The 55,217-nt window shown below is 65.2% G+C and carries 54 protein-coding genes, 1 rRNA gene and 3 pseudogenes (1 of these 58 running past the window's edge); 27 read left to right on the top strand and 31 right to left on the bottom strand.

Annotation, left to right across the window (positions count from 1 at the left end; genetic code table 11):
• Positions 1-1,062: the 5' portion of an NADH-quinone oxidoreductase subunit D gene (locus FXF75_RS20470; RefSeq protein WP_163523931.1), read on the bottom strand. It extends 612 nt beyond the left edge of the window; 1,062 of the gene's 1,674 nt are visible here — the first part of the coding sequence; its start codon is at positions 1,060-1,062; its stop codon lies off the left edge, out of view.
• A gap of 197 nt (positions 1,063-1,259) precedes the next feature.
• Positions 1,260-1,643 carry a hypothetical protein gene (locus tag FXF75_RS20465; protein ID WP_163523930.1) on the bottom strand — a complete coding sequence of 128 codons (384 nt, stop codon included), beginning with the start codon at positions 1,641-1,643 and terminating at the stop codon, positions 1,260-1,262.
• A gap of 3 nt (positions 1,644-1,646) precedes the next feature.
• Here FXF75_RS20465 and FXF75_RS20460 point away from each other — a divergent pair, with 3 nt between their 5' ends.
• From FXF75_RS20460 to tpiA, 7 genes are all read left to right on the top strand, one after another.
• Positions 1,647-2,123 (top strand): hypothetical protein, encoded by a 477-nt coding sequence (locus tag FXF75_RS20460; protein ID WP_163523929.1) that lies wholly within the window; start codon positions 1,647-1,649, stop codon positions 2,121-2,123.
• A gap of 406 nt (positions 2,124-2,529) precedes the next feature.
• Complete coding sequence (gene hisC, locus FXF75_RS20455) at positions 2,530-3,603, top strand: histidinol-phosphate transaminase (RefSeq protein ID WP_163523928.1); 1,074 nt, start codon at positions 2,530-2,532, stop codon at positions 3,601-3,603.
• Positions 3,600-4,127, top strand: coding sequence for an adenylate kinase family protein (locus FXF75_RS20450; RefSeq protein WP_163523927.1), 528 nt, complete (start codon positions 3,600-3,602; stop codon positions 4,125-4,127). Before hisC ends, FXF75_RS20450 begins: the two co-directional genes overlap by 4 nt.
• On the top strand, positions 4,124-4,732 hold the full coding sequence (locus FXF75_RS20445; protein ID WP_163523926.1) for a CDP-alcohol phosphatidyltransferase family protein: 609 nt from the start codon (positions 4,124-4,126) through the stop codon (positions 4,730-4,732). Before FXF75_RS20450 ends, FXF75_RS20445 begins: the two co-directional genes overlap by 4 nt.
• Positions 4,733-4,833: 101 nt before the next feature.
• Positions 4,834-5,088: a hypothetical protein gene (locus FXF75_RS20440; protein WP_163523925.1), complete on the top strand. Its 255-nt coding sequence runs from the start codon at positions 4,834-4,836 to the stop codon at positions 5,086-5,088.
• Positions 5,089-5,269: 181 nt separating this feature from the next.
• Positions 5,270-5,800: a multiprotein bridging factor aMBF1 gene (locus FXF75_RS20435; protein ID WP_163523924.1), complete on the top strand. Its 531-nt coding sequence runs from the start codon at positions 5,270-5,272 to the stop codon at positions 5,798-5,800.
• A 294-nt stretch (positions 5,801-6,094) separates the two neighbouring features.
• Positions 6,095-6,739, top strand: a complete 645-nt coding sequence (gene tpiA, locus FXF75_RS20430) for a triose-phosphate isomerase (protein ID WP_163523923.1) — start codon at positions 6,095-6,097, stop codon at positions 6,737-6,739.
• Positions 6,740-6,763: 24 nt separating this feature from the next.
• On the opposite strand, the gene FXF75_RS20425 is transcribed toward tpiA, so the two are convergent.
• The 4 genes from FXF75_RS20425 to FXF75_RS20410 all read right to left on the bottom strand — a co-directional run bounded on the left by FXF75_RS20425 (position 6,764) and on the right by FXF75_RS20410 (position 10,122).
• A complete protein-coding gene (locus FXF75_RS20425) occupies positions 6,764-7,036 on the bottom strand; it encodes a hypothetical protein (RefSeq protein WP_163523922.1) in 273 nt (90 codons plus the stop codon).
• A 23-nt stretch (positions 7,037-7,059) separates the two neighbouring features.
• Positions 7,060-7,542, bottom strand: coding sequence for a CBS domain-containing protein (locus FXF75_RS20420; protein ID WP_163523921.1), 483 nt, complete (start codon positions 7,540-7,542; stop codon positions 7,060-7,062).
• An 85-nt stretch (positions 7,543-7,627) separates the two neighbouring features.
• Entirely contained in the window at positions 7,628-9,163 is a 1,536-nt protein-coding gene (locus tag FXF75_RS20415) for an ATP-binding protein (RefSeq protein ID WP_163523920.1), read from the bottom strand.
• Positions 9,160-10,122, bottom strand: coding sequence for a helix-turn-helix domain-containing protein (locus FXF75_RS20410; protein ID WP_163523919.1), 963 nt, complete (start codon positions 10,120-10,122; stop codon positions 9,160-9,162). The genes FXF75_RS20415 and FXF75_RS20410 overlap by 4 nt, the downstream gene beginning before the upstream one ends.
• Before the next feature lie 235 nt (positions 10,123-10,357).
• Here FXF75_RS20410 and FXF75_RS20405 point away from each other — a divergent pair.
• Positions 10,358-11,433, top strand: a pseudogene (locus FXF75_RS20405) (PLP-dependent cysteine synthase family protein).
• Positions 11,434-11,834: 401 nt separating this feature from the next.
• Here FXF75_RS20405 and FXF75_RS20400 read toward each other — a convergent pair.
• A complete protein-coding gene (locus tag FXF75_RS20400; RefSeq protein ID WP_163523918.1) occupies positions 11,835-12,929 on the bottom strand; it encodes an ABC transporter permease in 1,095 nt (364 codons plus the stop codon).
• A pseudogene (locus FXF75_RS23575) lies at positions 12,926-13,799 on the bottom strand (ABC transporter ATP-binding protein). The gene FXF75_RS20400 and the pseudogene FXF75_RS23575 overlap by 4 nt, the downstream one beginning before the upstream one ends.
• A gap of 465 nt (positions 13,800-14,264) precedes the next feature.
• Between FXF75_RS23575 and FXF75_RS20390 the strand changes: the two are divergent.
• Together FXF75_RS20390 and FXF75_RS20385 are read left to right on the top strand one after the other, a co-directional pair.
• Entirely contained in the window at positions 14,265-14,651 is a 387-nt protein-coding gene (locus tag FXF75_RS20390) for a hypothetical protein (protein ID WP_163523917.1), read from the top strand.
• A 352-nt stretch (positions 14,652-15,003) separates the two neighbouring features.
• The gene (locus FXF75_RS20385) at positions 15,004-15,153 is read left to right on the top strand and encodes a hypothetical protein (RefSeq protein WP_163523916.1); all 150 of its coding nucleotides are present in this window, start codon (positions 15,004-15,006) and stop codon (positions 15,151-15,153) included.
• Positions 15,154-15,164: 11 nt separating this feature from the next.
• Here FXF75_RS20385 and FXF75_RS20380 read toward each other — a convergent pair whose 3' ends face one another.
• The 3 genes from FXF75_RS20380 to thiI all read right to left on the bottom strand — a co-directional run bounded on the left by FXF75_RS20380 (position 15,165) and on the right by thiI (position 17,435).
• A complete protein-coding gene (locus tag FXF75_RS20380) occupies positions 15,165-15,623 on the bottom strand; it encodes a DUF5804 family protein (protein WP_163523915.1) in 459 nt (152 codons plus the stop codon).
• A 52-nt stretch (positions 15,624-15,675) separates the two neighbouring features.
• Entirely contained in the window at positions 15,676-16,170 is a 495-nt protein-coding gene (locus tag FXF75_RS20375; RefSeq protein ID WP_163523914.1) for a CHRD domain-containing protein, read from the bottom strand.
• Between the two features lie 62 nt (positions 16,171-16,232).
• A complete protein-coding gene (gene thiI / locus FXF75_RS20370; RefSeq protein ID WP_163523913.1) occupies positions 16,233-17,435 on the bottom strand; it encodes a tRNA uracil 4-sulfurtransferase ThiI in 1,203 nt (400 codons plus the stop codon).
• Between the two features lie 272 nt (positions 17,436-17,707).
• Here thiI and FXF75_RS20365 point away from each other — a divergent pair, with 272 nt between their 5' ends.
• A complete protein-coding gene (locus FXF75_RS20365; protein WP_163523912.1) occupies positions 17,708-17,887 on the top strand; it encodes a hypothetical protein in 180 nt (59 codons plus the stop codon).
• Between the two features lie 99 nt (positions 17,888-17,986).
• Positions 17,987-20,197 (top strand): amino acid permease, encoded by a 2,211-nt coding sequence (locus FXF75_RS20360; RefSeq protein WP_163523911.1) that lies wholly within the window; start codon positions 17,987-17,989, stop codon positions 20,195-20,197.
• A gap of 127 nt (positions 20,198-20,324) precedes the next feature.
• On the opposite strand, the gene FXF75_RS20355 is transcribed toward FXF75_RS20360, so the two are convergent.
• On the bottom strand, positions 20,325-21,536 hold the full coding sequence (locus FXF75_RS20355) for a methionine adenosyltransferase (RefSeq protein WP_163523910.1): 1,212 nt from the start codon (positions 21,534-21,536) through the stop codon (positions 20,325-20,327).
• A 144-nt stretch (positions 21,537-21,680) separates the two neighbouring features.
• Entirely contained in the window at positions 21,681-22,250 is a 570-nt protein-coding gene (cyaB, locus tag FXF75_RS20350) for a class IV adenylate cyclase (RefSeq protein ID WP_163523909.1), read from the bottom strand.
• Between the two features lie 278 nt (positions 22,251-22,528).
• Here cyaB and FXF75_RS20345 point away from each other — a divergent pair, with 278 nt between their 5' ends.
• Complete coding sequence (locus FXF75_RS20345) at positions 22,529-24,988, top strand: PAS domain-containing protein (RefSeq protein WP_163523908.1); 2,460 nt, start codon at positions 22,529-22,531, stop codon at positions 24,986-24,988.
• A 130-nt stretch (positions 24,989-25,118) separates the two neighbouring features.
• On the opposite strand, the gene FXF75_RS20340 is transcribed toward FXF75_RS20345, so the two are convergent.
• The 7 genes and pseudogenes from FXF75_RS20340 to FXF75_RS20310 form a co-directional block, all read right to left on the bottom strand.
• Positions 25,119-26,192, bottom strand: coding sequence for a Gfo/Idh/MocA family protein (locus FXF75_RS20340; protein ID WP_163523907.1), 1,074 nt, complete (start codon positions 26,190-26,192; stop codon positions 25,119-25,121).
• A gap of 131 nt (positions 26,193-26,323) precedes the next feature.
• Entirely contained in the window at positions 26,324-26,527 is a 204-nt protein-coding gene (locus FXF75_RS20335) for a hypothetical protein (RefSeq protein WP_163523906.1), read from the bottom strand.
• Positions 26,527-27,723 (bottom strand): ABC transporter ATP-binding protein, encoded by a 1,197-nt coding sequence (locus FXF75_RS20330; RefSeq protein WP_163523905.1) that lies wholly within the window; start codon positions 27,721-27,723, stop codon positions 26,527-26,529. Before FXF75_RS20330 ends, FXF75_RS20335 begins: the two co-directional genes overlap by 1 nt.
• Positions 27,724-27,729: 6 nt before the next feature.
• Positions 27,730-28,653: a carbohydrate ABC transporter permease gene (locus FXF75_RS20325; RefSeq protein WP_163523904.1), complete on the bottom strand. Its 924-nt coding sequence runs from the start codon at positions 28,651-28,653 to the stop codon at positions 27,730-27,732.
• 1 nt (position 28,654) lies between these two features.
• Positions 28,655-29,656 (bottom strand): carbohydrate ABC transporter permease, encoded by a 1,002-nt coding sequence (locus FXF75_RS20320; protein ID WP_163523903.1) that lies wholly within the window; start codon positions 29,654-29,656, stop codon positions 28,655-28,657.
• Positions 29,657-29,675: 19 nt separating this feature from the next.
• A pseudogene (locus tag FXF75_RS20315) lies at positions 29,676-31,138 on the bottom strand (extracellular solute-binding protein).
• A gap of 185 nt (positions 31,139-31,323) precedes the next feature.
• A complete protein-coding gene (locus tag FXF75_RS20310) occupies positions 31,324-32,301 on the bottom strand; it encodes an aldo/keto reductase (protein ID WP_375335558.1) in 978 nt (325 codons plus the stop codon).
• A 164-nt stretch (positions 32,302-32,465) separates the two neighbouring features.
• On the opposite strand from FXF75_RS20310, the gene FXF75_RS20305 reads away from it, so the two are divergent.
• Positions 32,466-33,317: a hypothetical protein gene (locus FXF75_RS20305; RefSeq protein WP_163523901.1), complete on the top strand. Its 852-nt coding sequence runs from the start codon at positions 32,466-32,468 to the stop codon at positions 33,315-33,317.
• A gap of 90 nt (positions 33,318-33,407) precedes the next feature.
• On the opposite strand, the gene trmB is transcribed toward FXF75_RS20305, so the two are convergent.
• Together trmB and FXF75_RS20295 are read right to left on the bottom strand one after the other, a co-directional pair.
• Entirely contained in the window at positions 33,408-34,463 is a 1,056-nt protein-coding gene (gene trmB / locus FXF75_RS20300; RefSeq protein ID WP_163523900.1) for an HTH-type sugar sensing transcriptional regulator TrmB, read from the bottom strand.
• Positions 34,464-34,733: 270 nt separating this feature from the next.
• Positions 34,734-35,477 (bottom strand): proteasome assembly chaperone family protein, encoded by a 744-nt coding sequence (locus tag FXF75_RS20295; protein WP_163523899.1) that lies wholly within the window; start codon positions 35,475-35,477, stop codon positions 34,734-34,736.
• 150 nt (positions 35,478-35,627) lie between these two features.
• Here FXF75_RS20295 and FXF75_RS20290 point away from each other — a divergent pair, with 150 nt between their 5' ends.
• The gene (locus tag FXF75_RS20290; protein ID WP_163523898.1) at positions 35,628-36,569 is read left to right on the top strand and encodes a mechanosensitive ion channel family protein; all 942 of its coding nucleotides are present in this window, start codon (positions 35,628-35,630) and stop codon (positions 36,567-36,569) included.
• Here FXF75_RS20290 and FXF75_RS20285 read toward each other — a convergent pair.
• Together FXF75_RS20285 and FXF75_RS20280 are read right to left on the bottom strand one after the other, a co-directional pair.
• Positions 36,566-36,970 carry a universal stress protein gene (locus tag FXF75_RS20285; RefSeq protein ID WP_163523897.1) on the bottom strand — a complete coding sequence of 135 codons (405 nt, stop codon included), beginning with the start codon at positions 36,968-36,970 and terminating at the stop codon, positions 36,566-36,568. The two genes, FXF75_RS20290 and FXF75_RS20285, sit on opposite strands and share 4 nt — an antisense overlap.
• A 27-nt stretch (positions 36,971-36,997) precedes the next feature.
• A complete protein-coding gene (locus tag FXF75_RS20280) occupies positions 36,998-38,368 on the bottom strand; it encodes a bifunctional UDP-sugar hydrolase/5'-nucleotidase (RefSeq protein WP_163523896.1) in 1,371 nt (456 codons plus the stop codon).
• A 216-nt stretch (positions 38,369-38,584) separates the two neighbouring features.
• Between FXF75_RS20280 and FXF75_RS20275 the strand changes: the two genes are divergently transcribed.
• Together FXF75_RS20275 and FXF75_RS20270 are read left to right on the top strand one after the other, a co-directional pair.
• Positions 38,585-39,310: a hypothetical protein gene (locus FXF75_RS20275; RefSeq protein WP_163523895.1), complete on the top strand. Its 726-nt coding sequence runs from the start codon at positions 38,585-38,587 to the stop codon at positions 39,308-39,310.
• Positions 39,311-39,312: 2 nt separating this feature from the next.
• Positions 39,313-39,990, top strand: coding sequence for a hypothetical protein (locus FXF75_RS20270; protein WP_163523894.1), 678 nt, complete (start codon positions 39,313-39,315; stop codon positions 39,988-39,990).
• Between the two features lie 105 nt (positions 39,991-40,095).
• Here FXF75_RS20270 and FXF75_RS20265 read toward each other — a convergent pair whose 3' ends face one another.
• Positions 40,096-40,515: a hypothetical protein gene (locus tag FXF75_RS20265; RefSeq protein WP_163523893.1), complete on the bottom strand. Its 420-nt coding sequence runs from the start codon at positions 40,513-40,515 to the stop codon at positions 40,096-40,098.
• Positions 40,516-40,633: 118 nt separating this feature from the next.
• Between FXF75_RS20265 and FXF75_RS20260 the strand changes: the two genes are divergently transcribed.
• The 3 genes from FXF75_RS20260 to FXF75_RS20250 are packed head-to-tail and all read left to right on the top strand — an operon-like array spanning position 40,634 to position 41,814.
• Positions 40,634-40,873, top strand: a complete 240-nt coding sequence (locus FXF75_RS20260) for a DUF5816 domain-containing protein (RefSeq protein WP_163523892.1) — start codon at positions 40,634-40,636, stop codon at positions 40,871-40,873.
• 42 nt (positions 40,874-40,915) lie between these two features.
• The gene (locus FXF75_RS20255; protein ID WP_163523891.1) at positions 40,916-41,449 is read left to right on the top strand and encodes a hypothetical protein; all 534 of its coding nucleotides are present in this window, start codon (positions 40,916-40,918) and stop codon (positions 41,447-41,449) included.
• Positions 41,450-41,493: 44 nt separating this feature from the next.
• Positions 41,494-41,814 (top strand): hypothetical protein, encoded by a 321-nt coding sequence (locus tag FXF75_RS20250; RefSeq protein ID WP_163523890.1) that lies wholly within the window; start codon positions 41,494-41,496, stop codon positions 41,812-41,814.
• A gap of 79 nt (positions 41,815-41,893) precedes the next feature.
• Here FXF75_RS20250 and FXF75_RS20245 read toward each other — a convergent pair whose 3' ends face one another.
• On the bottom strand, positions 41,894-43,084 hold the full coding sequence (locus FXF75_RS20245; protein ID WP_205427927.1) for an alanine--glyoxylate aminotransferase family protein: 1,191 nt from the start codon (positions 43,082-43,084) through the stop codon (positions 41,894-41,896).
• A 621-nt stretch (positions 43,085-43,705) separates the two neighbouring features.
• Here FXF75_RS20245 and FXF75_RS20240 point away from each other — a divergent pair.
• The 3 genes from FXF75_RS20240 to FXF75_RS20230 are packed head-to-tail and all read left to right on the top strand — an operon-like array spanning position 43,706 to position 46,010.
• Complete coding sequence (locus FXF75_RS20240; protein ID WP_163523889.1) at positions 43,706-44,698, top strand: metal-dependent hydrolase; 993 nt, start codon at positions 43,706-43,708, stop codon at positions 44,696-44,698.
• Positions 44,699-44,754: 56 nt separating this feature from the next.
• Positions 44,755-45,360, top strand: coding sequence for a hypothetical protein (locus tag FXF75_RS20235; RefSeq protein WP_163523888.1), 606 nt, complete (start codon positions 44,755-44,757; stop codon positions 45,358-45,360).
• Positions 45,357-46,010: a hypothetical protein gene (locus FXF75_RS20230; RefSeq protein WP_163523887.1), complete on the top strand. Its 654-nt coding sequence runs from the start codon at positions 45,357-45,359 to the stop codon at positions 46,008-46,010. Before FXF75_RS20235 ends, FXF75_RS20230 begins: the two co-directional genes overlap by 4 nt.
• A gap of 45 nt (positions 46,011-46,055) precedes the next feature.
• Here FXF75_RS20230 and FXF75_RS20225 read toward each other — a convergent pair whose 3' ends face one another.
• Positions 46,056-46,739 (bottom strand): hypothetical protein, encoded by a 684-nt coding sequence (locus tag FXF75_RS20225; protein WP_163523886.1) that lies wholly within the window; start codon positions 46,737-46,739, stop codon positions 46,056-46,058.
• A 274-nt stretch (positions 46,740-47,013) separates the two neighbouring features.
• On the opposite strand from FXF75_RS20225, the gene FXF75_RS20220 reads away from it, so the two are divergent.
• From FXF75_RS20220 to FXF75_RS20210, 3 genes are all read left to right on the top strand, one after another.
• Positions 47,014-47,223, top strand: a complete 210-nt coding sequence (locus FXF75_RS20220) for a dodecin (protein WP_163523885.1) — start codon at positions 47,014-47,016, stop codon at positions 47,221-47,223.
• A 225-nt stretch (positions 47,224-47,448) separates the two neighbouring features.
• Positions 47,449-47,817 carry an iron-sulfur cluster assembly accessory protein gene (locus tag FXF75_RS20215; RefSeq protein WP_163523884.1) on the top strand — a complete coding sequence of 123 codons (369 nt, stop codon included), beginning with the start codon at positions 47,449-47,451 and terminating at the stop codon, positions 47,815-47,817.
• 215 nt (positions 47,818-48,032) lie between these two features.
• Positions 48,033-49,418, top strand: coding sequence for a hemolysin family protein (locus FXF75_RS20210; RefSeq protein WP_163523883.1), 1,386 nt, complete (start codon positions 48,033-48,035; stop codon positions 49,416-49,418).
• 15 nt (positions 49,419-49,433) lie between these two features.
• Here the strand turns inward: FXF75_RS20210 and hisD are convergent, their stop codons facing one another.
• Both hisD and FXF75_RS20200 read right to left on the bottom strand, forming a co-directional pair.
• Positions 49,434-50,708: a histidinol dehydrogenase gene (hisD, locus tag FXF75_RS20205; RefSeq protein WP_163523882.1), complete on the bottom strand. Its 1,275-nt coding sequence runs from the start codon at positions 50,706-50,708 to the stop codon at positions 49,434-49,436.
• Between the two features lie 85 nt (positions 50,709-50,793).
• On the bottom strand, positions 50,794-51,786 hold the full coding sequence (locus FXF75_RS20200) for a PHB depolymerase family esterase (RefSeq protein WP_163523881.1): 993 nt from the start codon (positions 51,784-51,786) through the stop codon (positions 50,794-50,796).
• A gap of 88 nt (positions 51,787-51,874) precedes the next feature.
• Between FXF75_RS20200 and FXF75_RS20195 the strand changes: the two genes are divergently transcribed.
• Entirely contained in the window at positions 51,875-53,560 is a 1,686-nt protein-coding gene (locus FXF75_RS20195) for a lipopolysaccharide biosynthesis protein (RefSeq protein ID WP_163523880.1), read from the top strand.
• Between the two features lie 12 nt (positions 53,561-53,572).
• Here FXF75_RS20195 and FXF75_RS20190 read toward each other — a convergent pair whose 3' ends face one another.
• The gene (locus FXF75_RS20190; protein ID WP_163523879.1) at positions 53,573-54,808 is read right to left on the bottom strand and encodes a TIGR00300 family protein; all 1,236 of its coding nucleotides are present in this window, start codon (positions 54,806-54,808) and stop codon (positions 53,573-53,575) included.
• Between the two features lie 227 nt (positions 54,809-55,035).
• A 5S ribosomal RNA gene (gene rrf / locus FXF75_RS20185) occupies positions 55,036-55,157 on the bottom strand.
• Between the last annotated feature and the right edge of the window lie 60 nt (positions 55,158-55,217).

The raw sequence follows: 55,217 nt of genomic DNA, 5'->3' as shown, positions 1-55,217 counted from the left end.
GAACCACTCCTCGCGGGGTTCGGGCAGGTCCCAGACCACCCCGCCGAGGCGGAAGTAGTTGAACATCATGCGCTGGCCCGTCAGGTCCTCCAGAATGTTCTGTACTATCTCCCGGTCGCGGATGGCGTACATGAACGTGGCCGTGAAGTCGCCGTAGACGTCGAGCGCGAAGGTCCCGAGCGCCAGCATGTGCCCCTTGATGCGGGCGAGTTCGACCGCCATCGTCCGGAGTATCTGGGCGTACTCGGGCACCTCGATGTCGTTGAGGTCCTCGGCCGCCCGCGCGTACGCCCATTCGTTGGGCATGTTGGCCGTGTAGTCCCACCGGTCGGGGTACGGCATTATCTGATAGCGGTAGTTCTTGGTCTGGCACATCTGCTCCTCGCAGCGGTGGAGGTAGCCGATGTCGGGTTCCACGTCCGCGACCTGCTCGCCGTCCAGCACCGTCTTGAGGTGGAGCACGCCGTGAGTCGCGGGGTGGTGCGGACCGATGTTCAGGAACATCGTGTCCGATTCGGCGTCCTTCTTCGAGGACGCGACCGGGTTGACGTGTTCCTTCAGCGAGACGATTTGCGGCCGGTCTTGGTCGTAGTCGCGGGCGAGCGGGTGGCCCTGCCACGTCTCTGGCAGGAGGATGCGCCGGAGGTCCGGGTGACCTCTGTATTCGATACCGACGAGGTCGTAAGCCTCCCGTTCGTGCCATTCCGCCGTCTTGTACACCGGCACTGCCGTCTCGTTCCACGGGTCGTCCTTGCCGGTCGGAACGATTACGTTGACCTCCTGAGAGGCATCGTGGTACTTGCGGAGGTGATAGATGCTCTCGTAGCGGTCCTCGTACTCTTGGGCGGTCAGCAACGAGAGGTGGTCGAAGCCCGCCTCCTCCTTGAGCGTCCCCAAGACCTCCTGCACCTCGTCAGGTCGGACGACGAACCCGCCGGAGTTGACGTGGTCCTCACGTCGAATCGCTCGGTCGCCGAGCAGCGCTTCGAGTTCGTCGTAATCGACCGCCCCGCGCTGTTGTGACGCCGGTACCTCGGAGTCGGTCTCCGGAGCGTCGCTCATCGTCTCCCACCTCGACGCCGCACTCGGCTGTCAGTAGTATATAACTCGAACATACCCATCCCCTACCGTTCCTCGGCCCCGAACGCCATTAGGGCTAACGTCTGTCACCGTGGTCGAATACCGTGCAAAAAGGAATTCCCGGGCGGTAGAGCCGCTGGTGCTGGTGCAGGTAGGGGTGTCCGTTCCAGTTCCGGCGGTTACCGTCGGCGGTGTGACTCGTCGCCGTGACCCTGCTCGCTCTGGCGGCCGTGATGCTCCTGACCGCGCATCATGGTCTGCTGAACCGGGCTGAACCCGCTCTCGGAGCTACCACCGTACTGGTTCTGGTCCTGCCCCTGTCCGCCCTGTCGGGACTGCCGACCGGTCTGCTGGTGCTGCCCGGACTGCTGATGCTGTCCCGACTGTTGGTGCCGTCCGGATTGCTGATGCTGGCCGGACTGCTGGCGGTCGTGCCCCGTGTACTGGCCGCCGCTTCCGCCGTGTTGGCTCAGTTCGTGTACGTCACCGCTCTGGTGGCGGGACTGACCGCGTCCCTGATTCTGCCCGACCTCGTGGCGCTGACTGCTCCCGTGGCGGCCCATCTGTTGGCCCTGTCCCGACTGCTGGTGCTGTCCTCCTCGCTGGCCGGACTGCTGGCGGTTACTCCCGTATCGGGTGCCGGTTCGACCCGACTGCTGACGCTGGCCGGACTGGCCGTGACCCATCTGCTGACCGCCCTGTCGGCCCTGCTGTTGGTCGCCTCCGTGGTGATGATGGTGGTGATGGTGGTGCTGCTCGCCGGACTGTCGGCCCATCTGCTGGCCGCCGTGTTCCTGTACGTCGTGTTCACCCATCTGGTGCCGACCGGTCTGGTGCTGGCCGGTCTGGTGCTGACCGCCCTGTTGCTGGCCGGTTCGATGTTGGCCGGTCTGATGCTGGCCGGGCATGTTCTGCTGGCCGGACTGTCGGTGACCGGACTCACCTCGCCGGTCGCCGCCGCCCGCGGACTCTCGACCGCCCGCGGAGTATCGGCCGCCTCGGGTGTCGCCTTCGCCCTGTTCGCTTCGCTGCTGACGGTCTGACTCGTGACTCCCTCTTCCCCACCGGTTACGATTGTCTCGTGCCATCGTTGTCTCCCCGTCGGGTAGTCGGCAGGTTTCTCCTTATTTGTACTGGGCGGACATTGACATAACCACCGCCAAATCGGCCCATAGCGTCGCTAACGGCCGCAATTCGCACTTCGGCGCTCTGTCGGCCGAGTGGGTTCTTCACAGTTCGACGCTACTCGGGAGTCGGCCAGTTCGTGGTTCCGTCGCTGCTCGTCGTTCTCTCTCTCTACTCGTCAGTTCATCTCTGCTCGTCGTTTCGCTTCTCACCGGCGTTCCACTACACGCAGTTAGTGTGCAGTCGCGCCGCCGTCCCTTCGCCTCGGATGCGCTCCTACCCGAGGTAAGCACTCTTAAGGCAAGTCGCCCACACCTCTCTCACATGCAACCACGGGACCTCTCCGCGCACACCGTCTATCAGGCCGGACGGGGCATCGAAGAGGTCGCTCGGGAACTCGGACTCGACCCCGACGACCTCGTGAAACTCGCTTCGAACGAGAACCCCTTCGGCCCGAGTCCGGCCGCAGTTGAGGCCATCCGGGAGACGGCCGCGTCGGCTAGCTCCTACCCCAAAGCGTCGCACGCCGACCTCACCGAGAAACTGGCCGACCGCTGGGACGTCGCGTCCGAGCAGGTCTGGTTGGGCAACGGCGGCGACGGCGTCCTCGACTACCTCGCTCGGGCCACGCTCGAACCCGGCGACACCGTCCTCGTGCCGGACCCCGGGTTCGCCTACTACGGGATGAGCGCGCGCTTCCACCACGGCGAGGTCGAGGAGTACAGTCTCTCGAAGGACGACGACTTCGCACTGACGGCCGAGACGGTCCTCTCGGACTACGACGGCGAGCGAATCGTCCACCTCACGAGTCCGCACAATCCGACCGGGAAGCGGTTCGACCTCGACGCGGTAGAGGCAATCGCCGACGAGACGAGCGACGACACCCTCGTCGTCGTGGACGAGGCGTACGGCGAGTTCGCCGACGCGCCGAGCGCGGTCGAACTCGTCCGGACGCGCGACGACGTGGCGGTCCTCAGGACGTTCTCGAAGGTGTACGGACTGGCAGGGGTCCGCCTCGGCTACGGCGTCGTGCCCGAGGAGTGGGCCGACGCCTACGCCCGGGTGAACACCCCGTTCGCCGCGAGCGAAATCGCCTGTCGGGCCGGACTCGCCGCACTGGACGACGACGACCACGCCGAGAAGACGGTCGAGACCGCCGCGTGGGCGCGGGAGTACGTCTACGAGAACCTCGACGCGCCGACGTGGGAGAGCCACGCGAACTTCGTGCTGGCGGAGGTCGGGAACGCGAGCGAAGTCGCCGACGAACTCCAGCACCGCGGGGTCATCGTCCGGGACTGCACGAGTTTCGGCCTTCCAGAGTGCGTTCGCATCACCTGCGGCACCGAGGCCGAGACCGAGCGCGCGGTCGCCGAACTCAACGAGGTGTTATCGTCGTGAGAGTCGTTGTCACTGGAACGCCCGGCACCGGCAAGACCTCAGCGGTCGAGGCGCTCGAATCAGAACCCGAGTTCGCCGACGCCGGTCTCGAAGTCGTCCACCTCAACGAACTGATTCGCGACGAGGACCTCTGGAGCGAGCGCGACGAGGAGCGCGACAGTCTCGTCGCCGACCTCGACGCGGTCGCCGAGCGTCTGTCGGACCGCGACGACCTGCTCGTGGAGTCGCACCTCGCCCACCACCTCGACGCCGACAGAGTGGTCGTCCTTCGGTGCCACCCCGAGGAACTGGAACGCAGGCTCACCGACCGCGGGGAGTCAGAGGCGAAGGCCAGCGAGAACGCCGAGAGCGAGGCGCTGGACGTGATTCTCTCGGAGGCAGTGAACGAGCACGGCGTCGAGAACGTGTACGAAATCGAGACGACCGACCGTGACCCCGAAGCGGTGGCCGCCGAAATCTCGGCGGTCGTCTCCGACGACCGCGAACCCAGCGCCGGAACGGTCTCCTACCTCGATTACCTATGACCCTCGACCAGTTCCGCCACGTGGCCGACCGGATGCTCGACCCGTTCGTCTCGCTCTCGACGAGACTCGGCCTGACTCCGGACGCGGTCAGCGTCGTCGCGTTCGCGCTCGCGGGTGGCGCGGGGGGAGCGTTCTACCTCGGCGAACAGGACCCAGTCTGGTACTTCGCGGGGGCCGTCCTCGTCTTCCTGAACGGGTGGCTCGACCTGCTCGACGGCGCGCTGGCGCGGGAACTCGGCACCGACTCGAAGGCGGGCGACCTGCTGGACCACGTCCTCGACCGGTACGCCGACATCGTCATCATCACGGGACTCGCGGCCGGAATCGACCGATACGCGCTGGGTCTCGCGGCCGTGACCGGCGTGCTGATGACCTCCTACCTCGGGACGCAGGCGCAGGCGGTCGGACTCGACAGGGTGTACGGCGGCCTGCTCGGGCGCGCCGACCGACTCGCGCTCGTCGGCGTCACCGGGGTCCTCGCGGCCGTCGTGTCGGCGACCCCCGCGGGACTTTCGGTCGCGGCGTGGTTGCTCGTGGTCTTCGCCGTCGTCGGCCACGTCACCGCGCTCCAGCGATTCTACTACTCTTGGCGAGCGCTGTCGTAGGCCGACGTCGGTCTCCGCCACTGAAACTAGTCAGTTGGCCGTCGGTTAGTTAGCTTTTTCACAGTCGGTAATGTCGAAAGGAACAGAGGTAGCGAAGTGTTATGACGGACGAACGACCGGGTGAATCGGGCATCAGCGTGGACTTGGACGACATACTACCGGCGAACAGCCACATCAGCATGGACGAGTTCCTCGAAGTCGCCGAGGAGGTGGACTCGCTGTTCGAGTTGAGCCGCGAGACACGGCTCTCTCGCGAGACCTGCCGACGGGTTTTGAAGTACTTCGAGCGGAGCGAGGAGGTCAAACAGGGGTTCGGCTATCTCCGCGACCAACAGGACGACGACAAACTGCCGTAGGACCTCGTTCGTTCGATGGGCGACCTCTTTACGGGCGACCCGACAGCGATGCCGCAGTCTGACTGACCGGTGGTTTTCGGACGACTGGACGACGAGATTCGAACGAACGGCCGTCGGACCGACGACGTTCGCCGGATGCCACGGCGTGGAATTTAAGAGCGGCGACAGACTACCTTCCCTCATGGTACAGTGTGAGATGTGCGGTGCCGAGACGGGTTCCCCGAAGACCATCAAGGTCGAGGGGGCCGAGTTGGACGTTTGCGACAACTGCTCGGACTTCGGGACCGAGGTCAAGACGCAGGACACCTCCAGTTCCACCTCGACCAAGTACTCGACCTCCTCTTCCTCGTCGGGGAGTTCCGGGTCCTCCTCCTCGTCGAGTACGTCTTCGAGTTCGTCCCAGTCACGGCGCTCGGACATGTTCGACGACATGGACGAAATCGCCCAAGACTACGACGACCGCATCCGAAACGCCCGCGAGAGCGAGGGCATGACCCAAGAGGACCTCGCCGACGAACTCAACGAGAAGGCGAGCCTCATCCGGAAACTGGAGCGCGGCGACGTGCTCCCCAGCGACGAAGTGCGGCAGAAACTCGAGAGCGAACTCGACATCCGGTTGACCGCCGGTAGCTCCGCCGACGACGAGGAGTGGAGCGGCGGCAGTTCGTCGGGCGAGTACACGCTCGGCGACGTGGTCAAGCGCAAGGACTAGAGAGACGCGACGGCGAGAGCAGAAGGACGGTCCCGACTTTCGAGGGTCGTCGGTCCCACTCACGGCACGGTACTCCGCCCGCCCCGCTACGCCCGGTTCGTGCCGTCGCTCGGTCGGCACGGCCGGTTCGCTCCGTTCGCGCGATTAGCTCTTTGGCAGTCTCGTAGCTGGTGTCTCCCGGAGCCTCGCGAAGCCCTCGACCGATTCGATTTTCGTGTCTCCGAGACCGTCCGCTGCTCCGCAGGTTACTCCGGTCTCGCAACCTATTAGTCGCGCCCGCCGGTCGGTTCGGACATGAAGGTCGTCGTCAATCTGAAAGCGTACCCGTGTGACCCGGTCGAAGTCGCCACCGCCGCCCGCGAGGTCAGCGACGCGTCGGGTGTGGACATCGCCGTCGCGCCGCAGGCCGCGCACCTCGAACGCGTCGCCCAGACGGGCGTCGAGACGTGGGCACAGCACGTCGGACCGGTCGAACACGGCAGCCACACCGGTTCGACGCTGGCCGAGCCCGCCGCCGAGGCGGGCGCGACCGGGACCCTGCTCAACCACTCCGAGCGCCGCCTGAAACTCGCGGACATCGACGGCGCGCTCGACGCAGCACAGCGCGCGGACCTCGACACCTGCGTCTGCGCGAACAACCCCGACCAAATCGGGGCGGTCGCCGCGCTCGGCCCGGACGCCGTGGCCGTCGAACCTCCGGAACTCATCGGCACCGGGACGCCAGTCAGCAAGGCCGACCCCGACATCGTCACCGACGCGGTCGAGGCCGCCGAGGCGGTGGACGACTCGGTGGCGGTGTACTGCGGCGCGGGAATCTCGACCGGCGAGGACCTGACCTCCGCGCAGGAACTCGGCGCGGAGGGAGTCCTGCTGGCCAGCGGCGTGGCGAAGGCCGACGACCCGAAGGCGGCGCTGGAGGACTTGGTGGCACCGCTGTAGAGACCGAGCGGACGAACCGCCGTACTACTCGGCGACGATTATCCAGTGGTCGTCGTCCTGCTTCTCCAGAATCGACTCCTCCCGCATCCGGACGACGTACCCAGTGACGGTGTTCTCCAGTTCGTGGTCGGCTTTCACGCGGACGAGGTTGCCCAGCACCCGCGCCGACGGCGGTTTCTGGGCCGCGCCGCAGTCGTAGATGGTCAGCAGTTCGGTTTCGCGCTCGTCGTAGACGACCACGTAGGCGTGCTGGGGAAGCTTCCACTCGTCCTCGCCCGCCCGGGCCAGCGTGTTCATAGGAACAGATAGCCGGAACCGACCTAAAACTCTCCCGGCGCGTGGCCCACCCGCTCGTCGTCTCCGTCGAGAGGCCGACCCTCCGCGTCCGACAACTCCCGGCCGCCCGACTGAATCCGCCGAACGTCGTCGAACAGGTCTCGGTGGTGCGTGGCGATGTCGGTGGTCGTCACGATGCCCCTCAGTTCGTCGTCAACCGTCACGGGGAGGTGCTTCGTCGCGTTTTCCTTCATCACCGCGACCGCCCGGACGACGGTGTCGTCGGGCCGAATCGTCACCACGGGATGGCTCACGACCGAGTCGAGCGGAATTCGGTCGTACGGCCGTCCGGTCGCGACCCCCGCGTACAGAATGTCGGACTTCGTGACGATGCCCGCGGGCGTCCCCGCGTGAGTCACGATTACGCTACCGACGCTGTGCCTGAGCATCTGGGTCGCCGCCTGCTGGACCGAAGAACCACTCTCGACCGTTACGACAGATTCAGTCATCAGTTCTCTGACTAACATGTATGGTTGATGGGCAGTCTGGTCTTAAAAACCTCACTCGGATTTCTATCGACTGAGAACCGGACTGCCGAGTCGCGGAGCGTCCCTACGCCGACTCTCCCGCTTCCACGTCGGGGAGTTCCTGGGCGACCTCCGCCAGCGCCTCGCTCCGGGTGTCGTCGTCCATCTCGCCGTCTGTCAGCGCCGCGAGCAGACTCGGTAACGCGGCGACGTACTCGCCGTGCCCGGCGTGCTGGACGAACCCGCGCTGGCGGAGCGTCCGGTTGTGGTTGTAGGCGAGTTCGCGGTCCTCCGCCCCGCCCGCAACGACGTGGGCCTCGACCGGACTCGCCGGTCCCTCGCCGAGATAGTAGGCCAGCATCCCGCGCTCGACGGGGTCGAGCGCGTCGAGTTCCGCTCGAATCGCTTCGAGCGGTTCGCGGTCCTCGGCGTCGGGGGCGTCCGCCTCGGTCGCGTCGTCGTCCGTCTCGCTCTCGGCGTCCTTCGCCTCGGCCTGTTCGAAGCCGCCGAGGTCGGCCTGCTGGACTCGCTGGCCCCCACCGACGACTCGCCCGCCCGAGTTCGCCCCGCCGGTATCGACGTAGGGGTTAGCGCGCTGGTTCCGGGAGGTGTCGAGCATCGCCTTGGCGAACTTGTCGGCGACCTCCTCCATCTCGCGGGCCTCCTCCAGTTGGCGTTCGAGGTCCTCGATGTGGTTCTCCTTCTCGCGGAGTTCCTGCTGGAGTTCCTCGATGCGGTCCTCCCTGCGGGACTCCTCCTCGCTTATCTCCCGGAGGTCGCTCACGAGGTCGTCGCTGACCGACTTGAGGTCGGGGCGCTCGAAGTCGTCGAGACCGGGCGTGGCCCCGGCGTCGAACGTCTGCTTGCGGTGGAACTTGACCCGGCGGGTCTCCTCGGACCAGTCGGTCGTCATGAACGCCTCGCCGTCGCCCATGTCCTCGATGGCGTCGGCGTAGTCGTTGCCGAGGATGCGCCCGACGACGTTGGTGTCGTTGTTCCACGTGAGCCGGTGCCACACCAGCCAGTCGCACTGGGTGATGAAGTCTTTCTTCACGTCGGCCGGGCGCTGGCTGATGCCCGCGATACCGAGTCCGTGCTTGCGCCCGCGCTTGCCTATCTTGATGAGCATTCGGCCGCACTCGTCCATCCCGCCGCCCTCGGGGATGTATTCGTGGACCTCCTCGACCACCATCAGGAACGGCTTCTTGAGCTTCTTCTCCTTGGCGAACAACTGCTGGGCGACCGCCTTCAGCAGTTCTTTGCCGTCGTCCTCGTTCAGGTAGCCCGACACGTCGAGGATGATGGGGACGTTCTCCTCCAGCGCCAGCGACGCGAGTTTCTCGGCGTGCTGGGGTTCGACCTGAATGTCGCACTCCTCGTCGGCCCCCGCGTGGAGCAGTTCGTACTCCTCCTTCAGGCCGTAATATTCACCATCTACGTCCACAATCATCAGCCCGTACCCACGGTCCAACAGATTCTCCGCGACGACCGACATCGTATTCGACTTCCCGGACCCCGACTTGCCGGTGACGAAACCGCGTCCGGTAAGCAAGTCGATGACAGGGAGGTCGACTGAGTTTTCGCCGTGTTTCCCGACTTCGATAGTTTCCTCGTCAGTCATAGTAGCTCTTTTACTGTATCCGGTTGCTCAGCTTCGACTTTATTGTGACAGTTACGACAGAGGGTAACGAGATTTTCCAAACGGTTCGCGCCCTCCGGTGTCGAAAAATCACGCAGTGGTACAATGTGATGTACATCGAGACCCACGTGATGCGATTCCCGGTGCTCTTCTTCGCTGATACCGCACTTTTGACACTCGAAACCGTCGCGTCGAAGGGCCGTTCGACGCTGTTCGTGCCAGTTCTCACCGTAGTATGGGTCTCCGCCACCCCTCCAGCGGTGATGGAGTTCGCCGGGTTGTGAGCCGACAGACCGCGTTTCGATTCCGTGTTCTCGGAGCCAATCGAAGACCGTCGAGGGGGCGCAGTCGAGTTTTTCGCCGATTTGATACGTACTCATTCCGGCCTCGATATAGAGTTTTTGGAGAGTATCACGGTCAGTAAGTTCTTCCGGTACGTCGGGATTTCTCGACCGAGTCCCTATTCCGTGGCGGTGAATCCACTCTTCGACTGCCTCTCTGCTACATTGCAGGGTGTCGGCAACTTCCGCCATCGTCAGTTGTTGCTCCACGTACAATCGCCGCAGAACCTCTTCGTCTCTCCACGGTTCGGGCTTCGTAAGTTTTCCAGACTCTAAATCGAACTCGCGTAACCAGTACGAGATTACCGTTTGGCTACAGTCGAATCGTTCGGCGATTTCCGCTTGGCTGAGATACTCCTCGTTCCTCAATCGAGAGAGCGTCGCCTCATCTTGCCACGGTTTTGCCTCGGTCTTTAATTCGTACTCACGAATCCACTTCTCGACTGTCTTACGACTGCAGTCGAGACGCTCCCCGATTTCTCTCGTGGAAAGTCGTTTCTCCACGTAGAGCGTACGCAGTCGTTGTTCGTCTCTCCACGGTTTATTTCCGTCCGTCATTTGGACAGATATCCCTCCGGCCCTCACTTGTATGTTAGTCATTTGTGACTATCTCCTAATAGCGAAATTCGAATCCCTCTTTCCCGGCGCTCACCTCGGCCACGTCGATGGTCTCCTGGGACATCTCTTGGCGGCTACCTCTCACCGGCCCCTCATAAACGGTCGGGGGTCGCACGACCGGCGACCCGGACTCCGAAAACCGGCAAATACTGACATTCCCGGCACGTAGTGTCACCAGTCGCCATTCGTTTATACGTCGCCTGCGTAGATGGAGCTAATGAAGGAATCTATCCTCGACGCAGTGGGGTCGCCGCTCGTCAGCGTCTCCTCTCCCGAGGGCGCGACGATAGCGGCGAAGGTCGAGGGTTTCAACCCCGGCGGGTCAGCCAAGGACCGTCCCGCGCGCGAGATGATAGCGGCCGCCGAGCGAGCGGGCGACATCTCGCCGGGCGACCACCTCGTCGAACCCACGAGCGGCAACACCGGCATCGGTCTCGCAGTGGCGGCCGCCGCCCGCGGCTACGACCTCACCATCGTGATGCCCGCGTCGAAATCACCCGAGCGTCGGAAACTGCTGCGGGCGTACGGCGCGAACCTCGAACTGGTCGAGGGCGAGATGGAGGACGCCCGCGAGCGCGCCGACCGACTCGCCGAAGAGGACGGCGTCGTCCAGATGGGGCAGTTCGCCAACCCCGCGAACGCCGAGCCCACTACCGGACGACCGCCGAGGAGATACTGGAGCAGGTCGAAGGCCGGGAAATCGACGCCTTCGTGGCCGGGGTGGGTACCGGCGGCACCATCACGGGCACCGCCTCGCGCCTGCTGGAGGAGTTCCCCGAGATGGAGGTGGTGGCGGTCGAACCCGAGCGCAACGCGGTCCTCACCCGGGAACTGAGTGGCGGCGCGTCGGACGATTCAGACGGCGTCCTCCCGACCGACGAGTCCGGACACGACGACTACCAAGGGATGGGACCGGGGTTCGTCAGCGACCTGCTGGACACCGACCTCCTCACGGGCGTCGAGACGGTGGCGCTGGAGGACGCCGAACGCGAGGCCCGCCGACTCGCCCGCGAGGAGGGCATCCTCGTCGGCCAGTCGTCGGGCGCGGCGGCGGTCGCGGCCCGCCGCGTCGCCGAGCGCATCGCCCGACCCGAACTGAACTGCCCTGAGACCCCCGACGAAATCGAGGACCTCGTCGCCTCCGACGGCGGCGAAGCGAGTACCACTGGCGGAGCGGCGACCGAAGTTCAATCGGACGGCGGCGCACTCGACGGCTACGACGACTGCCCGCTGGTCGTGACGGTGTTCCCCGACAGCGGCGAGCGATACCTCTCGACCGGGATGTTCGACTGAAGTCGATGAACCGGACGCGGTTTGGAATTAACGCTGGAATTGTCGGCGGCGACCGACGATAGACAGATAGAGAAGGACGACGGCACAGCAGGCGAATGAGACGGACGTTTCGATGCTAGCACGTCCCGTTGCGCCCATGAAATCAAGCCACCCGATTTGTGCGCCTGCGTACCAGAGCAGTAGGTAGATGCCTTCGAACAACCGACGGGTCCCGCTCCAGATACCGCTCGCAAGAGCGAAAGACGGAACGAAAACCGCACCTGAAAGAAGTGCAAGCAGTTGCGTCAGGTCGCCTACCAGTAGGAATCGAACTCCGAGGCCTGCTGTCACGGAAAGCGCGACCGCCACTCCGACGGTCCAGACGGCGAGAAGTTGTCCGATAGGGTAACGGGAAGACCCAACTAATGCGGTCGTCCGATAGCGACGCTCTCGAATACCCATCTCCGACCAGACGAGGAGCGGCCAAATCCAGAGTAGTGGCACAACTGCATCGCGGACAGTCGAAAGCGGAACGAGAACGGACGCGAGCCAGAGGAGCCCACCGCCAACGTACCACCACCGACGCTGGCTCCGGAACGCAAGCCGTCCTTCGGCGCGAAGAATCGGCACGGGGTCGACCCGACGTTGGTCTCTACCGGAGAGAGCGACGTCCCGACTGGGGTCCGGTCAGGTGAAGTCGCGTCGCCACTCATATCGGAGTCGGCGTTTGCGTCAGTACCGCTGTGGTCGCTCCCGTCGAAGCGGTCGAAACGGACAGCGCTGACGACGACGATACCAAGCGCGGCCGCGGCGTACAGAAGCCGCCGGAGTGCGACCTCGCCAGTCAGCGAGAGTCCGTGCCACACTTTCTGCCCGTCTAATGTCTGGCTCTCGGGCACCGACTGAATGCTGGACACAACGGGTCTGATTCCCATCGGGTCCACGACGCCCGAGACGAGAATAAGGATGACCATGAGGAAGTAGGCCACACTAGCCCACCCACCGCGAAGTCTCTCGACGGTTTCGAACAGGAGCGCGAGTGCCGAGACCAGCATCACCGCCGGAATGGTTAACAGTACGAACGGCGAGAGGAGTTTCCAGAGGTTGAAGGGACCGACACCCTGCAGTTGAAATCGGACAATGGCGATAACCGCCATCATGAACGAAGCGACGGTAAGAACCGAAACGTTCCCGAGCCACTTACCAAAGACGTAGGTAAGATTCCGAATCGGCGTCGCGGCGATTAACTCACCAGGACCATTGTAGCGGTCCATCGCTATCGCGTCCCTGACGACAAAGAAGCCAAGTAGGAGGATGGTTATCGCTGCGACGACCGCGGTGTGAGACCCGACGAGCGCGGCGTTGTCAACAGCTAAATCCCGCGCAAATCCGACTGTCGCAGTCTTGGAGAGTGCGAAGTACGCTCCAACCACCACGACAACCAAGAGTCGATACCCTGCCAGGCGACTGTAGAAACTGGTCCGAGCGACGTGATAGCAGGCCCGAAGCTGGCTCATCGTGACTCACCGGTCGTCATGGCGAGATAGGCGTCTTCGAGCGTTGGTTCGACGGCAGTCGCATCTGAGTCCGGCGGTTGGTCAGAGATGACTCGAACGTGAACGCCGTCGGCCCGCCGTGTCGTCGTACTGATGAGGTGGTCCCGTTTGACGTTCGAGAGTCTCTCGCTAGAAACCACCCACTCCCAGACGTCGCCTTCGACAGACGAAATCCCCGACTCTGGCGTCGTATGCGTGACGAGAGTTCCGTCGTTCATCACCGCGATTTCGCTCGCCGTCGCCTCGATGTCGGAGACAATGTGCGTAGAGAGAATTACGACGATGTCGTCGGCGAGACTAGACAGGACGTTTTCGAAAACGGACTCGCTCCTGGGGGTCGAGACCCACGGTCGGCTCGTCAACTATCAAGATATTCGGGTCGTTAAGTAGCGCCTGGGCGATACCGACACGCTGTTCCATGCCACCCGAAAAGGTAGCCAATTTTCGGTCTCTAGCGTCTTCCAGATTAACTAAATCAAGGAGTTCGTCGATTCGCTCCTTACCCTGCTTCACCGAGACGCCATTCAGCGCTGCGAAGTACTCTAAAAACTCCTCGGCTGTCAGGTCGGGGTACGTCCCAAAACTCTGGGGAAGGTAACCAATATCTTTGCGGATGCTTTCCGGCGAGGTGACGACGTTCGTTCCCTCCCACGTCACGAATCCTTCGGTCGGTTCGGTAATTGTCGCGATAATCCGCATCAACGTTGATTTCCCGGCTCCGTTCGGTCCAAGCAAGCCGAGTACACCAGTGTCGGCACGGAGGGAGAAGTTCCGAAGCGCCCAGAGGTCTCCGTACTTCTTTCCGACACTTTCGACCACTAGTTCATGCATATTATATAGTTTTTACTTTCTATACTAAAATAGAACGATACCCAAATGTAATAAAAACTGTGAAATTCGACAGCAGTACTCTTCTCGGAATTACTGGAGGCTGGTGTTGATAGGCAGACATTTGGTGCACTAGATTAGAAATTATCTCGACATACACTTATGTTTAATCTTCAAATTATGCTTGTTCATAGTTACCAAATATTTTTCATATAGTTATTTTTAAGTGAAAGCGAGAAATATTATCTGGCGGAGGTGAATCCAATGATTGACATCAAGCCTCAGGGTAACTGCCCCAAGTGCACGAGTTTCTGCTTCTGTCTCCTTTAGAGGGTTAGACAGAAGCGATGCATAGCTCGTAAATTATTCTCGGTTTTCGAGTGAGAACTGGACGAAGCGTCAATACTTCTATATTATACCAGAATACACATATTAATACTTAAGTATAATGGATTATCTTATTAAGATATGGAGTTCGAACTCAACGAGATGTTATTCGGTCGGTCCCGCTCGATATCGCGTAACCATACCGGACTCGGATTCGCCCTTTTCTCCGGAATAGCCATATTATTTAAGCTCACACCGACTCTCAAGCACCGGCAGTGGTTCGCATACGGCCTGTTCGGTGTTATGGCTCTGACCGCATTGGTCAACGCGTACCGGAATAGCGGGGTCGTGATTAGTTTCGTGCTTGCAACGTCAATTCCACTTGGAGCGTTCACACTCGCGGCCGTGACCAATCAACCACCCGCGAACGTTCTACTTAGCGAGTTCCTCCGTGCGCTCCTGATGGGGGCCGTCTTCGGGCTCCCTGCCCATCTCGTCGGCGCAGGACTCCGATACGTGGTCAAATAGCACTGCCCGCTACAACTCATTGAGAAATCCACGAATCAACTCAACGAACTCCTTGACTTTTCCCTCGACGAATAATATTAGAAGCATTAGAACTTGTATCCCGTCGAGCGAGACGGTGGTTTTCGAAACGTTGTTCGTTGACACGGAACACTAACGACGCGCGGCCTTCCAATCGTCGCCCGGTCACCGAAAAGCATAGACGGTCTATGGATTCGACGTAGCCAGAGCCTCCCCATGTTACTCTGGCAGACGGCGAGGCGATGGACGTACAAGGGCCGGAAGTGCAAAATTCAGCGGACGGGCGTGGACGACGCCACTCAGTACTGCGGTCTCGTGGAAATCGAGACCGGTCGTGGGCCTGCGGCGCAGGAACCGTCCGAAGCGCCACGAGGAAGGCGAGTACCGCGAGTGGGTCTACTTCGAGTGGGCCGACGACGCGATAGCCGACCTCCGCGAGGAGGTCAACGGACTTGCGGAAAACGTCCGGGATGTGGAAGTTTGAGCAGTCTGCCCTCAGCCGGCGAACTCGTCTTCGGCGACGCGAACGACGACGGTGTCTTCCACGTCTCGCAGGTCGTAGCTCGGTATCTCGCCGTCCTCGCGGCGGGCCACGAACATCGGTTCGACGAGTCGGCCCTCCGCGGTCAGGCCGTAGACCTTGAGGTAGCGGTCGGTCGCTTCCGGTTCGATTTCGCCGTCCCGAACCGCTTCTGCGAGGTCTCGCGAGAGCCACTCGGTCTCGCTGACGCTCGGTTCGAGGACCAGCGCGTCGTCGGCGAACCGGACGAGATACCAGTTCAGGTCGTTCAACAGCGCCACCGCGGAGCCGAGGCTGATGGTTTCGACGGTCAGCGAGTTCTCGTACTCCTCCCGGAGGTCGTAGGTGGCCAGCGCCTCGCGGGCGGTCTCGCGCGAGACGAGTTCGGTGCGGAGGTCCACGCCCTCGGAACCGACGAGACAGACCTGAGTCACACGTCTTCGAAGGCACCACCGCCGTAAAGCGATTTCGTTCCGTGGCGAGGCCTCAGCCGTCGAGTGGCCGGATTTGCCCACGAATCTCGCCCGACGGATGCGCGGTGGTGTGGACGTTCACGTAGACGTTCTCCGCGCGCATCTGTTCGAGCATGTCGGCGACGTCTGTAAGCGGCCATATCATCTCGTCGTCGGTCAGTCGTCCCGACGCGAGCAGGCCGGTCCTCGTCACTGGGTCCTGTGCCGGACCGAACAGGTACGCCACGACGTTGCCGTTCAGGTCGGGCGGTCCCTTGTGGACGTGCGACTCCTCGACGTTCTCGACGTCGGCCACGACCAGCCAATAGTCGATGGCCCGCTCCTCCGGACCCATTCGGAAGAGCGCGAAGCCGAAGGCGTCGGTCTCTACCGGCGGGACCTCGCTCGCGCCGGTCAGCCACGCGCCGAACGTTTCGGTGCGGAGTTCTCGTCGCCGTCGAAGTGCTGTCCCACCGAACGCACCGCTTCCGAGCAGCGTCAGGACTCGCCGTCTCGATGTCCGTGTCATTCCCCTTCCCCCGACCGGAGGTCCGACGGGCGGCGTGAAAGCAGTTCCCCCGGTTCGGAGGATTAAATGTCCACGACAGTCGCGTTCGCGGCCGCCTCCGCCGCGCGCTCGAAGAGGTCGTCGGGTTCGGCGTTCTCCACGATTTCGAGCGTGGCGTTGGTCTCCGGATAGTCCGGCGCGATGCGGTTGCACCCCGCCGGAATCGTCGAGTCGCGGAACGTGCCGATGCGGCGGGCGCGCTCGGTGATGTCGCTCTTGTCCATCGAGAGCAGGGGTCGGTGAATCGGGAGGTCGGCGGCCCGACTCGTCACGCCCAGATTCCGGGCGGTCTGCGAGGACTTCTGGCCGATTGCCTCGCCGGTCACGATTCCGGTCGCGTTCGTCTCGCGGGCGACGTGTTCGGCCACGCGGTACATGAACCGGCGGTAGACCAACATTCGGGCCGGTCCGACCTCCTCGGCGAGCAGGTCCATCACGTCGCCCGCTGGGACCTTCCGGACGCGCATATCGAAGTTCGGGGCGTAGTCGGCGAGACGCCGGACCGTCTCCATCGCGCGGGCCTCGTGGTCCGGTCCGCCGTAGTCGCCGAGTTCGAGGTAGACCGGGACGATAGGCGCGCCGCGCTTCATGACCTCCCACGCCGCGACCGGCGAGTCGATGCCGCCGCTGACCAGCGCGATTACCTTGGCCTGCGACCCGAGCGGGAGACCGCCCGGACCGGGCCGCTGCTCGGTGTAGACGAACGCCTCGTCCTCGCGACACTCGACGGAGAAGGTGACGTCGGGGTCGTTCAGGTCCACCTCGGGGTCGGGGAGTTGCTCGAAGACGGCCGCGCCGCCCTCCCGCTCCAAGTCCTCGCTGGTGAAGGGGTGGGCGTCCGCGTTACCGGCGCGACGGGCGCGCACGGCGAACGTGTCGCCGAGGTCCTCGTCTCCGCGCGCCGCCGCGTCCGCGTACTTCCGGGCGGTCCCGGCCAGCGCGTCCACGATGGGTCCTTTCTCGGCCGGGACGACGGCGGCCGGACTGGCCGACCGCACGCCGAAGGCGTCGGCCGCGGCGTCGGTCGCGGCGTCCACGCTCTCGGCGTCGGCGTGGAGGAGGATGCGCGACCAGCGTCGCTCGACCTCGGCGTCGATGTCCCGGTCGCTGACGATGGCCTCGATGTTGTCCCGGAGCCGTCGCTCCATCTCTGCCTGAACCTTCCCGCTCTTGACGCCGATGTCGGCGTGGCGAACGAGGACGGTGTCGGCTCCCGGCGGTTTCATGGCCGGGGATAGACGCGAGGCGAATAAACGGCCTTCGGTTGGGGGCGACGCAGGACGCCGGGAGGAACGGCGCTAGCTGGATTATAGGAGCGGAAACGACCGTAGCTACGGACTGACGGTGTCGAACGAGTGGTTCGTCGAACGCGTCTCTGTCGGTCCCGTTCGGAGTCGGCCCGCTGTGCGAGCGAGGACCAGTGTCGTTCTCTGGACGGCCCCGAATCGTCCGACTCGACCGGCACCACAACTATGGAAATCGGCGTCGAACGCCGAGTATGGTCGACCTCGACGAGACGGACCTCACCGACCCGAAGAAGGCGCTTCGAGCGCAGGCGCTCGTGGCCGACATCGACAGGAGCGACTACGAGGACCCGGACGTGTTGCGACTCCAAGAGGAGGCGGTCGAACTACTCGACGAACTCGCGACCGAACTTCAGTCCGTCGAGAGCGAGTAGGTCAGTCGCGGTGCCCGGTCGTTCGGCGAGTCAGTCCGCCGTCCCGCGCAGTCGCGTTCCTCCCTAAATTCAAGCCGCTGGCTGACAATTACACCCACAGTGGCGAAGGAACTCGAACGCGACCTCGGCCTGTACGCCACCGTCACCATCAGCATGGGGGCGATGATAGGGAGCGGCATCTTCGTTCTGCCGGGCCTAGCGACCAAGATAGCCGGTCCCGCCGCGATACTGGCGTACCTGCTCGCGGGTCTGGTCGTCCTCCCCGCCGCGCTGGCGAAGGCCGAGATGGCGACTGCGATGCCCGAGGCGGGCGGCACGTACCTCTACATCGACCGGGCGATGGGACCGCTTCCCGGGACCATCGCGGGCGTCGGCGCGTGGTTCTCGCTCACGTTCAAGAGCGCGTTCGCGCTCGTCGGACTCGGAGCGTACCTCCTGCTGTTCGTTCCCGTCCCGCCCGGAGCCGTGACGGTCGTGGGTCTCGCGCTCGCGGTGGTGCTTCTCGTCGTGAACGTCGCGGGCGTCAAGCAGACCGGGCGGCTTCAGGCCGCCATCGTGACGCTCGTCTTGGCGGCGCTGGTGGTCTTCATCGCCGACGGTATCACCTACGTGGACCGGAGTCAGTACCACCCCTTCTTCGAACACGGCGGCGGCGGCCTGCTCGCGGCGACCGGGTTCGTCTTCGTCTCGTACGCGGGCGTCACCAAGATAGCGAGCGTGGCCGAGGAGGTCGAGGACCCCGGCCGGAACATCCCCATCAGCATCCTCGTGTCCGTCGCCGTGATGATGCTGGTCTACACGTTCGTCCTGTTCGTGGTCGTCGGCGTCGTCCCCCACGAGGGACTGAAGACGACGCTGACGCCGATGGCGGTCGCGGCCGAGGAGTTCCTCGGCGGGTGGGGCAGGACTGCCATCGGCGTCGTCGCGGTTCTCGCGCTGACGAGCATGGCGAACGCGGGCGTGCTCTCGTCCGCCAGATTCCCGCTCGCGATGAGCAGGGACGACCTCGCACCGCCCCGACTCGGTCGAGTCCACGGGGGGTTCAAGACGCCGGTCTACTCCATCGCGTTCACCGGCGTCGTGTTGCTCGCGCTCATCGCGTTCGTCCCGGTCCTCGAACTCGCCAAACTCGCAAGCGCGTTCAAGATACTCGTCTTCTCGCTGGTGAACGTGGCGCTGATGGCCTTCCGGGAGAGCGACCTCGAATCCTACGACCCGGAGTTCGTCGCACCCGGCTACCCGTGGGTCCAACTGTTCGGTCTGGTCGCCGGACTCGTACTCGTCACCCAGATGGGGGCGCTCCCGCTCGCGGGTGCGGTCGGTCTGCTCGTCACCGGAACCGGTTGGTACTACGTCTACGGCCGCGAGCGAACCGAGCGCGAGGGCGCGGCGCTCGACGCCATCCGGCGAACCACCGGCGACTACTCGCTCGACACCGCCCGCGCCATGCTGGCCACCGGCGGCGGAGGCGGCGTCCTCGTCGGCGTAGACCCGGAGACGGAGGCGAGTACCTACCGGACGCTGGTCGGCGTCGCGCAGGCGGTCGTCACCCGTCGGGGCGGTCGAATCGACGTGGTCCGGTTCGAGTCGGTCCCCGAGCAGGTGACGCTGTCGGCCGCCGCGACGACCGACGACGGGAGCGAGGCCGAGTTAGCGTCGCACGTCGGCCGACTCGACGCCCCGGTCGAAACCGAGACGGTCGTCACCCACGACGCCGAACACGCGGTCGCCAACTACGTCCGGGACCGGGAGATGAACCTGCTCGTCGGCGAGTGGCGGCCCGAGGTTCTGGGTGCGGAGTTCGTCGGTCACGATGCCGACTGGTTCCTCGAACACGTCGGCGCGGACGTGGTCTTCGTCAGGGACCGCGGGTTCGACTCCATCGATGAGGTCACGGTCATCGCCGACCGCGGCCCGTACGACCCGCTCGAAGTCCTCGTCGCGGACGCCGTCGCGCACGCTCGCGACGCGAGGCTTCGGTTCGTCTACGCCGCCGACGAGGACGCCAGAGACGAGCAACTCGCGCCGATTCTGACCTATCACGAGGACCTGACCGAACTTTGCACCGCGCCCGCCGAGTTCGAACTCCTCCGCGACTCGGACCGAGAGGCGGTCCTGCTCTCGGCGACGGCGGGGACGGACCTCGCGGTGGCGGGCGTCTCCGCACAGAACCCGCTGTACGACGCGGTGTTCGGAACACTCCCCGAGACGTTGGCCGACGAACTCGACTGCACCGTCCTGCTGGTCCACTCGCATCAACCGCGGCGTCACACGTTCCTCCGGTACCTGCTCGAACGACTCGCCTTCTGAGTCGAGTCGTCTCTGGTCGTCCCTCGGCGCAAAAACTGAATCGGACTCGGAGTCGAATTCGACCCCGGGCGACGTAGCGTTCAGAACGTCGGAAAAAGCGGTTCCCGTGCTCTGAACGGCGTAGCGTTCAGAACGTCGTGAGTTCGCCGTCGATGACGCGCTCGGTGATGGAGGTCACGTCGGCGAGTTCGCGGTCCACGATGTCCACCACGTCGCTCTCGATGTCCGAGAGGGCGACGTCCTCCTCGGTGACGATTTCGGCGTCGGCGACGTGCGGTTGGTCGATGGGGCGGCCTATCTGGGAGAGCAGGCGAATCCGGAGGTCGCGAATCCCGTCGACCTCGGCCACGACCGACTCGGCGATTTCGGTCCCGAGCAGGTTGTATATCTTCCCGATGTGGTTGACCGGGTTCTTGCCGGAGGTCGCCTCCATCGACATCGAGCGGTTGGGCGTGATGAGACCGTTCGAGCGGTTGCCGCGCCCGACCGACCCGTCGTCGCCCATCTCGGCGCTGGTGCCGGTGGTCGTGAGGTAGACGCTCTCCTCGTCGGACCCGTCGCCGTCGGCGGTGTTGACGTAGACGCTCACGTCGCGGTCGGTGTACTCGTGGGCCACGTCGCGGACGAACTCCCGGACGCTCTCGACCTCGTCGTCGTAGTCGGCGCGGTCCTCAACGTAGCGGTCTATCATCGCGGCCGCGACCGTGATGTCGATGGCGTCGCCCTCGCGCTTGCCCATTATCTTCACGTCCTGTCCCAGCGCGGGGTGGTCCTCGGCGTACTCGCCGTTGAGACGTCGCTCCGCGTTCAGTACGATTCGCTCGGTCTCGGTCAGGGGCGCGTGGCCCACGCCGAAACTCGTGTCGTTCGCCATCGGGACGGTCACGCCGTCCTCGCCGAAGACCTCCTTGAGGTCTCCGCTCCCCTCGCCCATCTTCACGTCCACGACGATGTCCGTGCCGAACTCGAGTTCGGGGAAGTTCTCGCCGAGGTAGTCGCGGGCGGCCTCCAGCGCGATGGTCTCGGTCGGGATGGTCTGGTCGCCGTACTGCGTGGTCGCGCGACCGACGATGAGGAGGTAGATGGGTTCTATCATCTCGCCGCCGCCGAACTGCGGGTTCGACCGTCCGGCGACCAGTTGGGTCTCGTCGGTGTTGTAGTGGAGCACTTTGCCGACCCGGTCGAGGTAGGCGTTCGCCAGCGCCTGCGAGACGCTCTCGGCGATGCCGTCACAGATTGAGTCGGGGTGTCCGAGTCCCTTTCGCTCTACAATCTCTATCTCTTGGTCCTCTACAGCGGGTCGGTCGATGGGTTCGACCTCGATGTTCCGGTCGGTCATTACTCCCACCTATCGGGTCACGGATTCTATAACTTGCGGAAACGAAGTCGGGTACCGGGGATAACTACCGGTTATCACGCGAGTTAGCAATGACCGCCCGCTCTCGGCCAGACAGGTGGGTTCGGTCCGTCCTCGCGGCCGGTGTTACTCGTCGGCGTCCGCGGCGGCACTCTGGTCGGCGAGCAGGAGACCGAGATAGGAGGTCCGAATCTGGTCGTCGGGGTCGAGACCGAGGTCGTGCAGAATGTCGAACGCGTCCTCGCGGGCCGACTCGACGGAGTCCTCGCCCGAAACGTCGGTCTCGACTTCCACGAACTCGCCCAGTCCCGCGACCGCGTCGAGCGTGACCGTGAACCCGTCGAGCGCGAACCGCTCGCGCTCCTTCCGGACGGTCGCCGCGGGGTCGAACCCGAGCGCCGAGAGGATGTCGGCGGCGGCCTCGCCGTCCTCGACGCCGGTCTGGACCTCCCGGCGCGTCTTCGACTCGGTCTCGACGAGGGGACCTTTGTAGGTGAGTTCCGCGAACGATTCGGCGTCCACCGGGGTCTCGCGGCGGACGCGCAGGGCCTCGTCGGTCTCGGCGAACTCGCGGTGGGGCGCGTCGTAGTAGGTGTCCTCTTGGGTGACTTCGTTCACCGGTTCGGCCCCGAGTTCGACGAGTCGCTCGCGGACGCTGGCGTGGTCGGTCCTGACCTTCACTTCGACCTCGTACATGCTACGCGGTGGTTCGGTCCTCCGAGGTTTCGGGGTTGCGCTTTCTGAGCGTACTGCGCTCGGTCTCGGTCCGACACGTGCGGTCCGGTCACGCGGACTCGTCACGGACCCCATCGTCGCGCCCAACACCGGTACGCAAGAACGACGCGCTCGGCGCGAGGCGGACGTGTCCGACTCTCGCCCCGGACGAGTCGTTTCTGACGCACGCAGTTTCCGGGGCGGCGACCGATTTTCCCACGAGGGAAATTCTTATGCGCTCGCCAACCGAATGGCGGGTAATGGATTCCGGTCGGATTACGCCCGACGACGTGCTCGAAGTCTGTGACGAGAAGGCGTTGGTCCGCGAACCCGTGACGACGAACGAAATCGCGGAGGAACTGGACTGCACCCGGCGCACCGCGTACAACAAACTCGACGAGTTGGCCGACCGCGGCGACGTTCGCAGCAAGAAGGTCGGTTCGCGGAGTCGCGTGTGGTGGCGACCCGCGGACCACGAACGGGCCTCCGACGGTTCGGTCTCCGGCCGTCCTGAGCGTGAGAGCGCCGACGACGCTCTCGAAGCGACTCCCGTCACGCTGGAGGGAATCGTCTCCGACGCCGCCGAGCGCGAGCGCCTCGAAACCGAACTCGCGGAGGTCTTCGGTCGCATTTCGGACGGCTTCTACGCGCTCGACGACCAGTGGCAGTTCACTCACGTTAACGAACGCGCCGAGGAACTCATCGACTATCAGGGCGAGGGTCTCGTCGGTCGTACCTTCTGGGAGGCGTTCGAGTGGGCCGACGACTCGAAACTCGGCGAAGAGTACCGGACCGCGATGCGGACACAGGAGCCGACCACCTTCGAGTTCTACTACCCCGAACCGCTGACGGCGTGGTTCGAAGTCCACGCGTACCCCTCGGAGACCGGCCTGTCGGTGTACTTTCAGGACGTCACCGAGCGCAAGGAGCGCGAACGGAAACTCGACGAGAGCGAACGCCGCTATCGCGCCCTCGTCGAACACTTCCCGAACGGTGCGGTCGCCCTCGTGGACCGGGACCTACGCTACCGCACCGTCGGCGGTACCCCCCACGACGTCGCCGACGTCACGGCCGACGAACTGGAGGGCCAGACGGTTCGGGAGGTGCTCCCGCCGACGCTGGCCGACGAACTCGCCCCGCGGTACGAGACCGCCTTGGAGGGCGAGTCGAGTACGTTCGAGGCCGAGTTCGAGGGCCGAACCTTCGAGTTTCGTGTCGTGCCGATTCGGGACGACGACGGCGACATCTTCGCGGCGCTGGGGATGTCACAGGACATCACCGAACGCGTCGAGGCCGAGCGGAAGCTGGCGGAGTCCGAGCGCCGGTACCGGACGCTGGTCGAACACTTCCCCAACGGGGCGGTCGCGCTCTTCGACGAGAACCTCCAGTACACGGTCACCGGCGGGGAGATTCTGGACGACATCAGAGTTTCTGCCGACGAGGTCGTCGGTCAGACAGTCTCGGAACGCTATCCCGAAGAGGTCGCGGACCAACTCGAACCGCGGTTCCGGGCCGCCCTCGACGGCGAGACGAGCGCCTTCGAGTTCGAGTTACACGACCGACACTGGCTCGCACACACGGTCCCGGTCAACGACGGTGAAGGCGACGCCTCTGCGGGCATACTCATAGTGCAGGACATCACCGAACGTATCGAGCGCGAGCAGGCGCTCCGCAAGAACAAGAACCAGCTTCGGGCGCTCGTCGAACTGCTCCCGGTCGCCGTCTTCGTGGCCGAAGCGGACGGTCGCATCGTCGAGTGGAACGAGGCCGCCGAGGAAATCTGGGGTGGGGAGGTCGCCGAGTCCGAGTCGGTCGCGGAGTACGAGGAGTACGACGGGTGGTGGGCCGACACGGGCGAACCCCTCGACCCCGAGGATTGGCCGCTCGCTCGGGCGTTACGGGGTGAGGAGGTCACAGACCCCGCCGTGGTCGAAATCGAGGGGTTCGACGGGGAGCGTCGCACCGTCCTGAACCACGGCATGCCGGTCCGGGACGCGGACGGCGAGGTCAACCGCGCGGTCGTCACCCTGACCGACGTCACCGAGCGCGAGGAGCGCAAACAGCGACTGCAGGAGCAGAACGAGCGACTGGAATCGTTCGCCAGCATGCTGGCTCACGAACTTCGGAACCCGGTCACGGTCGGCCAGATATACAGTCAGCAGTTAGCGGTCCGTACGGACTCGGAGGCGGCCGGCTTGAACACGGAAGCGGTCGAGTACGTCACGGAGGCGTTCGACCGCATCGAGGACATCATCGACGTCATGCTGGTGTTGACGCGGGGCCGCGAGGCGGTCGGCGAGCAGACGCCGGTGGACCTCGCGGAAGTGGCGAGGGCGGGGTGGGCCGAGGTGGACGCCCCCGAGGCGACCCTCGACGTCGCTCTGGACCTCGAAATGCGCGCCGACGAGACGTACATCCGACACCTGTTCCGCAACCTCTTCGAGAACGCCGTCGAACACGGCGGGAGCGGCGTCACGATTACGGTCGGCGAACTCCCGTCGGGATTCTACGTGGCCGACGACGGGTGCGGTATCCCCGACGACGACTGGGACACCGTGTTCGAGGCGGGGTACACGACAGCGGGCGAACACGGCGGAACCGGGTTGGGACTGGCGTTCGTCCGGGAGTTGGCCGAGGTGTACGACTGGGAGTGCGCGGTGACCGAGAGCGCGGACGGCGGGGCGCGGTTCGAGTTCAGGAACGTCGAACGGGACCGATGACGAGTCCGAGTCGGTCCCGCTGCGGGCCTGCTTTGGCCGAGCGGACCCTGACGCTCGCGAGCGGACCCTGTCGCTCGCAGGTCTCGGCCGAGAGACGGAGAAGAGAGCCGCCGGGAGAGACGAAGTAAGACTACCCGAGCTGAACCGCGCGCTGTTGCTCGTGGGACCGATAGATGCCGTCGATGACGCGCTGGACTTCGAGCGCCTGTTCGACCGTGTTGCGGGTCGGCGCAACGCCGTCGCGGACCGCCTCGAAGAAGACGCGCTGTTCGGCCTTGTGCGGGTCCTCGTGGCGGGTCTGAATCTCGGAGTCCGAGAAGTGGTCGGTGCCCTGTCGGCCCGACTCGTAGATGGTCAGCGAGTCGTCGGCCTTGTCGAAGTTCGCGCCCGCCTCGGTCCCCCGGACGACGAACTCCTCGTTCGGCGAGCGGTTGGCGGCCCACGCCACCTCCAGCGAGAAGGTCTTGCCGCCCTCGCACCGGACGAACGCGCTGACGGAGTCGTCGACCGAGAACTCGCCGGAGTTGGTGTCCTCGCCCCACATTTCGAGGTAGGCGTAGTCGTCGCGCGACCCGAACTGCGACCGGATGGTGCCCGACACTTCCTGCACCGTCGGGAAGTCGTGGAAGTGGAGCGCGAGGTCGATGGCGTGGACGCCGATGTCGATGAGCGCGCCGCCGCCCGCTATCTCCCGGTTGGTGAACCACGACCCCCGACCGGGAATCCCGCGCCGCCGGATGAAGTTGGCTTCGACGTGGCGGGTCCGCCCGAACCGACCCTCCTGCTGGTAGGACTTGACGACTTCGACCGGGTTCCGGAATCGGTTGTGGAACCCGACCATGCAGAAGCCCTCGGCGTTGCGCGCCGCCTCGGCGATGCGCTCGGCGCTCTCGAGCGAGTGTGCGAGAGGTTTCTCCAGCAGCACGTCGAGTCCCGACTGGAGGGCGGCCACCGCGTACTCCTCGTGGAACTTGTTGGGCGTCGTGACGATGACGGCGTCCACCTCCGTCCCGTAGAGGTCCTCGTAGTTCTCGAAGGACTCGACGCCGTATTTCTCGGCGAAGCGGGCGCGCGCGTCGGGGTTGATGTCCACGCCCCCGACGATTTCGATGCCGCCGAGGTCGAGGAGACGGTCGGCGTGATAGTGACCGATGTTCCCGAGACCGACGAAACCGACTCGGACCGGCTCATTCGTTCTAGACATAGGTACTAGTGGTAGCCAACCGTGAGTCGTTGTTAGGTTTTTCTGTTCGGCCGTCTATCAGGATTCGAGAACCTGACGCGGCGTGATACGTCGTCTGCGCTACGTCCGAGGTCGTCCGACCGCCGTGCATCTCAGTAGAGTTGCCGCTCGGTCTCCTCCCGTTCGGTCTCGCGGTCGCTCTCCCGTTTGGCACTCCGTCGGGCCGACAGCCACGCCCGAATCGCGGGGAGGAACTTGTGCTTGCAGTCCAGCGCGAACGAGACGATGCCGTACGCCCAGAAGAAGAACAGCACCGTCCCGCCGACCAGATAGAACCACCCGAGGGGCGTGACCATCAGTCGTCGCCCTCCGCTTCCCGCTCGGTCTCTCGCGTGCCCGGTTCGACCGCCGCGAAGTCGAGGGTGTGGCTGATGGCGTCGCCCGACTCGGTGTCGAAGAGGTGGACGCGTTCGCGGTCCAGAACCACCTCGACGTCCTCCTCCGGTTCGATGTCCGAGGAGGGGTCGATGCTCATCAGGAGTTGGTTCTCTGCCGCGGCGGGGTCGCCCTCCATACTCGTGTCGGCCGCCCCGCCGGTCAACAGGTAGACGAATATCTCGTCGCCCATCGGCTCTAACACGTCGGTCTTCGCCGGAATGGGTTGGGTCGGGTTGCTGATGCTCCCGCCGGTGTGGTCGAGGTAGACGTCCTCGGGCCGGACCCCCAGCGTGAGGTGGTCGCCCTCCGCGACCCCCGGCAACTGTCCGGGGTCGAAGTCCACGTCGAAGTTGGGCGTCGTGAGACCGGTGGCGGTGACCTCGCCCTCGACGAAGTTCATCGAGGGCGACCCGATGAACCCCGCGACGAAGAGGTTCGCGGGTTCGTTGTAACAGACCAGCGGGGGCGCAATCTGCTGGAGTTGACCCCCGTCGATGACCGCGATGCGGTCGGACATCGTCATCGCCTCGGCTTGGTCGTGGGTGACGTAGATGATGGTGGTGTCCAGTTCCTTGTGGAGGCGCTGGAGTTCGGTCCGCATGTGGACCCGGAGTTTCGCGTCGAGGTTCGCCAGCGGTTCGTCCATCAGGAACACCTCGGGTTCGCGCACGATGGCGCGGGCGATGGCGACGCGCTGGCGCTGTCCGCCCGAGAGTTCGTCGGGCATCCGTTCGAGCATCCCCTCCAACTGGACGATGTCGGTCGCGCGCTCGACGCGGCGCTCGATTTCGTCCTTCGGGTAGTCGCGCAGACGCAGGCCGAAGCTGATGTTGTCGTACACGTCCATGTGCGGGAACAGCGCGATGTTCTGGAACACCATCGCGATGCCCCGGTCCTTCGGCGGCAGGTTCGTGACGTCCCGGTCGGCGATGGTGATGGTCCCCTCGCTGGGGAGAGTCAACCCCGCGATGGTCTCCAGCGTCGTGGACTTCCCGCACCCCGAGGGGCCGACGAGCGTGACGAACTCGCCGTCCTCGATTTCGAGGTTCATGTCGTCCACCGCCGTTACGTCCGCGTAGCGTTTCGTGACGCCGTCTAAGATGACTTTACCCATTGTGAATCACTCCTTGAGCGCTCCCGCGGTGAGTCCGCTGACTATCTTCTCCTGTGCCACGACCACGAGGATGGCGACGGGCAGGACCCCGACGATGCTCGCGGCCGCCATGAGGTTGTACAGTTGGGTGTACTGGCCCTGATAGCTCAGGATACCCCACACGATGGGTGCCCAACTGCGCGCCTCCCCCGAGGTCATCAGGAACGAGAAGAAGAACTCGTTGTACACCGAGATGAACGTCAGCACGCCGGCCGTCGCTACGCCCGGTGCCGACAGCGGCATGATGACCCGGAACAGCGCGCCGAGGCGCGTCGTCCCCTCGATTCGAGCAGCGTCCTCCAGTCCGTCCGGAATCTGGCCGTAGAACGTCGAGAGGATGAAGATAGACAGCGGCATGAACAGCGCGCTGAACGGCAGTATCATGGCGAACGGCGTGTTGAACAGGCTGGGACTCGACACGCCCAGCACCGAGACGTTGCCGGTGAACAGTCGGAACAGCGGGATGATGAACGCCGCCGGCGGAAAGTACGACACCGCCAGTATCAGCAGCATCAGCGGTCCCTTTCCGGGGAATTCGAGCCTGCCGAACACGTAGCCAGCGAGACTCGCCAGTATCAGCACGACGACCGTCGTGGCGATGCCGAGCACGAAGCTGTTGAACATGTAGATGTGGAACGGCACCTTCGTGAACACCGTCACGAACGCCTCCGGATTGAACCCGTGGGGCACCGGCGGGAAGCCGAAACTGGTGATGGCCTCGTTCGGCGTGAGCGCCAGCACCAGCAGCCAGTAGAACGGGAACAGCGTCGTGAACAGGAAGAACAGCATGGCGACGTAGAACATCGCCCTGTACACCTTCTGAGGGTTCTGTATCGCCGAGTTCACCCACCGCGAGAACGCGCCTCGACTCGAATCAGTTTCCGTAGCCATGTTATCCTCCCGTCTCCGTGTCCGCGTACTTGACGATGTACACCGAGACCACGAGACCGATGAGTGCCGCCGTGATGAACGCCACCGCCGCCGACGTTCCGTACATCCGCGACCCGCGGAAGGTCGTGACCACTAGACAGGACAGTGACGGCACCGTGTTACATCCCACGACCGTCTCGATGAGACCGTAGATTCGCATCGCGCCGATGGTCCGAAACAGCATCGCCACCAGCACCGACGGCAGGACCAGCGGCAGGGTTATCATCTTGAACTGCTGGTACTTCGAGGCCCCGGCGACTCTCCCCACGTCGTAGAGGCTCCGGTCCACGCTCTGGAGTCCCGCGAGGATGATGAGCGCCATGAACGCCGAAGTCTTCCACACGTCGGCGACGATGAGTATCAGCACCGACTCCGACGGGGTCGATAGCGGCGTGAACCCGAGGATTCCGAGTCGATTGAGGAACGCCGGGTTCTCCGGCGTGCCGACGAGGAACCCGATTCCGGGCTGGAACATCAGGAAGAAAATCATCCCCTGAATCACGATGGGCACCGCCCACGGGATGATGATGGCGACCCGGACCCACCGTCGCCCGCGGAAGTCTTGGTCGAGGACGAGCGCCTGTGCGAACCCCACGATTGTCTCGAAGAAGACGCTCACCACCGTGAAGATGAGCGTCACGGTGAGTGCGCTCCTGAACGGCGTCGAGAGGTCGAAGAACGGCCGGACCAGCAACGCGTTGCGTTCGCCCGTCAACAGCGCGACGTAGTTCTGCAGACCGACGAACTCGCCGAGCGGAGCGCTCCCGACGAGGTTGTCGGAGTACAGCGACATCCGGAACGTGCTCAGTAACGGCCAGAACGCGATGAGTCCGAGCAACAGCAGTACCGGCGTCAGCAACAGGTACGCGAACTGCGTGTCGCTCAGGTTCTCCATCCAGCGCACTGCCGCGACGTACGGTCCCGACCGCCGGGAGTCCGGGGCCTCCTCTTCGGTTGTTGCCATTGGAGATTGTGAAGCTAGTTCACGCGCTGCTCTCGATTGCCTCTAGTTGTGCCTTGAGTTGACTCATCGCCTGACTGGGGTTGCCGCCCTGTGCGAAGGCACCGTTGACCTGCTGGGCGATTTTGGACGATTCGGCGGGCCAGACCGGCGTGACCGGGCGCGGAATCGCGTTCTCGCCCGCGACGCGCAGCGAATCGAGATACCGGCCCATTACCGGCACCTGCTTGGCCCGGTTGGTGGTCAGGAGTTTGGGTTCCGGCGGGAGGAATCCCAGCACCTCGAAGAGCTTGTACTTGAACTCCTCGCTCATCATCGCTTTCAGTACCTCGGCGGCCGCTCCTGCTTCTTGGAGTTGGGGTTGATGGCGTTGTGCCATCCGCCCAGCGCCGCGACCGGCCCTCCCGTCATCGGGTACTGCGCCTCGTCGGGCGTCTTGGCGTACGGAATTGGCATCACGCCGAGGTCCTTGCCCAGCGCGTCCTCGGCACCGCTGATGTTGATGGCGTAGGGCCAGTTGCGGTGCATGACGGCGTTACCGTTGGTGAACGGCTTCCGGGACGGTTCCTCGACCCACTGCATCACCGCCTGCGGTGCGATGTTGCCCTGATACTCGTCGAGCGTGTTGTTGGCGTCCGAACCGTGGATGAACGTCCGCACCATCTTGATTGCGTTGACGACCTGGGGTTCGTCCACGGTAATCGGTCGGTCGCCGACCGGCCCGAACAGGTACTTCTCGGGGTTGCCGAAGTAGGCCCCGCCCCAACTCGACATGAACTCGTTGAAGTCACAGCACGACAGTCCCTCGTAGGCCTTCGCTTGGAAGGTGTAGCCGTACTCCACGTCGTTGTTGTTCATCGCCTGCTTGGTCACCTGCGAGAACTTCTGCCACGTCATCGAGTCGGTGGCCCACTTGTCGAAGTCCGACTGCCCGAACCCGGCGTTCTTCAGATAGTTCTGGTTGTACAGCATCGTCGGGAAGTCCGGGAACAGGGGGACGCCGTACAGGTCGCCGTCCGGTCCCTTGGCAGTCGAGACGCTCGCGTCGAAGTACTGGTTCTCGATACGCTGAATCCGCTTCTGCGGGAAGTTCCCCGATTTGCTCAAATTCAGCAGTTGGTTCCTGACGATGAACGGAATCGTCCACCCGCTGTCCATGTAGAGAATGTCGGGTTTCGCCCGTCCCGCCGACAGCCACTGCTGGTACTGCGCGCGGCGGTTGTCGGTCACGGACGGTCCCGCGAGAATTTCGACTTCGATGTCCTTCGAGAGACCGTTGTTGTGCAGAACTGGTTGTAACTCCTGTTTCCACGTCGACCCCTTGAAGTCCGGGTCCGTCGCCCACTGGACGGTGGTCGTCCCGCCCTGCTGAACGTCGCCGACCGCCCCATCGTCTACGTATCCTGTCAGGCCCGCCGCCGCTCCCGACGCACCGACAGCTTTGACGAACCGTCGCCTAGAAGTTCCGCTACCCTCATTTGTCATTGTCTCTCACTCCCCCACACCCTGTAACGGCAAACCTCCGTATAACAGCTTTGGCCAGCCTCCAACGGAAGTGATTAGAAAAAAATCAGGCTCGGGACGGGGATTTCGTCTCGGCTGTCGGTATTGTGTCAGGGTCCGAGTGGCCTAATCGCCCCGCCGTCTCGTAATATTTACTCGGAAGCGTGTTACGTGTCCGCGATATCTCGGGACCACACCGGGTCTTTCGGCGCTTCGAGTCGCGCTCTCTCGTCGTCAGAGAGCGAGACGTCGAGTGCCGCGACGTTCTCCTCCAAGTGGTCGATACTGCGGGGACCGACGATGGGCGCGTCCACGACTTCCTCGTGAAGCAACCACGAGAGACTGACCTGCGCGGGCGTGACGTCCTTCTCGTCGGCTAGCTCTCGAACCGCGTCCAGCACCGCCCAGTTCTCGTCGGTGAATCGCTCGTAGGTGTGTTCGTCGGTGGCCGCCCGGCCCGATTCGGGTTCCGAATCGCGGTCGTACTTGCCCGTCAGGAACCCGCCGCCGAGCGGACTCCACGGGATGACGCCGATTCCCTCGTCGGCACAGACCGGGAGGACGTTCTCCTCCTCTTGGCGGTCAACCAGATTGTACTGTGGTTGCATGCACGTGAACCGGGCGTAGTCGTTCAGGTCGCTCTCGTAGAGCGCCTTCGTGAACTGCCACGACGCCATCGTGGAGGCTCCGATGTACCGCACTTTTCCGGTCTCCACGAGGTGGTCGAGCGCGTGGAGCGTCTCCGCTATCGGCGTGGACTCGTCCCAGCGGTGAATCTGGTAGAGGTCGATGTAGTCGGTGCCGAGGCGTTCGAGGCTCCCCTCCACTTGGTCGAGGACGTGCTTGCGCGAGAGACCCTGTTTGTTCGGTCCCTCGCCCATTGACCCGTAGACTTTCGTCGCGATTACCAGTTGCTCGCGGTCGTACTCCTCGATGGCCCGACCGACTATCTCCTCGCTCTCGCCCTGAGAGTAGACGTTCGCCGTGTCGAGGAAGTTGATGCCGAGGTCGATGGCGCGGTCGATTATCTCGCGGCTCTTCTCCTCGTCGCCAATCATCCACTCGCGGTCGCTCCCGAAGTTCATGCATCCGAGGCAGAACCGAGAGACTTCGAGACCCGTGTCGCCGAGGTTCGTGTACTCCATCTCCGTGTCGGGCATGGGACTGCGTACGACGAAGGCCGACAAAACGGTACGGGGCGAGTCGGCGCGACCGGTTCCGATAGCGACAGATTTCCGGGGACGTCCAGTCCACGAAAGACGACTGCCCCCGGAAAAGCCTCAAGCCCCGCCGCGTCGATACGAGAGGTATGCGGTCGCTCTACGACCACCTTCGGAACCCGGACCACACGGGCGAGCGCCGATGCTGGCCCTGCACGTCTGTCAACGCCGTACTACTGCTCGCCGCCTGCGCGGGCGTCGCGCGGCGGCGTTCGCGCGCCCTCGCCACCGTGCTCGGCGTCGGCGGCGCGGCCGCCATCGCGCTCCGGGGGTATCTGGTCCCCTACACCCCGCGGTTCGCGCCCGGACTCGCCGCGCGACTCCCGACGAACGTCTTTCACGCGGACCGCGGCGACGGCCGCGGGACTCCCGACGCCTCGGGGTCGCTCGGCGACGACGAATCCGGCGAAGCGGTCCTCGCCGCCCTCGTGGACACCGGTGCGGTCGTCGCGGACGGCGAGACGGTGACTCTCGACGACGACTTCCGGGAGGCGTGGCGCGCGGAGATTCGAGACCTCCGGGAGCGCGACGACGAGGCTCTCGCGGCCGCGCTCCGGGCGGCCGCACCCGAGGGTCGGGTCGTGGAGGTGGTGACCCCGAGCGCGAACGCTCCGCTCGAACGCGACGGCGACCGCTGGTTCGTGGTCTCGGACGGGGGCGACGACCCGGCGAACGAGAAGTGGCTCACTCGGCCGGTCGCCGTCGCGGAGACGGCCGCGGTCCGGGCGCTGGCCGACGACACCGACCTGTCCGCGACTCGGCGGGCGCAGGCGGCGGGACCGCTCCGGACCGTCCTCGAACGCTGCCCGGTCTGTGACGGACCGGTCGTGGAGACAACCGTGGTCGAGTGCTGCGGCGGACCGGGCGGGGCGCGTCCCGACGCACCCGACGAAGTGCTGGCCTGTGACGACTGCGGTGCTCGGCTCTACACGTTCCAGTAGTCGGTGATTTCCGCTCGGTCGGCAGTAATCAGAATCCTCCGCGCGGCCGGCAGGTAGCGTGTCGGCGCGCGACCGACGACCGCGTCGCGCTCACTGCTCGGGCGGACTGTTCCGCCCGACCCGGATTTCGTGAGCCTCCACGTCCTCCAGTGCCGCGACCTGCCCGCCGACCGTGACGACGCCGTCGTCCGTCCGAATCTTCATCCCGGCGACGCGCTCGCCCGCCTCGAACGAGAAGCCGACCACTTCGCCTCGCACGACGCGCGAGGACCCCCGCTCGATGTCCCGGCCCTCTATCGTCGCGTAGAAGTCGCCCTCGAGTTCCTGCAGTTCCTTGACGCAGCGCCGGATGGACGAGTAGCGTCGGGGGAACGGGCGGTCCTCGCCGTTGGCGGCGAGGGTGCGTTCGGCGGTGGTCCAGAGGACGGTGCCGAAGAACCCGGAGACGAGGAAGCCCAGCGCCGAGCGGTTGAAGATGACGCCGTATCGGTCCTCGTCGTCCCGGAGGGCGTCTTGGGTGGCGTAGATGGAGTACTCGCCGTCCGCGACGGCGATGACCGGCGTGGTGATGCCTCGCCGAGCGCGGGCCGTCGTCGCCACGTCGCGGTAGTCGAACTCGTCGGGGTCGGGCGCTTCCGAGGCGGGCGTGACCAGCAGTTCGATGCTGACGCCCGTGTCGATGGCGGCGCTGAGTTCGTCCTCGTATCGGGTCAGGAGGTCGGGCGTCAGCGACAGCGCGAGTTCGAACTCGGCCGCGTCGATGACCTCTTCGAGGTACCGGAGGATTGTCGAGCGCGACTTGACCAGCGAGACGGCCTCGGTATCGCGGGCGGGAGCCGTGTACCGGGCCTCCAACTCCGAGACCATGTCCATCAGCGAGGTCTGGACGCCGGAGAACGCCTCCTCGGGGTCCACCGCGATGACCTTCATCGGTCGGGACTCGCGCAGTTCCACGAGTCCGCGGTCGCTGAGGCTCCGGACCGTGTCGTACACCCGCGGTTGCGGGATGTCGGTCCGGTCGGCGATTTGGCTGGCGGTCAGGTCGCCGTGTTCGAGCACGGTGAGGTACGCGTCGATTTCGTACTCCCCGAGGTCGAACCGGTCGCCGACCTGCTCCATGGTCACGCGCAAGTCGTCGGAGGTCATATACGAGGACATACTCCCGAGGGGTAAATGATTTATCCGGTTTCGAGTAGCACCGATTTGCGAAAACGCGTTTCATCCTTCCCGTAGCTCAGTGACGTTCGCGAGTCAATCCCGTCTGAGAGGCCCTGACGAGTGCGTAAACCACCTGCGTGACAAATCGGGAGGTCGGCACGCTACGGGATTGCCGCGGCTTCGTTTATAAACCTTCAGAGCGGTGCGATTCCCGACTCGCTACGGTTTGATTCGAGACGTTCGACCACAGCGACCGCTTCACATGTACATCCGGTTTTCGGTCCCCTCGGTCTCGGTGCGCTCCGAGAGTCGTTCGGCGAGTTCCTCGTAGTAGCCGCGAATCTCCGCGGCGAACTCCTCCAGCGGTCCGGTGTCGATTTCGAGGTCGTACACACGCCCGACCGCGTTCAGCAGGCGAATCGCGGCCTCCACGTCCGGGGCCTGCTCGTGGACGGGCGTGACGTACACCGCGGTCCGGAGGTCCGACTCCATCCCCCGAGCCACGAGTTCGGCGTTCATCCCGTCGAGGAAGCCCTGCCCCATCGGCGGGACGTCGGCGTCCGCGAGGCGGTGCTCCCGGTAGTCGTCGGTGGCGACGTAGAACACCTGATGGTCGTCGGGCGCGTGGGGCATCGTTACCCCTTGCAGGACCGCGACCTCGTCGACGCCCTCGGTCTCGGTCCACTCCAATACGGCCTCGCTGAACGGTTGGGCGGCCCACAGCGGAACGAACAGTTCGCCGACGAGGACCGACAGTCCGGCCTGCTCGTGGGAGAAGACGCGGGTGTGGTGGCGCGGGTGGCCGTTCTCGAACGGGGTGATGGCGGGGAGTTGGTCGGCCGAGATGTGGCCGACCTGCTCGAATTCGAGGTGGTCCACGAGGTAGTTCGCCGCGGTCAGTCCAGCCAGACCGAAGTGGGAGAATCCGGCGATGACCGTGTCTTGCGGATTTTCGGCGTTGATTTCGAACGAAGCGCCCCCGGGACCCGGTTGTCCGTTCATGCCGGAGGCTACGTACACGCGGTCCTTATCTCTTTGCGGGACGCTCGCCACGGCGCGGTTACCGGATTCGACTTGGTTCGACTGCCAACTCCCTCGACGCGGGCGACTGCGAACCCTAACGTTTTCCCCAACCGCGAGAGAGATACCGCCATGGCGAGCGTGTTGGACCGGATTCAGTCGGTCGCCGACGAGATACTGGCGTCGCCGGTCGGCGGCGTCCTCTACGCCGTGGTGATACTCGTCGCCGGTTGGTACGGGAGCCGACTGCTCATTCGGTTTCTCGGCCGCCCGGTCGCGAGACGGTTTCAGCGGCCGAGTCTGACCAAGACGGTCCTCGGCGGGATTCGGGCCGTCGTGATGGTCGTCGCCGCGTCGGTCGCGGTGAAAGTCGGGTTCGGCTTCCGGGCGAGCGACATCCTGCTGTCGGTGACGGTGTTCTCTGCCGTCCTCGGTCTGGTCCTCGCGCCCATCATCGGGAGCGTCATCAACGGCCTGTTCCTGCTGGCCGACCAGCCGTACGAAATCGGCGACATGATAGAACTCGTGGACAAGGACAGGCGGGGCTACGTCGAGGACATCACGCTCCGGTACACCAAGATATTCACGCTCGAAAACACGTTCCTCGTGATTCCGAATTCGAACATGCGCGACCGGGACGTCATCAACTACTCGGCCGAGGACACCCGGTCGCGCCTCTCGCTCGAAGTGCTGGTGACCTACGAGGGCGACGTGGAGGAGGCCCGCGCCATCATGGAACGGGCGGCCAGAGAGACCACGGAGGTCGTGGAGGGCGGTCCGGACATCCGCATCGGGAGCGCGCGCTACCCCTCCGCGCCCGTCTCGTACATCAAGGAGTTCGCCGACCACGGCGTTCTGCTCGACCTCCGATACTGGGTGAAAGACCCCTACTACATGCCCCGCGTCCGGTCGAAGATTCAGGAACGCATCTGGGACGACCTCGACGAGGCCGACGTGGAGATAGCCTACCCCCACAGCCACCTCGTCTTCGACGAGAACAGCGGCACCGCTCGCGTCGAACTCGGACAGGACGAGCGCCAGTCCCGACCCGAGGAGTTCGACGCGCCCGACTAGTCTCGCCCGACCGTCACGATTTCGGCGTCGAGTTTCTCGCGGAGGTACGCTTCGATGTCGGGGTCCGAGGTCAGTTTCCGAAGCGCGCGCCGCCACCGCCCGGCCTGCTTGTGGCCGATGACGACCACGTCCGCCCCCTCGGCGGCGACCTCTTCGAGGATGGTCTCCTCGACGAGGAACCCGTCGCGGACGACGTACCTGACGTTCGGCACCCGACCGAACTCGGCTTCGACCGCGCGCTTGAGGTCGGCGCGCGACACCTCCCCGCCGCGGTGGTAGAGATTCACGTGCAGGACGGTCAGCGCCGCGCCGCGCTCCTCGGCGATTCGGACCGCCTCCGCCAGCGTTCGCTCGGAGTGGGCTGTCGGCGGATAGCGGACTGGGACGACGACGCGGGTCACGTTCGAACCGAGGGAATCCGAACCCTTCTACCTCTCGGTCGGCGGCGTCTCGACCTCCACGATTCGGCCGTCGAGTCGGGGGTCGATTCCGGTCTCGCGGGCGTACTCGACCAGCACCTCGTACTGGATTCCGGCGGTCGAGACGCGGTGGTCCTCCCGGAGCGAGGGGAACTCGTCGTCGGTGTGGAGGACGTAGTCCGACAGCGCGACCGAGTAGGTCCGGTCGTCGTCGAGCGGTTCGCCGCCGACGCGCACGGACTCGACCGCGTGGGTCTCCGGGTTCCACCTCACCGACGCGCCGCTTACCTGTGCGTGCCACCACTCCGGTTCGGCGAACCCGAGGTCCGGACCGGCCGCCCACTCGAAGGCGTCCCGGAGGGTCGCCCCCGATACCTCCGCGACCACCACGCGCTCCTCGAACGGCGTGACGCTCACGAGGTCCCCGGCCGTGACCTCCCCGGCCAGCGCCTCGCCGGTCCGGACCCCGCCGCTGTTCTGGAGACCGACGTCCGCGCCGGTCTCCCATCGGTAAGCGTCCGCGACCAGATTGCCGAGTCTGCACTCGCCGCCGAACAGCGTCGTCTCCGCGCGGTCGATGGGGTCCTTGACGGTCCCGACGACGTCGTTCAGGCCGGTCTCGGCGAGTCGCTCGCGCATCGCGTCGGCCACGCCCTCGTGGACCGGCGCGTCCGCGACGCGGTGGCGGGTCACGTCGCCAGCGAGGTCCACTTCGAGGACGACCGACCCGCCGTCCCCGGGCCGGGTGAGCAGCGTGTCGCCGATTCGGTCGCGGCGCTCGGTCGGGACGTGGCCGCCGAGGATGGCGTCTGCCTCGACCTCGCGGGCGAGTCGCTCGTCGCCCCGTCCGAGGTGCGAGAGGACGACGGTGTAGTCGGCGTCGAGGTCCGCCAGCGCGTCGCGCGCGGCCGCGACGGGGTCGGCGAATTCGAGGGCCGTGGCGGCGGGATTTATCGAGGCGGTTCGTTCGGTCGTGACGCCGACGAACCCCACCGACGTGCCGTCGGCCTCGACGACGGTCGCGGGGACGACGCCGGCGTCCGCGCCGAATCGCTCGCCGCCCGCTCGGTCGCGCCAGACGTTCGCGCTGACCCACGTCTGGGGCGAGTCGGCGACGAGTCGGCGGAGCGCCGACAGGTCGTGGTCGAACTCGTGGTTGCCGAAGGTCTCCACGTCGGGCGCGACGGCGTCGAAGAGGTCGAGGGCCTGCGCGCCGTCTTCGACCAGCGCGAGGACGCCGGGCGAGGTGTTGTCGCCCGACCCGGCCAGAATCGCGTCGTCGCCCCGGAGGTCCCGCAGGAGTCCGGCGAGGCGACCGACGCGCTCGGGGGAGTCGTAGACGTTCTCCACGTCGGAGTAGTGGACGAGACGGGGAGGCATTTGTTCGCCGTAGCCAGTCTCACGGTATGATTCCTTCGGGACGCGACCGCCGTCCCTCGAAGCGTCGCGCACCGAGCGTTCGACCTCGGAGCTGTTACGCCTGAGGTCGGTACGTTAGAAGGCCGGGGTTGAATATTTTACTTTAGTTTTAGCCAATAAATTAATTTGGTCTTGATTTCGAACCTAGCTCGTCGGCAAACAAGCCGACTGAGACGCATGACAAGTGAAAACAGTCACGGACCGATGGACAGGCGCGACGTGTTGAAGGGTATCTCCGCGTCGGGGGCCACATTGCTCGCCTCCGGCACCGTGGCGGGGGCGCAGACCGAATCGGTCGGTACCGTCCGGTTCGCGGAGGTCGGCGTGAAGCACGAGGTGTCGGTAATCGACGGAGACCTCTCCCGCCTCGCGCTCGACTCGCCGCCGAAGTACCACGTGAACGGAGACGAACTCCTGCTGTTCGGAGAGCATCTGACGGCCACCGAGAACGCGCGAGTCGGAGACGGTGCGGCGCTGCTCGGCTTCGACGGCGTTCGGGCGCTCCCCGCGAACGGAGTCGAGACCGCCACCGAGAACGTCGCGGTGACCGAGACGCGTCCGGACTTGGCCCCGCGCAACGGCGTCCTGCTCGCCGACCCGTACCGACCGCCCGGCATCGACGTCACGCCGTCGGGCGGAACGCTCGAACTCCGGGCCGACGGGAAGTCCGCCGTCGCCGGGTCGAACGACGAGGTGACGCTCTCGCTCCCGACTCGTCGAGTGAAGACAACCCATTTCGAACCGTCCGGCACCGAGCAGTCCGGAGGGCCGGGCGAGCAGTCTGACTCGACGCGGACCTACGAGGAGGTCACCGGGTCGGCGGAGGTCACGCCCGTCGTCACGCTCCGGAACCACGGCGAACTGAACGCGCATCGGCTCTCGACCCGAACGGAGGCGGAGTAACCATGGCCTACACCCTCAAGGACTCCAAGTACAACGGCGACACCGGCGGAGACCAAGTGCTGGAAGTCAACGTCCTGAAGGCGTCGAATCCGGACGCGAAGTACTGGGACAAGACCTACAACTTCGTCGTCGATACGCTGGACTCGCTGTACAACGACGGCTACGTCCCCGCGACCATCGCACGGAAGTACGACACCGACAAGACAATCGACTGCAACAACAAGTTCTCCGACGGGAACAGTTGGCTCAACGACAACAACTTCGGCGACGGGATGTATCTCTGGGTCGTGAAGTGCGACACGGCAGTCGCCCACGACCGGAACGGTTGGGCCGAGCGCAGACAAGGGTTCATCGGGACGACGAGATACCCGAACGCCCACCAGACGGCGTTCTCCGGCGTCCACGAGGCGCTCCACCCCTACATCTACGCCGACGTCTGCGACGAGGTCCAGAAGTTCGGCGTGAGTTCCGACCACGAACTCGGGAAGGTCCTGAACACCGGGTCGTTGCTCAACCCGAATCAGGCCTCGACGATGCTGGGCCACTACGGACAAAGCGTCGCGGAGGCAAGCGATAGCTGTGACCGCTGGAAGAGCGTGGACCGATACAAGAACGAACAGACGGTGTGTACGAAGAAATCTCTGAAGCGGTCGTGGCAACACGACGCAGGGCAACACTGAGTCGCGGGTAGCCTCGCCGCCGGGGGGCGTCCCCCTCGACGGGTCGCTCGGACCCGCGAGTTCGACCGCTTTTTCTCCGGCGAAGCGTCTCGAACCCCGCGTCGGTCAGGCGGTGATGTCCTCGAACGTCACGCGGTCGTCCTCGATTAACACTCGGACGCCGGCGTTGTCCCTCCGTTCCGGCGTCCACTCGTACCGTTCGCTGAGACCGTCGTCTGTCGTCGCGGTGACCGCGTAGCTCGTCCCGTTCTCGAAGGGGTCGTCGAACCGGCGGTTCGACCCCCCGTCGAGCGTGACCGTCCGGTCGAACACCGTCTCGCCGCCGGTCGTGGCGCGGACCGTCACCTCGACGCGCTCCGTGCGCTCGTTCACGACCGCTACGTCTGTGACGTCGTCCGATTCCACCTCGGTGGTCGTCTCCGTGTCGGGGCCGGTCGCGTCGTCCGTCGGCAGGTCGTTCACACAACCAGCGAGACCCGCGAGGGACACCGCGACCGCCCCGACGACGCTCCGTCTGGTCTGCATCGTGTTGCGTATCTAAAATTTTTTGCGCAAGTGTCTTGTGGCTGTCGTGCGTTCCCGCCCGAGTCCGACCGGCGGGAAGTCAGCACCCATAAATCGCTCAAGGAACAAGGTGAACGCGATGGACGCGACCACGACGACCGAGGGACGGACGGTGTACGTCGCCCGCGACGAGGGCGACCGGGGTTCGAAGGGTCCCTTCTTCGTCGTCTACGGCGACGAGGACCGCGAGAACCGGTACGGCTACCTCTGTGGCAACTGCGAGCGCATCGACAACGCGATGGACTCGATGGGTCGCATCGAGTGCAACGTCTGCGGCAACATCCGCAAGCCGACCGAGTGGGACGCGGCCCACGAGTAGTCGGCCAGTCTGCTTTTGGCCGGGTTTCCCGAACGTCCCACCATGACCGAGGTACGTGAGGACGTGGTCGCCGAACTCGACCACGAGAGCGAAGTCATCACGCTCCAAGATTTCGTCCGAATCATCGAGGCCCACCACGCGACGGAGGGACGCGGCGTCTCGCGGGAACTCGTCGGGGAGTACGCCGACGCGGTGCGGTACGACGTGGACCTCGACGCGTTGGACGACCGCACGACCGACAGCGACGAGTGGCGCGAGGGCGGGCGGTTCTACGAACTCCGCGACGGTCGAATCAGCGTCTACCCGCCGGACTGGCACGAGACGATGAGCAGCACCGACGATATCCGCGACGTGGTCGAAATCATCCAGAGCGAGGTCACGGCGGCCGAGGGCGACATGTGGGAGGCGGTCAGCGAGCAGCGAGGCGTCCCGGAGGAGAAGGTGTTCCACGTCGGAGAGGTCGTGGCGGGCATCGACCGGGACGACGCCCGCGACCGAATCAAGGAACTGCGGGACAACGGCGAGATAGAGGAGTTCGCGTCCCAGCACCGCAATCCGACCATCAAGCTCACGTAGGTCGCAAGAAGGTTTATTACCCGGTCGGTGGTAGCCCCACGTGGATGGCCACTGTTAGCACACCGCCCATCGACCAAGCGAAGACTATCTTCGACGACTTGGGATACACCGTCTCCGGCGACGGCGAGGAGTTCCGGGCCGAACGAAAGTGGCGAGTCGTCCGCGTCACAGCGGTAACCGATTCGGACGAGACGCCCGACGACGGTGACCTTCGATGTTTCGTCACGTGGAACGAGTACGCGTCACAACTCCGTAATCGACTCCGACGGAGCGACCCCGAGTACGAGTGGGCGGTAATCAGCGTCCGGGAGGGCGGCGACTACGAAGTCCTTCGCGCGCCGCCGTGCGCGACGGCGGCAGTGTAACGCCGACCCTTCCGACCAGCGGACCCTTCCGACAAGCCGCGCTATTTCTGACCGACCGTGCGTTCCTGTCTCGCCGAGGTTACTGCTCGCCCAGCGCCCGGGCGGTAGCGGCGAGTCCGGCGTCCACGTCCACGTCCGCGCCCTGCGTGTCGAGTGCGTCGCCGAGCGCCGCCATCAGGTACGAGATAGTCTCGGCGCGCGAGGAGTAACCCATGCAGCCGATGCGGAAGATGTCGCCGTCCAAGTCGCCCAGACCGGTCGCGATTTCGAGGTCGTAGCGGTCGATGAGGTAGTCGGTCACGTCGGTGTCGGTGACGCCGTCGGGCACCCGAACCGCGTTGAGACTCGGGAGCCAGTAGTCGTCGGGCGCGTTCATCTCCAGCCCCATCGCTTCGACGCCGGCCTTGAGCGCGCCGGCGTTCTCGCGGTGGCGCTCCCACCGCTCCTCGATGCCCTCCTCGGCGACGAGGCGGAGGGCCTCCCGGAGCGCGTAGACGTTCGTGATGGGCGCGGTGTGGTGGTACGACCGGTCCTCGCCCCAGTAGCCTTCGAGCAGCGAGAGGTCGAGGTACCACGACCGGGCGTCCTCCTCGCGGGAGAGGACCTTGTCCATCGCGCGGTCGTTGAGCGTGAGCGGGGCCGCACCGGGCGGACACGAGAGGCACTTTTGCGGGCCGGAGTAAGCCACGTCGATGCCCCAGTCGTCCACCTTCAGTTCCACGCCGCCGAGCGACGTCACGGTGTCCGCAATCACGAGCGCGTCGTGGTCGTGGGCCACGTCGGTCAGTTCGGACACCTGCGGTTGGAGGACCCCCGTGCTCGTCTCGGCGTGAACGAACCCGAACACGTCGGGTTGGTGCTCGTCCATCGCGTCTGCCACGTCGGCCGGGGCGAGCGGTTCGCCCCACGGGGCATCGACGTGGACGACCTCTCCGCCCGCGCGAGTCGCCATCTCCTCCATCCGGCCGCCGAAGTAGCCGTTGGTCGGCACCAGCATCGTGTCGCCCGGTTCGACGACGTTGCCGATGGCGGCCTCCATCGCGGCCGACCCGGTGCCGGACACCGGAATCGTCCACTGGTTGTCGGTCCGGAACGTGTACCGCAGGAGGTCCTGTACTTCGTTCATGATTTCGATGAACGAGGGGTCGAGGTGGCCGACCAGCGGCGTACTCATCGCGCGAAGCACCCGCGGGTGGACCTCGCTCGGTCCGGGACCCATGAGCGTTCTGTCCGGCGGTGTCAACTCGCCAACGTCCGGTTTCTCCACCATGGTGCGTGGTATCTACCCGGGAGGACTTAAAAAGTTCCACCCGAAGCAGCGCGTTATCCCGTGGTTGTCGGCCGCTCGCGCGGTCGTAACCCGGCGTTGACCCGCCGCGAACCCACGGACAGCGAGGAAACAGGTCGTTTCCCGGACTGAACGAACAAAACAGTCGCACCGGTTTATTCGGCACTCCGCTGTACGAGATAACGCCCCGACGGACGCGATGGGGGCGCGTTCGCCGGGCGAGAAATTTGAAACGGCACGACCGGATTCGAGGACCGCAGTAGCGACCGACGGACGGCCGAGAACGCGCGCACGAGGGCCGAGCTAAACGGGGGAGGTTGGTTCGGCCCCGTGCGGGCACGACCACCCGGCCCGTTGCCGGGGCCGACTCGTCGGCCGCTACCGTCCTCGCGGCGTCCCGAGCCGTCTTTTCGGGGGTTCTGCCCGCGACGACACAGTTCGTTCTACCGAGTACCTGTACGACTGGATACCCGTAGGACGGAGTACGTACGCCGGTCGGGAGACCAGAATCAACGTCTCGGCGTCTCTCGTTCCGAATTATGCCAGACAGAGCCACGCTCGCGGGGAGAGGCTTATATCTCCCGAGCGTCAACAGTCGTACCCATGATGGTCGGACACGCGATGTTGGCGTTCGCCCTCGCCACCGCACTGACGGCCCGGCGGTGGTCCCGCGAGCGCGCGCTGGCGTTCGGCGTCGCCGCGGGCGCGTTCGCGGCGGTCCCGGACGTGGACATGCTCTACGCCGTGTTCGGACTGGCGCAGGTCGGTCTGGCGGGCGTCTGGACCATGACCGACGCGTTCTGGTCGAGTTCCCACGTCGTCCACCGCGCGGTGACGCACTCGCTCGTCGTCGGCGTGGTCGGGGCCGCGGCCTTCGCCGCGAGCGTCGCCGGTCGCGGTCCGACCGACGGTGACAGCGCGACCAGCACTGTCGCCGGACGGTGGTCGCGACTCCTCGCCGTCTCGCTCGTCGCGGGTCTCGCCGCCGTCGCGTACTTCGAGAGCGGCGCGCTCGGCGGCGCGGTCATGCTCGCGTTCCTCGTCGCCGGTCTCGCAATCGCCGCGGTCGCCGCGAGAACCGCCGCCCTCGGACCCCGCGAGGTGCTCGCCGCCGCGCTGCTCGGTCTCCTCAGTCACCCGTTCGGCGACGTGTTGACCGGCGGGCCGCCCCGGTTCCTCTACCCCTTCGACCTGCGACTCCTGACGGAACGCGTCGTCCTGCTGTCGGACCCGACGCTCAACCTCCTGGCGGTCTTCGGCGTCGAGTTGGCGACGATATGGCTCGCAGCGTGGGTCTACCTCCACGCCACCGACAGGCGAGTCCTCTCACACGTGGACACGCGCGCGGCGTTCGGCGTCGCCTACGCCATCGCCGCAATGGCGCTCCCCGCGCCGACGATGGAAGTGTCGTACCACTTCGTGTTCTCGGTGCTGGCAGTGGGTGCGGTCGGCGTCGCGCCGAACCTACTCCCCTCGCGGTCCGTGCTGTCCGCGGAGTGGGACGAGACCGTGACGTGGGTCGTGACCGGTCTCACGGCCGTCAGCGTCGCCGCACTGACTTCCACGCTGGTCTACGCGCTATCGCCGCTCCTGTGAACACGCTGGTTCCGACACCCGAACTTTTCTTACCCCCTGTTGTCTACGCCACGAGTATGGCACGCAGTGGGGGGACGCTCGACCTCGTGGGTAACGAGCGCGTGAACGCCGGGTTGGGGTGGGCGCTCGTCGCGTTCCTCGCCCTCGTGGCGACCGAGGAGATACTCGACGGTGACTTGCTGTGGGCCGGGTTCGCGGCGTTCGTCGCGGCGCTGGCGCTGGTCCCCGCGGTCGGCCACCGCGACTGGACCGTCATGCTCCCGTGGGAGGTGTTGGCCCTCGCCGCGTTCCCGATACTCGGTCGGGCGCTGGCGACCCTGTCGTACACCTCCCGGGTCACGACGTACCTCTCGGTCGCGGCGCTGGCGCTCATCGTCGCCGTCGAGTTACACCTCTTCACGCCGGTCGAGATGAACCACTGGTTCGCGGTCCTGTTCGTGGTCGTCGCGACGATAGCGACCGCGGGCATCTGGGCGGTCGTCCAGTGGCTCTCGGACCTCTATCTCGGCACCGCGTTCCTCCGGTCCGAACATCGGCTCATGTGGGACTTCGTGGCCGCCACCGTCATCGGCGGGATGGCGGGCGTGGTCTTCGAGTGGTACTTCCGACGGTTCGCACGGGTCGGCACGCGACTCCCAGACGAACTCGGTGAGTCCCGATGAGAGTCCGCGAACGACTCGGGATATCCGAGCGCGGACAGGAACTGGTGACCCGCGCGATGGAGGCGGGACTCGTCGTCATCCTCCTCCTCGGTCTCTATCGCGGCAACGTCGGCGTCGTGGTCAACTCGGCCATCGCGCTCGCGGTCACGTTCCTCCCGGCGATGCTGGAACGCGACTACGACATCCCGATGGACGCCGGACTCACGCTCTGGATTACGACCGCGGTGTTCCTCCACGCGCTGGGGACCATCGGCCCGTACCGCGACCCGACGCTCTGGTGGTGGGACCACGTGACCCACGCGCTCTCGTCGTCGCTGGTCGCGGCCATCGGCTACGCGACGACCCGGGCGCTCGACGAACACACCGACGACGTCTACTTCCCGCCGCGGTTCACGTTCGTGTTCATCCTCCTGTTCGTCGTGGCGTTCGGCGTCGTCTGGGAGGTCATCGAGTTCGGCGTGGGCGGTCTCGCGACCATCCTCGGGAGCGACAAGATACTGACGCAGTTCGGTCTCGAAGACACGATGAAGGACCTCCTGTTCGACACGGTCGGGGGCGTCGTCGTCGCGGTCTGGGGCGCGGCCTACCTCTCGGACGTGGTTGGCGCACTCACCGACCGCATGGACGGCGAGTCACCCGGTGCGGAGTGAGTCCGTCGGACTCGGGTCGAGGCGTCCGAGACGGACGCGTCGCGGTCACCGCTCGCTGACGGTGAGTTCGACCTCCGGCAGAACGTCCTCGCGGACGAGTTCCCCGGAGAACGCGAATCGGTCGTCGCCGCTACCGACGCCCCCCTCGACTCTCGTTCCCTCCTCGCCGAGGTCTATCACGTCGTCGACCGCGTCGCTGCTGTCCTCGTTCGGTTCTAGCTTCTCTAGGTCCCCGGTCACTCTGAACTGATAGGTCAGGAACTCGTCGGTGTCGGGACTGGAGACGACGACTTCCTTCGGGAGTCGTCGGGTCTCCTCTCCGCCCGCCTCTTGCTCGCCACCGTCGCCTTCTTGGGACGTACCCGCAAACGGTTCGCCGTCGACGAACACCTCCGCTTCGCCGGGACCTTGCCTGTCGAGTCTCTCTATCTCTCCCGTGAAGCGGTAACTGTCGCACTTCTCCTTCCACACCTGCCCCTCGACGTAGTCGGGGCCTACTTCGTCGTACTCGTCGGTCGGGAACTCGCCGCCGCGCCGTATCTCGCCGCTCACCTCGACCACGAAATTGAACGTCGTCTCGGTGGTCGAGCAGATAGTGAGTTCCCTGTACTCTCCGTCCTCGTTCTCGTCTCCCTCGGCGTCCTGCGCGCTCGCGGTCCCTGCCACCCCGATTCCGGCGAGTCCCACCATCGAGGCGCTCTTCAACAGAGTGCGTCGGTTAGGTTGCATGTTGGCAACCAACACACTGGGCGGCAAGTCAGTATTTCAAGATTTCTTTCGAGTCGCGGTTAAAACTCACGTCGGACCAGACGAAGATTCACGCACGTCGAGTGGGGGTATCACCGAGGTGAACCGGCCCTGTCCTGTTCGAGTGCGTTCGTTCGTACACCTGCGAGCGTACCGACGCGCGGAACGGCCCACCCCCAATCTATTTCGGTTTCTCCGTGGTTGACCACAGCGGGCATCGGTGTCGCGGTGCCTAACGCAAACGGTGAACACAGACATGGTTTTCAAGAAGATAACGCTCATCGGAACGAGCGACGAGAGCTTCGACGCCGCGGCGGACGACGCCATCGAACGCGCCGAGCAGACGCTGGAGAACGTCAAGTGGGTCGAGGTAGACGAACTCGGCGTCGAAGTCGCCAACGCGCCCGACCGCCAGTATCAGGCCGAGGTCACGGTCGCCTTCGAGTTGGAGGAACCGCGAAGCTAACGGTCCCTCGCCCCCTTCGGGGTTCAGTCCGCTCGACCCAGTCGGACCGCCGGTCCGGGACGCCGATTCTCACGCTCGGAACCGGCCGCCGACCGTACGGAGCCTCGGAGCCACCGCACGGACCGTCCGGGCGGCGCTGGCCGTCCCGTCTCGGATAAACGCTCGGCCGAATCCGTTCGCGAATCAGCGTCAAGATTAACACCCCCGGAACCCAACTACGTACATATGAGTACCGACACCGCACCCGACGGCGACTCCACGCCGAAGATAGAGGTGACGGAGGGAGCCGCCGAACAGGCCCTCGCGCTGTTGGAGGGCGAGGAGTTGGACACCGGAATCGCCGGTCTCCGGCTGTTCGTCCAGCAGGGCGGTTGTGCGGGTCTCTCGTACGGAATGCGCTTCGACGAGGAACCCGAGGACGACGACACCGTCTACGAGCATCACGGTCTCCGGGTGTTCGTGGACCCGGCGAGCATGAACTACATCGAGGGGAGCGTCGTTGACTACGAGGACGGCCTGCAGGGTGCGGGCTTCCACGTGGACAACCCGAACGTCGTCAGCGAGTGCGGGTGCGGGGAGAGCTTCCGGACGTAAACAACCGCGAGTCCCACCGAGAAGCGGCCGGCCTTCGACCTCGCACCGAAAGCCGCCCGGGTCGCTGAGTTCGTCGGGCACGCAACGCTGTCGTGGGCCATTCTTATCACGCCGAGAACGCTACGTGAGTACATGATGCGACACGCGACTATCGAATCCGGGGGAACGGTGCGCGCTCGTTCGTCCGGGCGGCGGAGACCGCCACGGGGGGCTGGATGGTAGACCTCGTCTTTTCGGCCGGGCGAATTCTGGTCGCGCTCTTTCTGGTGGTACTGAACGGCTTCTTCGTGGCCACGGAGTTCGCGTTCGTCCGCATCCGGTCGACCACCGTCGAGTCGCTCGTCGAGGAGGGCGCGCCGGGCGCGACCACGTTGCAGGCGGCCATCGACAACCTCGACGACTACCTCGCGGTGACCCAGCTCGGAATCACTATCGCGTCGCTGGGTCTCGGGTGGATTGGCGAACCGGCCGTGGCGGCGGTCCTCGAACCGGTAATCGGACCGTTCCTGCCGACGAACCTCGTCCACCTCGTCTCCTTCGCCGTGGGATTCGGTCTCATCACGTTCCTCCACGTCGTCTTCGGCGAACTCGCGCCCAAGACCATCGCCATCGCGCGCGCCGAGCGAGTCTCGCTCTTGGCCGCGCCGCCGATGAAGTTCTTCTACTACCTGTTCGTCCCGGGCATCATCGTGTTCAACGGCACGGCCAACGCCTTCACCCGACTGCTCGGCGTCCCGCCGGTGTCCGAGACCGAGGAGAGCCTCGAAGAGGAGGAACTGCTGATGGTGTTGACTCGCTCGGGCAATCAGGGACACATCGACAAAGAGGAGGTAGACATGATAGAGCGGGTGTTCGACCTCGACGACGTCTCGGTCCGCGAGGTGATGGTCCCGCGCCCGGACGTGGTCAGCGTCCCGTCGGACCTCCCGCTGTCGGACCTCCGCGAACTGATAATCGAGTCCGGACACACGCGCTATCCGGTCGTGGACGCCGAGGACAGCGAACAGGCCGTCGGATTCGTGGACGTGAAGGACGTGCTTCGGGCGGGCGAGTCCGACGACGAGGGGAGCGAGTTCGTGACCGCCGGCGACATCGCGCGGGACCTGCCCGTCGTCCCGGAGACCGGTCGCGTCAACGACCTCCTCACCGAATTCCAAAACGAGCAGAGCCAGATGGCCGCGGTTATCGACGAGTGGGGGTCGTTCGAGGGCATCGTGACCGTCGAGGACCTCGTGGAGGTAGTCGTCGGCGACATCCGCGACGAGTTCGACGTGGACCACCGCGAACCGTCCATCGACAGGCGCAGCGACGGGGCCTACACCGTGGACGGCGGTCTCGCGGTCACGGAGGTCAACCAGACGCTGAACGCCGACTTCGAGGTGGCGGACTTCGACACCGTCGGCGGACTCGTTCTGGACCGACTCGGACGCGCGCCGGAGGTCGGCGACCGGGTCGAGACCGACGGCTACTACCTCGAGGTGGCCGAGGTTGACGGCGCTCGAATCTCCACGGTCGTCGTGCGAGAGAAGGAGGAGAAAGAGGTCGAGAGCGACGACGGCGCGGAGAGCGCAGGGCGTGCGGACACCCCGGAAGGCGAGTAGCCGACGCGGACGGGGTCAGTCCTCGAAGCGCTTCCTGACGCTCTCGGCGTGGGCCTCCAGCCCCTCGGCTTCCGCGAGCGTCGTAATCGTCTCCGACAGGTCGCCGAGCGCCTCCCGGTCGAGTCGCTGAACCGTGGTCGAACGCAGGAAGGTATCGACCGACAGGCCGCCCGCTATCTTCGCCACGCCGTTGGTCGGCAGGACGTGGTTCGTTCCGCTGGCGTAGTCGCCCGCCGCGACGGGGGTGTAGGGTCCGAGGAAGACGCTGCCCGCGCTGTCGATGCGGTCCAGAATCTCCTCGTCGTCGTCGGCCTGAATCGAGAGGTGTTCGGCGGCGTACTCCTCGGCGAACAGGACGGCCTCGCTGGGCGAACGCGCGAGCAGGACACCGCTCTCGTCGCTTTCGAGGGCCTCGCGGGCGACCTCGGCGCGTTCGCGGTCTTCGATTTGCCGCTCGACTTCCTCGACGATTGCCGCCGCCGTCTCGTCGTGGTGGGTCACCGCCACGACCGACGCCTCGGGGTCGTGTTCGGCCTGCGCGAGGAGGTCCGCCGCGACGAACGCGGGGTTCGCCGTCTCGTCGGCCACCACCAGCAACTCGCTCGGTCCCGCGAGGAAGTCGATGGCCACGTCGCCCTGCACCTCGGCCTTCGCCGCAGTGACCCACTTGTTCCCGGGACCGACTATCTTCTGCACGCGGTCTATCTGCTCGGTGCCGTACGCGAGCGCGGCGACCGCCTGCGCACCGCCGACGTTGAACACTCGGTCCGCGCCCGCGGCGTGGATAGCCGCGAGCGTCGCGGGGTTCGTCTCCTCGGCGGGCGGGGTCGCGACCGCGACCTGTTCGACGCCCGCGACCTTCGCCGGAATCACGCCCATCAGCGCGCTGGAGGGGTAGGCCGCGGCCCCGCCGGGGACGTACACACCGACGCGCTCGATGGGCCGGAACCGACGTCCGAGTTCCCGACCCTCCGAGAACTCGCGTCGCCAGTCCTCGGGGAGCTGGGCCTCGTGGAACTCCCGGACGTTCTCCGCGGCGGTCTCGATGGCCTCTCGGGTCTCGTCGTCTATCTCCTCGTAGGCGCGCTCTCCCTCGTCGGTGATGTCGAGGTTGCCGACCGAGACGCCGTCGAACTCCTCGCAGAACTCCCGGACGGCCACGTCGCCCTCCGTGCGAACGCGCGAAACGATGTCGCGCACGTCGTCGCGGACGCCCTCGATGCCAGCGTCGCGGTCGAACAGCGCCTGCCGGTCGTCGGGACCGAGGTCCGCCAACTCCTGAACGTTCATGGAGTGGGTTTCGGAGTGCGGGCGAAAAACGGTTTCCTTCCGGCGGGCGGCGCAGTTCGTCGCGTCCGGCCGTCGTCGGTTCCGGTCACTCGCCGTTCGTCCGACCCTCGAAGAACTCCCAGATGATTCGACTGGCGTCGGGACCGCCCGGCGCGGTGAACTCGCCGCCTGACGCGCCGCCCGACCACGCGTGGTCCATGCCCTCGACCATCCACTTCTCGACGACGGTGTCGCCGCTATCGTCGCGGTACTCGTAGGTGGTGTACCCGTAGCCCTCCGACGACCCCTCGCTCACCGCGTCGGCGGCGTAATCGGTGTCGTCGTCGTCCGCGCCGTCGCTGGCGAGGTCGTTCGTCTGGGTGGCCTGCTCGGCCGCCTGATGACCGTTGACCGGATAGACCGTGGTGTCGTCGGTGCCGTGGAAGACGATAGTCGGGACGGGACTCGTGATACCGTAGTCCTCCATGGTCTCGTAGGCGTCGGTCCCTTGGTCCTGCGGGTCCGGTCCTCCGTAGGTCATGGCGGTCGTCCCGCCGTAGGCGGTGTCTGCGGCGTCGTACTCCAGACCGGAGTGGACGCCGCCCGCCGCGTAGAGGTCGGCGTACTCCGCCAGCAGGTTCGGCACCATCGCCGCGCCCGCCGACAGACCCGCGACGTAGACGCGCTCGGAGTCTATCCCCTCCGCGTCGATGGTCTCCTGAGTCATCCCGGCGATGACCGCCGCCTCGCCGTCGCCCCGGGTGGTGTTCGCGTCGTAGAACCAGTTCCAGCACAGCGCGCCGTTTCGGGCGTTGTACTGGTCGGGGTAGATAACCGCGAACCCTTCGCTGTCCGCGACCTCGTTCATCCGAGTCTCCTCCCGGAACTGGTCGGCGGTCTGGGAACACCCGTGGAGCATCACCACCAACGGGTCGCCCGCCCCGACGCCGTCGGGGACGTACTTCCAGTAGTCGAACCCGTCGTGGGTGTGGTTCGTGTACGACCCCGCGGCCGCGGCAGTGCCGACGCCGCCGAGGACGGTCGCCGCACCGATTGCGCTCCCTGCCGACTGGATGAACGTGCGTCTATCACAGTTCATGACACTCAATATCACACCACAGGGTGATATATTATATAATCGTAGGTTAATATGTAAATTTATCCATCCGTCTGAAGTAATTCGGGCGATGTGGCGCGCGATTCGAGACGCCGAGGGAAGCGAGGAGTCCGGCGGTTGGACCGACACCGGCGGACTTATTCCACCCTTGGAGCAAGTGGCCCCCGTGGCCACCGATTTGGACCAGTTCGAGGACGCGCCCGACTCGGACGCCGAAGACGACCGCTCCGGCTCGGTAGACGCGCGCCTCGAAGACGCCCTCGAGCGAGTCGCCCACGGCGCGACGGTTTCGGTCCCGGCCATCCTGCTCCAGCGAGGACTCACGTTGGCGTTCACCGCGGTCCTGACGAACGCGTTCGCCGCGAGTACCTACGGCGCGTTCGCGCTGGCCCGGCGACTCCAGCGATTCCTCCTCCGACTCACGATGGGGTTCCGGAGCGGACTGAGCAGGTTCCTCCCCAACGCCGAGTCGGACGCCGAGCGCGACGCTCTCACTACCTTCGCGAGTCTGCTGTTGGTCGGCGTCGCCACCGCGTTCGGCGGCGCGTTGTTCGCGGCCGCGCCGCTCGTGACCGAGTTGGCCGACGAGAGCGGGCAGTTCGAGTCCTTCCTGCGCATCTTCGCACTCGGACTGCCCGCGGGCGTGTGGTTGTTCACCGTCACCGAGATTCTGCGAGGCATCGAGGCGGTCGGTCCGCTCAACCTCACGATGCGCGTCGGTTTTCCGACTGCGCAGCTAATCGCCGGAGCAGTAGCGACCTACGCCTTCCACGACCTCGCGTTGGCCGCTGCGGGCGTCCTCCTCGCCATGGGGTCGGTCGGCGTCGTCGCCGCACTCTGGCTGGCGCACAGTCGCGGGTTCAGGCCCCGGATACGCGGGGCAGACGCGGGCCGACTCCGCCGGAAGTACCTGCGGTTCACCTTCCCGCTGTTCGTCGGCGGGTTCGCGACGACGACCCAGCGACTCGGATTCTACCCGCTCATCGCGGTCTTCCTGTCGAGCGTGGCCGGTGGCGTGTTCGCCGTGGGGGTCCTGCTCGGGACGCTCGTCCGGTTGCCGCTGATGGGAATCAACCAGTTCATCCCGCCGGTGGCGGCCGCGCTCAACGAGGAGGACCACCGCGAGGCGCTGAAGCGTCTCTACCACGTCACTAGCCGACTCGTCCTCGTCGGAGTCACCGCGCTCTCGATTCCGGTCGTGGTGTACCGGGAGACGGTGATGGGGCTGTTCGGTCCGACGTACGTGGAGTACGCCGCGCTCGTGCCGGGGTTCGTCCTCGCGCAGTACGCCGCGTGCGCCGCCGGGAGCGTCGGCATCCTACTGACGATGACCGACCACCAGCGGGCGCTCCTCGTGGTGAACGTGGGCATCACCGCGTTTCTGGCGGTCACCGCGATTCCGCTAACGACGCGGTTCGGACTCCCGGGACTGGTAGTCAGTTACGTCCTGATGCTGACCGTGAACAACGGACTGGAGGTCGCGGTGTTGTACTACCTCGAAGGACTCCAGCCGTTCACTCGCCTCCACGCGAAACCGTTAGTCGCGGCGGTACCGCTGACGCTGGTCGCGCTCGGCGTTAAAGCCGCAGTTCCGGGGCTGCTCGCTGCGCTCGTCGGAACCGCGGCGGGTTTGGTGGCGTACGCGAAGACGCTTCAGCTCCTCGGGTTCACGCGGGTCGAGCGACGGTTGGGTGCGACGCTCGTCGAACGATACCGCGAAGTGCTGTCGAAAAACTGGGAATCGAGGGTCGCGTGACGTCCTGCGAGGTCACGGTTGGCCGACAATCTCGTCGGCGAGCGCCGGGACGAACGTGCCGACGTCCGTCACCATCCCGATGGCCTGCGCGCTCCCCCGGTCGAGGAGTTGCGTGACCGTGGCGGGGTTGATGTCCACGCAGACGACGCGCGTCGTCGAGGACAGGCAGTTACCGACTGCGACCGAGTGGAGGAGCGTGGCGAGCATCAACACGAGGTCGGCCTCGCGGGCCTGCTCGCGGATTGCGTTCTGGGCTTCGACGGCGTCGGTGATGGTATCGGGGAGCGGCCCGTCGTCCCGAATCGACCCCGCGAGGACGTAGGGTACGTCGTTGTCCACGCACTCGTACATCACGCCGTCTTCGACGAGTCCCTGTTCGACCGCCTCCTCGATACCACCGGCGCGGACGATTTCGCTGATGGTGTAGATGTGGTGCTTGTGGCCCTTGCGCGGATTCTCCAGCGTCTCTACGTCCATGCCGAGCGAGGTTCCGTACTGACCGCGTTCGAGGTCGTGAACCGCGAACCCGTTGCCCGCAGAGAGCATATCGACGTACCCCTCGCGGACGAGTCGGGCCAACGCGTCGCCCGCGCCCGAGTGAACGAGTGCGGGTCCGGCGACGGCCAACACCGACCCGTCCTCGGCTTTCGTCTCCTCGATAGCCTCCGCGATTTTCCGGATGAGTGACTCCGAGGGCCGCTCGGCCGAGACACCACCCTGCATGAATCCGAACGGACTCCCCGACCCGCGGGGCCGCTCAGGCGGGTCTACCCGGACGCCAGCCTCGTCGGTGACTATCAGGTCGCCCTCATCGACGGCGTTCAACACTTTCGTGTACGCTCGCGGGCCGCCGTCGTCGTCCGGGTCCACGACGACTACGCAGTCCATCTCGATGTTCTCTACCTGCAGCCACTCGCCCTCGTAGCGGACCTGCGTGGGGTGGTTCGTCGTCGAGTAGAATCCGTGGGGCACGACCCGGTCCTGCGGGGCTGGCTTCAGCGTCGCGTTCGGTGGGTCGGGAAGGTGCGCGCCGTTCTGGTGGAGTTCGTGAAGAATCTCGCGGAGGCTCTCCTCGTCGTCGGCCTTCACCGTCATCCGACAGTACGACTCCTCGTCTTTGTGCTTGCCCACCTCGAAGATGTCCACGTCGAAGTTCCCGCCGAGGTCCATCACCACGCCGAAGCACTGCTGCATCATCCCCGAATCGATGATGTGTCCTTCGAGTTCGACCGTGCGTGCGACTGTCATCGTCTGGAGGACGGAGCGACGAGCCAAGAGCGTTGTGCTGGTACCGCTGGCCGATGGCGGGCGTCGGGCGATTTCCTCGAATCGGACGCGGCGAGTCGCGGGACGGTGGAGTCGCGTGAACGACGCCGGGCGGTAAAGCTACGACTACCTGTACGAAACGGACCGTTGGTTCGAAATGAAGAAACCCGCTTCGGGCGCGGTGCCTGAAGCGGGTGTGTGGTATGAGTGGGTGGCGGCGAACCGGGGTTTCCAGAGGCTCGCGCACTCCAGTACTTGCCGGAACGCAGGCGGGCTTAACTACCGTGTTCGGGATGGGTACGGGTGGTTCCCCGCCGCTATGGCCGCCTTAACGCCGACTCGCGGAATCGAACCGCGAACTACGTGTCCAACGTCGGTGGTTCAACTATCA

Origin of the sequence: Halorussus sp. MSC15.2 (genome assembly GCF_010747475.1) — an archaeon.
GTDB lineage: Archaea > Halobacteriota > Halobacteria > Halobacteriales > Haladaptataceae > Halorussus.
This window is presented reverse-complemented; position numbering and strand designations above follow the sequence as displayed.

Excerpts from the sequence above, each read along its gene's own strand:
- FXF75_RS20340 (WP_163523907.1), bottom strand. The coding sequence starts at position 26,192 with ATGTCTAGAACGAATGAGCCGGTCCGAGTCGGTTTCGTCGGTCTCGGG.
- cyaB (WP_163523909.1), bottom strand. The coding sequence starts at position 22,250 with ATGTACGAGGTCGAAGTGAAGGTCAGGACCGACCACGCCAGCGTCCGC.
- FXF75_RS20270 (WP_163523894.1), top strand. The coding sequence starts at position 39,313 with ATGGCCTACACCCTCAAGGACTCCAAGTACAACGGCGACACCGGCGGA.
- FXF75_RS20345 (WP_163523908.1), top strand. The coding sequence starts at position 22,529 with ATGGATTCCGGTCGGATTACGCCCGACGACGTGCTCGAAGTCTGTGAC.
- FXF75_RS20200 (WP_163523881.1), bottom strand. The coding sequence starts at position 51,786 with ATGAACTGTGATAGACGCACGTTCATCCAGTCGGCAGGGAGCGCAATC.
- trmB (WP_163523900.1), bottom strand. The coding sequence starts at position 34,463 with ATGACCTCCGACGACTTGCGCGTGACCATGGAGCAGGTCGGCGACCGG.
- tpiA (WP_163523923.1), top strand. The coding sequence starts at position 6,095 with ATGAAGGTCGTCGTCAATCTGAAAGCGTACCCGTGTGACCCGGTCGAA.
- FXF75_RS20415 (WP_163523920.1), bottom strand. The coding sequence starts at position 9,163 with ATGACTGACGAGGAAACTATCGAAGTCGGGAAACACGGCGAAAACTCA.
- FXF75_RS20250 (WP_163523890.1), top strand. The coding sequence starts at position 41,494 with ATGGCCACTGTTAGCACACCGCCCATCGACCAAGCGAAGACTATCTTC.
- FXF75_RS20195 (WP_163523880.1), top strand. The coding sequence starts at position 51,875 with ATGTGGCGCGCGATTCGAGACGCCGAGGGAAGCGAGGAGTCCGGCGGT.
- FXF75_RS20210 (WP_163523883.1), top strand. The coding sequence starts at position 48,033 with ATGGTAGACCTCGTCTTTTCGGCCGGGCGAATTCTGGTCGCGCTCTTT.
- hisC (WP_163523928.1), top strand. The coding sequence starts at position 2,530 with ATGCAACCACGGGACCTCTCCGCGCACACCGTCTATCAGGCCGGACGG.
- FXF75_RS20435 (WP_163523924.1), top strand. The coding sequence starts at position 5,270 with ATGGTACAGTGTGAGATGTGCGGTGCCGAGACGGGTTCCCCGAAGACC.
- FXF75_RS20265 (WP_163523893.1), bottom strand. The coding sequence starts at position 40,515 with ATGCAGACCAGACGGAGCGTCGTCGGGGCGGTCGCGGTGTCCCTCGCG.
- hisD (WP_163523882.1), bottom strand. The coding sequence starts at position 50,708 with ATGAACGTTCAGGAGTTGGCGGACCTCGGTCCCGACGACCGGCAGGCG.
- FXF75_RS20280 (WP_163523896.1), bottom strand. The coding sequence starts at position 38,368 with ATGCCTCCCCGTCTCGTCCACTACTCCGACGTGGAGAACGTCTACGAC.
- FXF75_RS20230 (WP_163523887.1), top strand. The coding sequence starts at position 45,357 with ATGAGAGTCCGCGAACGACTCGGGATATCCGAGCGCGGACAGGAACTG.
- FXF75_RS20260 (WP_163523892.1), top strand. The coding sequence starts at position 40,634 with ATGGACGCGACCACGACGACCGAGGGACGGACGGTGTACGTCGCCCGC.
- FXF75_RS20465 (WP_163523930.1), bottom strand. The coding sequence starts at position 1,643 with ATGGGCCGCCACGGGAGCAGTCAGCGCCACGAGGTCGGGCAGAATCAG.
- FXF75_RS20215 (WP_163523884.1), top strand. The coding sequence starts at position 47,449 with ATGAGTACCGACACCGCACCCGACGGCGACTCCACGCCGAAGATAGAG.
- FXF75_RS20245 (WP_205427927.1), bottom strand. The coding sequence starts at position 43,084 with ATGGTGGAGAAACCGGACGTTGGCGAGTTGACACCGCCGGACAGAACG.
- FXF75_RS20235 (WP_163523888.1), top strand. The coding sequence starts at position 44,755 with ATGGCACGCAGTGGGGGGACGCTCGACCTCGTGGGTAACGAGCGCGTG.
- FXF75_RS20310 (WP_375335558.1), bottom strand. The coding sequence starts at position 32,301 with ATGGAGTACACGAACCTCGGCGACACGGGTCTCGAAGTCTCTCGGTTC.
- FXF75_RS20255 (WP_163523891.1), top strand. The coding sequence starts at position 40,916 with ATGACCGAGGTACGTGAGGACGTGGTCGCCGAACTCGACCACGAGAGC.
- FXF75_RS20355 (WP_163523910.1), bottom strand. The coding sequence starts at position 21,536 with ATGACCGACCGGAACATCGAGGTCGAACCCATCGACCGACCCGCTGTA.
- FXF75_RS20425 (WP_163523922.1), bottom strand. The coding sequence starts at position 7,036 with ATGAACACGCTGGCCCGGGCGGGCGAGGACGAGTGGAAGCTTCCCCAG.
- FXF75_RS20320 (WP_163523903.1), bottom strand. The coding sequence starts at position 29,656 with ATGGCAACAACCGAAGAGGAGGCCCCGGACTCCCGGCGGTCGGGACCG.
- FXF75_RS20330 (WP_163523905.1), bottom strand. The coding sequence starts at position 27,723 with ATGGGTAAAGTCATCTTAGACGGCGTCACGAAACGCTACGCGGACGTA.
- FXF75_RS20390 (WP_163523917.1), top strand. The coding sequence starts at position 14,265 with ATGGAGTTCGAACTCAACGAGATGTTATTCGGTCGGTCCCGCTCGATA.
- FXF75_RS20400 (WP_163523918.1), bottom strand. The coding sequence starts at position 12,929 with ATGAGCCAGCTTCGGGCCTGCTATCACGTCGCTCGGACCAGTTTCTAC.
- FXF75_RS20225 (WP_163523886.1), bottom strand. The coding sequence starts at position 46,739 with ATGCAACCTAACCGACGCACTCTGTTGAAGAGCGCCTCGATGGTGGGA.
- FXF75_RS20220 (WP_163523885.1), top strand. The coding sequence starts at position 47,014 with ATGGTTTTCAAGAAGATAACGCTCATCGGAACGAGCGACGAGAGCTTC.
- FXF75_RS20295 (WP_163523899.1), bottom strand. The coding sequence starts at position 35,477 with ATGAACGGACAACCGGGTCCCGGGGGCGCTTCGTTCGAAATCAACGCC.
- FXF75_RS20410 (WP_163523919.1), bottom strand. The coding sequence starts at position 10,122 with ATGACTAACATACAAGTGAGGGCCGGAGGGATATCTGTCCAAATGACG.
- FXF75_RS20325 (WP_163523904.1), bottom strand. The coding sequence starts at position 28,653 with ATGGCTACGGAAACTGATTCGAGTCGAGGCGCGTTCTCGCGGTGGGTG.
- FXF75_RS20275 (WP_163523895.1), top strand. The coding sequence starts at position 38,585 with ATGACAAGTGAAAACAGTCACGGACCGATGGACAGGCGCGACGTGTTG.
- FXF75_RS20420 (WP_163523921.1), bottom strand. The coding sequence starts at position 7,542 with ATGTTAGTCAGAGAACTGATGACTGAATCTGTCGTAACGGTCGAGAGT.
- thiI (WP_163523913.1), bottom strand. The coding sequence starts at position 17,435 with ATGAAACCGCCGGGAGCCGACACCGTCCTCGTTCGCCACGCCGACATC.
- FXF75_RS20290 (WP_163523898.1), top strand. The coding sequence starts at position 35,628 with ATGGCGAGCGTGTTGGACCGGATTCAGTCGGTCGCCGACGAGATACTG.
- FXF75_RS20305 (WP_163523901.1), top strand. The coding sequence starts at position 32,466 with ATGCGGTCGCTCTACGACCACCTTCGGAACCCGGACCACACGGGCGAG.
- FXF75_RS20190 (WP_163523879.1), bottom strand. The coding sequence starts at position 54,808 with ATGACAGTCGCACGCACGGTCGAACTCGAAGGACACATCATCGATTCG.
- FXF75_RS20240 (WP_163523889.1), top strand. The coding sequence starts at position 43,706 with ATGATGGTCGGACACGCGATGTTGGCGTTCGCCCTCGCCACCGCACTG.
- FXF75_RS20365 (WP_163523912.1), top strand. The coding sequence starts at position 17,708 with ATGGTCGACCTCGACGAGACGGACCTCACCGACCCGAAGAAGGCGCTT.
- FXF75_RS20445 (WP_163523926.1), top strand. The coding sequence starts at position 4,124 with ATGACCCTCGACCAGTTCCGCCACGTGGCCGACCGGATGCTCGACCCG.
- FXF75_RS20375 (WP_163523914.1), bottom strand. The coding sequence starts at position 16,170 with ATGACACGGACATCGAGACGGCGAGTCCTGACGCTGCTCGGAAGCGGT.
- FXF75_RS20440 (WP_163523925.1), top strand. The coding sequence starts at position 4,834 with ATGACGGACGAACGACCGGGTGAATCGGGCATCAGCGTGGACTTGGAC.
- FXF75_RS20335 (WP_163523906.1), bottom strand. The coding sequence starts at position 26,527 with ATGGTCACGCCCCTCGGGTGGTTCTATCTGGTCGGCGGGACGGTGCTG.